Source organism: Streptomyces sp. NBC_01176 (assembly GCF_045039825.1).
Lineage (GTDB): Bacteria > Actinomycetota > Actinomycetes > Streptomycetales > Streptomycetaceae > Streptomyces.
The window spans coordinates 6,607,295-6,662,833 of the sequence record NZ_CP108600.1 but is presented as its reverse complement, the minus strand read 5'-3'; the positions used below and the strand labels follow the sequence as shown (position 1 = coordinate 6,662,833).

Annotated in this window: 52 protein-coding genes, 1 tRNA gene and 4 pseudogenes (2 of these 57 only partly in view); 32 read left to right on the top strand and 25 right to left on the bottom strand. The window is 70.6% G+C overall.

All coding sequences use genetic code 11. The features are described 5' to 3' along the window. Positions 1–317 carry the beginning of a bifunctional glycosyltransferase 87/phosphatase PAP2 family protein gene (locus tag OG199_RS28780; protein WP_405831921.1) on the bottom strand. 1,858 nt of this gene lie to the left of the window's left edge, so the window shows 317 of its 2,175 coding nt (coding positions 1–317); its start codon is at positions 315–317; its stop codon lies beyond the left edge, outside the window. Positions 318–784: 467 nt separating this feature from the next. On the opposite strand from OG199_RS28780, the gene proP reads away from it, so the two are divergent. Continuing rightward, entirely contained in the window at positions 785–2,182 is a 1,398-nt protein-coding gene (proP, locus tag OG199_RS28775) for a glycine betaine/L-proline transporter ProP (protein ID WP_405831919.1), read from the top strand. 141 nt (positions 2,183–2,323) lie between these two features. Continuing rightward, positions 2,324–2,995: an O-methyltransferase gene (locus OG199_RS28770; protein ID WP_356802576.1), complete on the top strand. Its 672-nt coding sequence runs from the start codon at positions 2,324–2,326 to the stop codon at positions 2,993–2,995. Positions 2,996–3,068: 73 nt separating this feature from the next. On the opposite strand, the gene OG199_RS28765 is transcribed toward OG199_RS28770, so the two are convergent. Beyond that, the gene (locus tag OG199_RS28765; protein WP_356802574.1) at positions 3,069–3,464 is read right to left on the bottom strand and encodes a hypothetical protein; all 396 of its coding nucleotides are present in this window, start codon (positions 3,462–3,464) and stop codon (positions 3,069–3,071) included. 132 nt (positions 3,465–3,596) lie between these two features. Between OG199_RS28765 and OG199_RS28760 the strand changes: the two genes are divergently transcribed. Continuing rightward, positions 3,597–4,001 carry a DUF1992 domain-containing protein gene (locus OG199_RS28760; protein WP_153290847.1) on the top strand — a complete coding sequence of 135 codons (405 nt, stop codon included), beginning with the start codon at positions 3,597–3,599 and terminating at the stop codon, positions 3,999–4,001. A 73-nt stretch (positions 4,002–4,074) separates the two neighbouring features. On the opposite strand, the gene OG199_RS28755 is transcribed toward OG199_RS28760, so the two are convergent. The 5 genes and pseudogenes from OG199_RS28755 to OG199_RS28735 form a co-directional block, all read right to left on the bottom strand. Then, a complete protein-coding gene (locus tag OG199_RS28755) occupies positions 4,075–4,926 on the bottom strand; it encodes a hypothetical protein (protein ID WP_405831917.1) in 852 nt (283 codons plus the stop codon). A 14-nt stretch (positions 4,927–4,940) separates the two neighbouring features. Beyond that, complete coding sequence (locus OG199_RS28750; RefSeq protein ID WP_356802572.1) at positions 4,941–5,585, bottom strand: hypothetical protein; 645 nt, start codon at positions 5,583–5,585, stop codon at positions 4,941–4,943. 67 nt (positions 5,586–5,652) lie between these two features. After that, a pseudogene (locus OG199_RS28745) lies at positions 5,653–5,934 on the bottom strand (hypothetical protein); the annotation flags it as partial. Between the two features lie 244 nt (positions 5,935–6,178). Further along, positions 6,179–8,188, bottom strand: a complete 2,010-nt coding sequence (locus OG199_RS28740) for a SpoIIE family protein phosphatase (RefSeq protein WP_401798962.1) — start codon at positions 8,186–8,188, stop codon at positions 6,179–6,181. A gap of 24 nt (positions 8,189–8,212) precedes the next feature. After that, the gene (locus tag OG199_RS28735) at positions 8,213–10,168 is read right to left on the bottom strand and encodes a DHA2 family efflux MFS transporter permease subunit (RefSeq protein WP_405834700.1); all 1,956 of its coding nucleotides are present in this window, start codon (positions 10,166–10,168) and stop codon (positions 8,213–8,215) included. A 384-nt stretch (positions 10,169–10,552) separates the two neighbouring features. On the opposite strand from OG199_RS28735, the gene OG199_RS28730 reads away from it, so the two are divergent. Together OG199_RS28730 and OG199_RS28725 are read left to right on the top strand one after the other, a co-directional pair. Then, on the top strand, positions 10,553–11,587 hold the full coding sequence (locus tag OG199_RS28730; protein ID WP_405831914.1) for a peptidoglycan-binding protein: 1,035 nt from the start codon (positions 10,553–10,555) through the stop codon (positions 11,585–11,587). Positions 11,588–11,947: 360 nt separating this feature from the next. Beyond that, positions 11,948–12,643 (top strand): maleylpyruvate isomerase N-terminal domain-containing protein, encoded by a 696-nt coding sequence (locus tag OG199_RS28725; RefSeq protein ID WP_405831912.1) that lies wholly within the window; start codon positions 11,948–11,950, stop codon positions 12,641–12,643. A gap of 22 nt (positions 12,644–12,665) precedes the next feature. On the opposite strand, the gene OG199_RS28720 is transcribed toward OG199_RS28725, so the two are convergent. Together OG199_RS28720 and OG199_RS28715 are read right to left on the bottom strand one after the other, a co-directional pair. Further along, entirely contained in the window at positions 12,666–13,325 is a 660-nt protein-coding gene (locus OG199_RS28720; protein ID WP_356802561.1) for an HAD family hydrolase, read from the bottom strand. A 213-nt stretch (positions 13,326–13,538) separates the two neighbouring features. Next, positions 13,539–14,120 carry a TMEM165/GDT1 family protein gene (locus OG199_RS28715; RefSeq protein WP_356802559.1) on the bottom strand — a complete coding sequence of 194 codons (582 nt, stop codon included), beginning with the start codon at positions 14,118–14,120 and terminating at the stop codon, positions 13,539–13,541. A gap of 448 nt (positions 14,121–14,568) precedes the next feature. Between OG199_RS28715 and OG199_RS28710 the strand changes: the two genes are divergently transcribed. From OG199_RS28710 to OG199_RS28695, 4 genes are all read left to right on the top strand, one after another. Next, a complete protein-coding gene (locus OG199_RS28710) occupies positions 14,569–15,213 on the top strand; it encodes an HNH endonuclease family protein (protein ID WP_405831910.1) in 645 nt (214 codons plus the stop codon). Between the two features lie 104 nt (positions 15,214–15,317). Continuing rightward, positions 15,318–16,970: an alkaline phosphatase D family protein gene (locus OG199_RS28705; protein ID WP_401798968.1), complete on the top strand. Its 1,653-nt coding sequence runs from the start codon at positions 15,318–15,320 to the stop codon at positions 16,968–16,970. Between the two features lie 348 nt (positions 16,971–17,318). Then, positions 17,319–19,250, top strand: a complete 1,932-nt coding sequence (locus OG199_RS28700; RefSeq protein ID WP_405831908.1) for an FAD/NAD(P)-binding protein — start codon at positions 17,319–17,321, stop codon at positions 19,248–19,250. A gap of 181 nt (positions 19,251–19,431) precedes the next feature. Further along, complete coding sequence (locus OG199_RS28695) at positions 19,432–20,064, top strand: VTT domain-containing protein (RefSeq protein WP_356802553.1); 633 nt, start codon at positions 19,432–19,434, stop codon at positions 20,062–20,064. 54 nt (positions 20,065–20,118) lie between these two features. On the opposite strand, the gene OG199_RS28690 is transcribed toward OG199_RS28695, so the two are convergent. After that, positions 20,119–20,346, bottom strand: a complete 228-nt coding sequence (locus tag OG199_RS28690; protein WP_405831906.1) for a DUF2277 domain-containing protein — start codon at positions 20,344–20,346, stop codon at positions 20,119–20,121. A 163-nt stretch (positions 20,347–20,509) separates the two neighbouring features. Between OG199_RS28690 and OG199_RS28685 the strand changes: the two genes are divergently transcribed. Next, on the top strand, positions 20,510–21,283 hold the full coding sequence (locus OG199_RS28685) for an MBL fold metallo-hydrolase (protein ID WP_405831905.1): 774 nt from the start codon (positions 20,510–20,512) through the stop codon (positions 21,281–21,283). A gap of 80 nt (positions 21,284–21,363) precedes the next feature. After that, on the top strand, positions 21,364–22,281 hold the full coding sequence (locus OG199_RS28680) for a ketopantoate reductase family protein (protein ID WP_405831904.1): 918 nt from the start codon (positions 21,364–21,366) through the stop codon (positions 22,279–22,281). A gap of 13 nt (positions 22,282–22,294) precedes the next feature. Here the strand turns inward: OG199_RS28680 and OG199_RS28675 are convergent, their stop codons facing one another. The 3 genes from OG199_RS28675 to OG199_RS28665 all read right to left on the bottom strand — a co-directional run bounded on the left by OG199_RS28675 (position 22,295) and on the right by OG199_RS28665 (position 24,768). Beyond that, positions 22,295–22,882, bottom strand: coding sequence for a hydrolase (locus OG199_RS28675; protein ID WP_356806867.1), 588 nt, complete (start codon positions 22,880–22,882; stop codon positions 22,295–22,297). A 307-nt stretch (positions 22,883–23,189) separates the two neighbouring features. Continuing rightward, complete coding sequence (locus OG199_RS28670; protein ID WP_356806847.1) at positions 23,190–23,639, bottom strand: MarR family transcriptional regulator; 450 nt, start codon at positions 23,637–23,639, stop codon at positions 23,190–23,192. 211 nt (positions 23,640–23,850) lie between these two features. After that, complete coding sequence (locus OG199_RS28665; RefSeq protein ID WP_405831903.1) at positions 23,851–24,768, bottom strand: aminoglycoside phosphotransferase family protein; 918 nt, start codon at positions 24,766–24,768, stop codon at positions 23,851–23,853. Between the two features lie 188 nt (positions 24,769–24,956). Between OG199_RS28665 and OG199_RS28660 the strand changes: the two genes are divergently transcribed. The 3 genes from OG199_RS28660 to OG199_RS28650 all read left to right on the top strand — a co-directional run bounded on the left by OG199_RS28660 (position 24,957) and on the right by OG199_RS28650 (position 26,200). Further along, on the top strand, positions 24,957–25,301 hold the full coding sequence (locus OG199_RS28660; protein ID WP_266698920.1) for a hypothetical protein: 345 nt from the start codon (positions 24,957–24,959) through the stop codon (positions 25,299–25,301). A gap of 14 nt (positions 25,302–25,315) precedes the next feature. Then, a complete protein-coding gene (locus OG199_RS28655; protein WP_356806850.1) occupies positions 25,316–25,438 on the top strand; it encodes a hypothetical protein in 123 nt (40 codons plus the stop codon). A gap of 150 nt (positions 25,439–25,588) precedes the next feature. Further along, positions 25,589–26,200 carry a hypothetical protein gene (locus tag OG199_RS28650; RefSeq protein WP_405831901.1) on the top strand — a complete coding sequence of 204 codons (612 nt, stop codon included), beginning with the start codon at positions 25,589–25,591 and terminating at the stop codon, positions 26,198–26,200. A gap of 123 nt (positions 26,201–26,323) precedes the next feature. On the opposite strand, the gene OG199_RS28645 is transcribed toward OG199_RS28650, so the two are convergent. Then, a complete protein-coding gene (locus tag OG199_RS28645) occupies positions 26,324–26,767 on the bottom strand; it encodes a hypothetical protein (protein ID WP_401798979.1) in 444 nt (147 codons plus the stop codon). A 994-nt stretch (positions 26,768–27,761) separates the two neighbouring features. Further along, positions 27,762–28,115 carry a hypothetical protein gene (locus tag OG199_RS28640; RefSeq protein ID WP_356806856.1) on the bottom strand — a complete coding sequence of 118 codons (354 nt, stop codon included), beginning with the start codon at positions 28,113–28,115 and terminating at the stop codon, positions 27,762–27,764. Positions 28,116–28,425: 310 nt separating this feature from the next. Between OG199_RS28640 and OG199_RS28635 the strand changes: the two genes are divergently transcribed. From OG199_RS28635 to OG199_RS28605, 7 genes and pseudogenes are all read left to right on the top strand, one after another. Next, a complete protein-coding gene (locus OG199_RS28635) occupies positions 28,426–28,635 on the top strand; it encodes a hypothetical protein (RefSeq protein WP_405831899.1) in 210 nt (69 codons plus the stop codon). Positions 28,636–28,902: 267 nt separating this feature from the next. Then, positions 28,903–29,130, top strand: a complete 228-nt coding sequence (locus tag OG199_RS28630; RefSeq protein WP_168527920.1) for a ferredoxin — start codon at positions 28,903–28,905, stop codon at positions 29,128–29,130. After that, positions 29,120–30,514, top strand: coding sequence for an NAD(P)/FAD-dependent oxidoreductase (locus OG199_RS28625; RefSeq protein WP_405831898.1), 1,395 nt, complete (start codon positions 29,120–29,122; stop codon positions 30,512–30,514). Before OG199_RS28630 ends, OG199_RS28625 begins: the two co-directional genes overlap by 11 nt. A 39-nt stretch (positions 30,515–30,553) precedes the next feature. Then, positions 30,554–31,759 (top strand): cytochrome P450, encoded by a 1,206-nt coding sequence (locus OG199_RS28620; RefSeq protein WP_401798985.1) that lies wholly within the window; start codon positions 30,554–30,556, stop codon positions 31,757–31,759. Positions 31,760–32,095: 336 nt separating this feature from the next. Continuing rightward, the gene (locus OG199_RS28615; RefSeq protein WP_405831897.1) at positions 32,096–33,085 is read left to right on the top strand and encodes an alpha/beta fold hydrolase; all 990 of its coding nucleotides are present in this window, start codon (positions 32,096–32,098) and stop codon (positions 33,083–33,085) included. 354 nt (positions 33,086–33,439) lie between these two features. After that, positions 33,440–34,582: a hypothetical protein gene (locus tag OG199_RS28610; protein WP_405831895.1), complete on the top strand. Its 1,143-nt coding sequence runs from the start codon at positions 33,440–33,442 to the stop codon at positions 34,580–34,582. 91 nt (positions 34,583–34,673) lie between these two features. Beyond that, positions 34,674–34,874 (top strand): annotated as a pseudogene (locus OG199_RS28605) (NUDIX domain-containing protein); the annotation flags it as partial. Positions 34,875–35,483: 609 nt separating this feature from the next. Here OG199_RS28605 and OG199_RS28600 read toward each other — a convergent pair. Next, positions 35,484–35,801: a hypothetical protein gene (locus OG199_RS28600; RefSeq protein ID WP_405831893.1), complete on the bottom strand. Its 318-nt coding sequence runs from the start codon at positions 35,799–35,801 to the stop codon at positions 35,484–35,486. 1,200 nt (positions 35,802–37,001) lie between these two features. On the opposite strand from OG199_RS28600, the gene OG199_RS28595 reads away from it, so the two are divergent. Further along, positions 37,002–37,367 (top strand): hypothetical protein, encoded by a 366-nt coding sequence (locus OG199_RS28595; RefSeq protein WP_405831892.1) that lies wholly within the window; start codon positions 37,002–37,004, stop codon positions 37,365–37,367. 289 nt (positions 37,368–37,656) lie between these two features. Here OG199_RS28595 and OG199_RS28590 read toward each other — a convergent pair whose 3' ends face one another. After that, on the bottom strand, positions 37,657–38,790 hold the full coding sequence (locus OG199_RS28590) for a toll/interleukin-1 receptor domain-containing protein (protein WP_405831891.1): 1,134 nt from the start codon (positions 38,788–38,790) through the stop codon (positions 37,657–37,659). 449 nt (positions 38,791–39,239) lie between these two features. On the opposite strand from OG199_RS28590, the gene OG199_RS28585 reads away from it, so the two are divergent. After that, a complete protein-coding gene (locus OG199_RS28585) occupies positions 39,240–40,175 on the top strand; it encodes an HDIG domain-containing metalloprotein (protein WP_405831889.1) in 936 nt (311 codons plus the stop codon). On the opposite strand, the pseudogene OG199_RS28580 reads toward OG199_RS28585, so the two are convergent. Together OG199_RS28580 and OG199_RS28575 are read right to left on the bottom strand one after the other, a co-directional pair. Further along, positions 40,163–40,276 (bottom strand): annotated as a pseudogene (locus tag OG199_RS28580) (NUDIX hydrolase); the annotation flags it as partial. The gene OG199_RS28585 and the pseudogene OG199_RS28580 sit on opposite strands and share 13 nt — an antisense overlap. 44 nt (positions 40,277–40,320) lie before the next feature. Next, entirely contained in the window at positions 40,321–40,728 is a 408-nt protein-coding gene (locus OG199_RS28575; RefSeq protein WP_405831887.1) for an NUDIX hydrolase, read from the bottom strand. On the opposite strand from OG199_RS28575, the pseudogene OG199_RS28570 reads away from it, so the two are divergent. The 4 genes and pseudogenes from OG199_RS28570 to OG199_RS28555 all read left to right on the top strand — a co-directional run. Further along, a pseudogene (locus tag OG199_RS28570) lies at positions 40,657–41,100 on the top strand (replication initiator); the annotation flags it as partial. The gene OG199_RS28575 and the pseudogene OG199_RS28570 sit on opposite strands and share 72 nt — an antisense overlap. After that, positions 41,097–41,309, top strand: a complete 213-nt coding sequence (locus OG199_RS28565) for a helix-turn-helix domain-containing protein (protein ID WP_405831885.1) — start codon at positions 41,097–41,099, stop codon at positions 41,307–41,309. The pseudogene OG199_RS28570 and the gene OG199_RS28565, both read left to right, overlap by 4 nt. Next, on the top strand, positions 41,309–42,256 hold the full coding sequence (locus tag OG199_RS28560; RefSeq protein ID WP_405831883.1) for a tyrosine-type recombinase/integrase: 948 nt from the start codon (positions 41,309–41,311) through the stop codon (positions 42,254–42,256). The genes OG199_RS28565 and OG199_RS28560 overlap by 1 nt, the downstream gene beginning before the upstream one ends. A gap of 8 nt (positions 42,257–42,264) precedes the next feature. After that, positions 42,265–42,384, top strand: a complete 120-nt coding sequence (locus OG199_RS28555) for an integrase (RefSeq protein WP_405831881.1) — start codon at positions 42,265–42,267, stop codon at positions 42,382–42,384. A 107-nt stretch (positions 42,385–42,491) separates the two neighbouring features. Here the strand turns inward: OG199_RS28555 and OG199_RS28550 are convergent. Further along, positions 42,492–42,566 (bottom strand) — tRNA-Val (locus OG199_RS28550). Positions 42,567–42,778: 212 nt separating this feature from the next. On the opposite strand from OG199_RS28550, the gene OG199_RS28545 reads away from it, so the two are divergent. The 3 genes from OG199_RS28545 to OG199_RS28535 all read left to right on the top strand — a co-directional run bounded on the left by OG199_RS28545 (position 42,779) and on the right by OG199_RS28535 (position 46,080). Then, a complete protein-coding gene (locus tag OG199_RS28545) occupies positions 42,779–43,552 on the top strand; it encodes a DUF4097 family beta strand repeat-containing protein (protein ID WP_356809971.1) in 774 nt (257 codons plus the stop codon). 168 nt (positions 43,553–43,720) lie between these two features. Further along, positions 43,721–45,145, top strand: coding sequence for a hypothetical protein (locus tag OG199_RS28540; protein ID WP_405831879.1), 1,425 nt, complete (start codon positions 43,721–43,723; stop codon positions 45,143–45,145). A 194-nt stretch (positions 45,146–45,339) separates the two neighbouring features. Continuing rightward, positions 45,340–46,080 (top strand): DUF4383 domain-containing protein, encoded by a 741-nt coding sequence (locus OG199_RS28535; protein WP_405831877.1) that lies wholly within the window; start codon positions 45,340–45,342, stop codon positions 46,078–46,080. 49 nt (positions 46,081–46,129) lie between these two features. Here the strand turns inward: OG199_RS28535 and OG199_RS28530 are convergent, their stop codons facing one another. After that, positions 46,130–47,431 carry a hypothetical protein gene (locus OG199_RS28530; RefSeq protein WP_356800511.1) on the bottom strand — a complete coding sequence of 434 codons (1,302 nt, stop codon included), beginning with the start codon at positions 47,429–47,431 and terminating at the stop codon, positions 46,130–46,132. Between the two features lie 60 nt (positions 47,432–47,491). Continuing rightward, positions 47,492–49,846, bottom strand: a complete 2,355-nt coding sequence (locus OG199_RS28525; RefSeq protein WP_356800512.1) for a transglycosylase domain-containing protein — start codon at positions 49,844–49,846, stop codon at positions 47,492–47,494. Between the two features lie 354 nt (positions 49,847–50,200). Here OG199_RS28525 and OG199_RS28520 point away from each other — a divergent pair, with 354 nt between their 5' ends. After that, positions 50,201–50,428: a zinc ribbon domain-containing protein gene (locus tag OG199_RS28520; protein WP_356271197.1), complete on the top strand. Its 228-nt coding sequence runs from the start codon at positions 50,201–50,203 to the stop codon at positions 50,426–50,428. Between the two features lie 75 nt (positions 50,429–50,503). On the opposite strand, the gene OG199_RS28515 is transcribed toward OG199_RS28520, so the two are convergent. From OG199_RS28515 to OG199_RS28505, 3 genes are read right to left on the bottom strand one after another with little or no spacing between them, the layout of a single operon-like run. Continuing rightward, positions 50,504–51,331, bottom strand: a complete 828-nt coding sequence (locus OG199_RS28515) for an HAD family hydrolase (RefSeq protein WP_356800513.1) — start codon at positions 51,329–51,331, stop codon at positions 50,504–50,506. Next, positions 51,331–53,931: a phosphoribosyltransferase domain-containing protein gene (locus tag OG199_RS28510; protein ID WP_405831876.1), complete on the bottom strand. Its 2,601-nt coding sequence runs from the start codon at positions 53,929–53,931 to the stop codon at positions 51,331–51,333. Before OG199_RS28510 ends, OG199_RS28515 begins: the two co-directional genes overlap by 1 nt. A gap of 43 nt (positions 53,932–53,974) precedes the next feature. Then, the gene (locus OG199_RS28505) at positions 53,975–55,141 is read right to left on the bottom strand and encodes an HpcH/HpaI aldolase/citrate lyase family protein (protein WP_356800515.1); all 1,167 of its coding nucleotides are present in this window, start codon (positions 55,139–55,141) and stop codon (positions 53,975–53,977) included. Positions 55,142–55,330: 189 nt separating this feature from the next. On the opposite strand from OG199_RS28505, the gene OG199_RS28500 reads away from it, so the two are divergent. Next, positions 55,331–55,539 carry the 5' portion of a TerD family protein gene (locus tag OG199_RS28500; protein ID WP_356800516.1) on the top strand. Its footprint extends 655 nt past the window's final position, so 209 of the gene's 864 nt are visible here — the first part of the coding sequence; it begins with the start codon at positions 55,331–55,333; its stop codon lies beyond the right edge, outside the window.

Genomic DNA, 55,539 nt, shown 5'->3' with positions numbered 1-55,539 from the left:
CCCCAGCCGAGCCCCTGTTCGGCGGCGCGGGTGAGGGGCTTGAGGACGAGTCCGCCGAAAGGGGTTCCGGTGAACTGCGTCGAGTCGTACAGAGACCCCTTCACATGAAGGACGCCCTCGGGCCCGACCCAGGTCTCCAGGTCGGTCAGCCGGTCCCCTTTGGGGGTGCTCAGGACGACGGCGACCTGTCGTACCGCGAGGACCGCGGCGATCAGCCACAGCCCTATCCGGATCGTGCGTAGCCGTGCCTTCGCCGATTCCGCCGCCCCCGCCCCGAAGGCACCACCCGCTCGCCCACCGTGCTCCACATTCGCCACGCCCCGTCGGCCCTCCCGCCCCGTTCGTCCCGCGTATCCCGTGCGCCGGTGTCTGTCCGGACCCTAAGAGGCTCGCACTGCCCCCGTGGAAGGACGCAGGCAACCCCCTCTTCACCTGACGTCCCCCCGCCTTTTGTCCGGATGACGATAGTGCGGGATCGGTTCGGTTCCCCCCTCGGTCTGCGACATGGATCACATTCACCCGCGACAAAGGTCACAGACCGGCCACTCGAAGCCGGCGCCCGGCGGGCCCGTCGCTCCTGCGCACACGGTGTTTGCGCACGTTGCGCGCAGGGTCGCCCACGGCACGTGACGCACGAGAGCGACCCTATGGTCGCTTTTTGGTCTGTCCCGGGTCATCCCCTGGGGCGGACCACGTCCTTGTCCCCGTCGAAAGGCAGGCGAGCGGAATCTTGCCCTCCGTCACTCCCGTCGCTCCCGTCCCTCCCGTCAGGCTCCGGCCCCCCGTGCCGACGGAGGTCACCGTCACCGACCCCGCCCTGGTGAAGCGCGCCGTGAAGGCCGCCGCCCTCGGCAACGCGATGGAGTGGTTCGACTTCGGTGTCTACAGCTACATCGCGGTGACGCTGGGCAAGGTCTTCTTCCCGTCCGGCAACCCCACCGCGCAGCTGCTGTCCACCTTCGGCGCGTTCGCGGCGGCCTTCCTGGTCCGGCCGCTGGGCGGCATGGTCTTCGGACCGCTGGGCGACCGCATCGGCCGCCAGAAGGTCCTGGCGCTCACCATGATCATGATGGCGGCGGGCACCTTCGCGATCGGTCTGATCCCGTCGTACGCGACGATCGGCGTCGGCGCTCCCCTGCTGCTGCTCGCGGCCCGGCTGGTGCAGGGCTTCTCCACCGGCGGCGAGTACGCGGGCGCCTCCACCTTCATCGCCGAGTACGCGCCCGACAAGAAGCGCGGCTTCTTCGGGAGCTGGCTGGAGTTCGGCACGCTCGCCGGATACATCGGCGGCGCGGGCCTGGTCACCCTCATGACCGCCTTCCTGTCCACCGAGGACCTGCTGGCCTGGGGCTGGCGCGTGCCGTTCCTGATCGCGGGACCGATGGGCGTCATCGGGCTGTATCTGCGGATGCGCCTGGAGGAGACCCCGGCGTTCGCGGCGGAGCTGGAGAAGGCCTTGAAGAAGGAGAAGGACCGCCCCAAGGTGCCGCTGCGCGTGATGCTCGCCGGGCAGTGGCGCGCGCTGCTGCTCTGCGTCGGCCTGGTGCTGGTCTTCAACGTCACCGACTACATGCTGCTGTCGTACATGCCGAGCTATCTGACGAGCGAGCTGAAGTACGACGAGACGCACGGCCTGCTGGTCGTCCTCGGTGTGATGGCGCTGATGATGATCGTGCAGCCCTTCGCGGGCGCGCTGACCGACCGGATCGGCCGCCGCCCGGTGATCGCCGCCGGATGCGCCGGATTCCTCGCGCTGTCCGTCCCGGCCATCCTGCTCATCCGCCAGGGCAGTCTGCTCGCGGTCGCGCTCGGCATGGGCGCGCTGGGTCTGCTGCTGGTGTGCTTCACCTCCGCGATGCCGGCCGCGCTGCCCGCGCTCTTCCCGACGAAGGTCCGCTACGGCTCGCTCTCCATCGGCTTCAACGTCTCCGTCTCGCTCTTCGGCGGCACGACTCCGCTGGTGGTCACGGCGCTCATCGGGGCGACCGGGAACATGATGATGCCCGCGTACTACATGATGGCCGCGGCCGTGATCGGCGGCGTGGCGGTGTGGTTCATGTCCGAGTCGGCCGGCCGGCCGCTGCCGGGCTCCGCGCCGGCCGTCGAACCCGGCACCCGGCCCGACGACGCCGCGCCCGGCGCCGGCCCCGGCACCCCGCGCGCCGCCGGGGCGGACGCCTGACCCCTCCCCGCCGGTCGGCCGGTGTCACCCCCGCGCACGGAGGATCACTCCGTCATGCGGCTGACAAGCGCGGGCTGCGCGACTAGATTCGTCCACGAAACTAGTTAGCGCTTCTAACTAGGCATACGAAAGGCATGGTGCATGAGCGAGTCGCAGTTGTGGAACGACGTCGACGACTACTTCACCGCCCTCCTCGCCCCCGCCGACGAGACCCTGACCGCCGCACTGCGCGACAGTGACGCCGCCGGGCTTCCGAAGATCAACGTCGCGCCGAACCAGGGCAAGCTGCTCCAGCTCCTCGCCCGGATCCAGGGCGCGCGCCGCATCCTGGAGATCGGCACCCTCGGCGGCTACAGCACGATCTGGCTGGGCCGCGCACTGCCCGCCGACGGCCGGCTGGTGACCTTCGAGTACGACGCCACCCACGCCGAGGTCGCCCGCCGCAACCTCGCCCGCGCCGGCCTCGACCGGATCGCGGAGGTGCGGGTGGGACCCGCGCTGGAGTCGCTGCCGAAGCTGGCCGACGAGAACCCGGAGCCGTTCGACTTCGTCTTCATCGACGCGGACAAGGTGAACAACCCGTCCTACGTGGAGTGGGCCCTCAAGCTCACCCGTCCCGGCAGCCTGATCGTCGTCGACAACGTCGTGCGCGACGGTCACGTGGCCGACGCCGGCAGCACCGACCCGAGCGTGCGGGGCACCCGGGCCGCACTGGAACTGATCGCCGCCCACCCCCGGTTGAGCGGTACGGCGATCCAGACGGTGGGCAGCAAGGGGTACGACGGGTTCGCGCTGGCCCGGGTCCTCGACTAGGGCGTGCCAGGCGTCGCGAGGCAGGCGGGACTTTCGCCACACGCCCTGGGGCACCGGTCCCGCTCCTCGGGTTCTAGCGCTCGTGGTAGAAGCCCACGTTCACGCTCTGCGGGCCGGTGCGGTCGAAGATGACGATCTCTCCGGAGCTGCCCGCGGGGAGCTGCGCCGTCCCGCCGTACGCGACGGGCTGGGTGGGCATCCCGGCGACGGTCAGCCGGACCTCGGAGGAGGGGTCCGGCCGGGAACCGTGCAGCCAGGTGACCTGCCAGGAGCCCTCCGGACCGCACAGGAACTCCAGATGGACGCGGGAGACGAACAGCCAGTCGTCGGGGGTGGCGAGCCGGCACACGGTCCGGTCCCGGCCCACCCGCAGCACGGCGCCGGGGTCGCTCGGTGCGTCGGCCATCAGCATTCCGGCCGTCGCACCCGCGTCCGCCCCGGTGACCGAGGCCATGGTGAGTTCGAGCACGTGCGCTCCTTCGCGTACCGGTGATTCGTCCCACCGGTTCAATCGTCCTGGTACCGGGCGTGGTTGACGCGCCGCCGCCGCATGATAATTCGCCCGATCGTCCGCTCGGGCGTCCTCCGGCACAATGGACGTATGACCGAGCGCAAGCCACCCGGCGTCAGCTTCGAGTCCTGGGTCGACCGGCAGATCCGCGAGGCGGAGGCACGCGGTGAGTTCACGGACCTCCCCGGCGCGGGAAAGCCGCTGCCCGAGGTGACCGACACGTCGTACGACGAACTGTGGTGGATCAAGCGGAAGATGGCCCGCGAGGGCCTGTCGGTGCTGCCCCCGACACTGGCCCTGCGCAAGGAGGCCGAGGACGCGCTCGCGGCGGCGTCGGCGGCGCCCTCGGAGCGGGCCGTGCGCCGGATCGTCGAGGACATCAACGCCAAGATCCGCGAGGTCATGTTCAAGCCGCCGCCGGGGCCTCCCCTCGGCCTCAAGCCCTATGACGTGGACGAGATCGTCCGGGACTGGCGCGAGCGCCGGGCCGGGTGACCCCGTCGACGCGTGAGGCCGCGCCCCGGAACATGGTCCGGGGCGCGGCCTCACGATCGCCGTTCGGTGCCGCTCAGAGGTGCAGCAGGCGGTCCGTGACCTCACGGTAGTCCCGCAGGGCCAGGCGCAGCTGCTCGGTGTCGGACGCCTCGTCCGCACCGGCCTTCTCCCAGGACGTGCGCAGCGTGCGCCGGCGCCGGGCCATCGCGTCCGTGAACTGTGCCGTGAGCTCCTCGAGGACATGGTCGGCCTCCTCGACGGACGCCCGCGGCCCGTCGACGAACCCGCCGACCGCGTGCCGCATCCGCAGCGCGAACTTGTCGCACGCGTCGTGCGACAGCAGCGTGGTGTCGTCCGCTCCGGAGACGCCGTTCTCACGCGCCGTGCCCGGGGCGTGCGCGCCGGTGCGGGCGGGCTCGCCGGAGCTGTCTCCGGCGCGCCCGGCGGCCGGGGTCGCGGTCCCGGTCCCGCGGGAACCCTTGGCCTCACGAGAGGTGGTCGCCTCCGTCGAGGTGGTCGCCTCTCGGGAGCCCAGGGGGACCAGTGTGCGCGGCGTCACGGCGTGCTCGCCGGTGGTGGATGCGGCCCGGTCCGGTGTCTCACGGTGATCGTCCGCGGTCGCGCCGGACGGGGCCGCAGTCTGACGGGAGGGCGTGGGGAAGGGGGTGCGCGCGGCCGTGTCGCGCTCACCCGGACCGGCTGCCCGGTCCGGGGTGTCGCGGTGGGTGTCCGCGGCCTCGCGGCCACGACCGCGCTCGTCCCCTCGTACCGCCGTGCCCTCGGTCCTCTCGGCCTCGGTCTTCTCTGTCGTCTCGTGCTGCGGCGTCGTCCCGTCCTTCGGGGTCCGTGCGGCGGGTGTCGCCTCCGCGTCACCCTTCAGTACCTCGCGGCGGGTCGCCATGTCCTTGGCTTCGTCCGGTGTCATGTCATTCACCTTCCTCAACTCCCCTTCACCTGGCGCCTGGTGAGCGCCCACGGCGTCCGGGATCGGTTGTCGGGAGCCGGGTCCGGCCGGCCGGCGGCGGTGTCCTGGCGCTTCGTGGACACCAGTTCCTCGAAGAGGGCGCGGGCCTCGATCATGGCCTCGCGGAGTTCCTCCGTGCCGGCGCGGTCGTCCTGGGTGGGGCTGTGCGTGGCCTCGTGAACCCGCCGGTAGCCGTGGACACGGTGTCCGTGGTGGACCGAGAGTGCCTCCAGCCGCTCCTCGTAGCGCTCGCCGTCGGGGAAGCCGCGCTCACCGGCCACCTCGCCGAGCAGCCGGTCCGCCTCGGCCACCGCGTCCTGCGGCGAGTCGACGAAGCGTTCCTGGGCGGCCGTCCAGCGGGCCGTGTACTGCTCGCGGGCCGCCGCCTCCAACGGCCGCTGCCGCAGCGTGCCGTGGCGCTTGACGCGCTCGGCGAGGTCACGCTCGGCGGCCCTGGCGTCGCCGTCGTGCCGGGCGACGGCCCGGTCGTACTCGGGCCCGAAGCGCCGCCGCAACGTGCGTCCGCCCTGCGGCCTGCGGGCGAGGAGGGTCAGGGCGGCTGCGACAACGGCAACGGCCGCCACGATCACGATCAGAGCGATGATGACGCCTGTGGACATGGATGCCTTCCGGGGTTTCTCGACCCAACGGGCCGGTTCGCGGATCGGGTTGCCCGGAAGTACGCCTTCAAACGGGGCCGGCCGCGCCCGGTCCCGCGCGGCTGTCCCGCCGCAGGGCTCCTCGCGTCCTCTCGAAGTACGCCCGCGCGTCCGGACGTCCGCACATCTGCCCGGACGGTGACGCGTGGGGGCCGCCAGACGGCCCGGCCCGGTGCGGGCCGTCTCGCAGCCGAACGGGCGCCGACGCGTGGGAACTGATCACACCGCCGTCGCTGAGCACGATGTACACGCCGTTGGCGTCGAGCCCGGCGTCGTACCCCCTCGTCTCCAGCGTGGCCAGGGACGAGTGGTCCTTCCGAAGCCCCCATGGGAGGTCGGATGCGGCACCCGCGCCTGCTCCCGCGGGACGACCGGCCGGACCCGCTGTTCGCTGCGCCCCGTGAGACGGCGCCCGGGCAGGAGGTGTTCATCGGGTTCCCGTCCGCACTTGGCAGCAGGGCGATCGGCGCGCCACGGGAGTCCTCAAGTCCCCGCGGCGCGCGCCTGCTTGAGGTGGGACCAGCGCGGTGACCCGGGTTGCCGGTGGCCCGGTGTCAGGTGCGTCGCACGACGAGCACGGCCACGTCGTCGAGGTGGTCCACCGCAACCGCGGCGTCGAGGATGCGGTCGGCGGTCTCCTCGGCGTTCAGTCCGTCCCGGAGTGCTTGGGCGGCCAGTGTTCCGGCTCGGTCCAGGCCGGCCTCCAACGTGAGGCCCGGGCCCTCGACCAGGCCGTCGGTGACCATGACCAGCGCGCTGTCCTCCTCCAGGGTGAAAGTCCCCTCGCTGTACTCGATGTCGGACATGACTCCGAGGACCGGCCCCCCGGGCAACTCGCGGACGCTGTGGCTGCCGTCCTCGCGCGCGCTCAGCACCGGCACATGGCCGGCACTGGCGCCGGTGACCCGTCCGTCGCCCGGGTCGATGTGCAACATGGTGCAGCTGGCGAAGCGTGCCGCGTCCATCGTGACGAGCAGTTCGTTGGTGCGCGTCAGCACCGTCGCGGGATCCGGTTCGCGGGCGGCGATCGCCCGCATGGAGGCGCGCACCTGTCCCATGGCCGCGGCGGCGTCCACGTCGTGCCCCTGGGCGTCGCCGATCTCCAGGGCGACCGCGCCGTCGGGCAGGACGAAGGCGTCGTACCAGTCTCCGCCGATGTCCAGTCCGTGCCGGCTCGGCCGGTAGCGGGCGGCGACCTCCAGGGCCGGGAGGTGCTCGGGCAGCGTGGGGAGCATGGTCTTCTGCAGCGCGGTGGCCAGCTCGACTCGTGCCTCTTGCGACCTGATGCGCCTCAGTGCCTGGCCCGCGAGGTCGGCCAGGGTGCCCATGAGGGTTATTTCGTCCACGGACGGCCGGTGTCCGCTGCTGTGGGTCACCAGCCACGCCCCGAGCGGCTGATCGCCCGACTCGCTGAGGGGGGTGATGGAGACCGCGTAGTCGGATCCCAGCCGGGCGAGCTGAGGGAATTCGGTCCCGTGCGGCCAGCGGTGGACGTAGTCCCGCCGGCTGGGGATGAACTGTGGTCGGCCGGTGCGGATCGCTTCGGGAACCGGGCTCGGATGGTCCAGCGGCAGGCCGTGCATCGCCTCGACCTCCCACAGTGCTATCCCGCCGTCGGTGGAGACGCGCAGGCGGCCTTCTTCGACGAGTGCGAGCAGGGCGCCGGTGGCGCCGAAGGTCGCGGCGAGCCGGGTCAGGGCGATCTGCTTCAGCTCCTGCCCGGTGGCCGCGGTGATCAAGGCCGCGGAGAAGTCGGCGACGTCCTTGGCACGCTGTCGCTCGGCGGTCAGTGCGGCCTGCGCCTTCTTCTTGCGCTTCACCTGCTTGGTGTCGTCGCGGACCACCCCGAAGATCCGTTCGGGACCTCCGTACCCCAACTGGATCCGACGCGCCTGAGCGGCCAGCTGGTGCCAGCCGTCGTGCTGGGTGAGGTACCGCACCCCCACCCAGGGGGACTGAGGGGAGGTCGAGCGCAGGAGCTGCCGCAACGCCTGCCTGTCGGCGGAGTGCACCGCCGAGATCACTGCGGAAAGGGACGCGGTGGGATCCGGGAAGAGCGCGGCCACGGCGGGTGCGCCACCGAGCCACTCCAGACAGCGGTCCCCGGCCGAATACATCCACAGGCCCAGGTCGGCTGCCTTGGTGGCCATCCGGAACGGGATCAGCAGGCTCGCAAGGTCGTTCCGCGCATCCAGGGCGTGCACCCAGACCAGCTGCTCGTCACTGGTGGGGTCCTTCACCGGTCGCGCCTCGACCAGGGAGGCGACGGGTGCTGCTCCGTCCTGCGCGGGGAAGTCCAGCACCTGCATGGCGACCGTGTTCGTCCTGGCGGCGTGGAGCACGAGACTCTGGGCCGACATCCGCTGGTTGGCGGGCCACAGATCACCGAAGTCACGTCCCCGGCACTGTTCCCCCCACAGGTCGGCCAGGTCACGCCCATGGCAGTGCTCCGCCGGCCTGCCGAGCGCCGCGGCCATCGCGGCGTTGAGGCCGCGGACGGCACCGTCCATCGTCACCAGAGCCGCCGGGTCGGTGCTTCCGAGGAGTTCGTCCAAGGCGTTCATCTGTGACTCCCACAGGAGGGACGGTCAGGTCATCGGCTCCTGCGGTCGCGGCACCGAGCCGTCGTGCGGGCGCTCCGCGTCCGAGCCCGACATCTCCGCGTTCAGCTCCTCGACCAGCCTGACCAGGTCCGTCGGGCGGTCCGGACCCCACCAGTCACCCAGCAGCTCGGCGAGGGACTCCTCACGGGCCTTCGCCAGACTCCCGGCGGCCTCACGGCCCTCGTCGGTGAGCACGAGGTCGAGACCCTCCCGGTCGACGAGGCGGCGCACCTCCAGCTGACGGGCCGCGGCGAGCACCACGGGCAGCGGTACGGTGCTGCCCTCGGCCAGCTGCGCCGGCTCGGCCCAGCCGTACTTCCTGATCCGCAGCAGCAGCCAGCTCGCGGCGGGCAGCAGGTCGTATCCGGCCCGCGCGGTGATCTTCTCGTAGACCGCGCGCCGTCCCTCCCGGGTGCCCAGCACCGACAGCGCGCGGCACACCTCGTCGTACGACGACCGCTCCACCGGATTGGTGGCGAGCGTCTCGGTGAGGTCCGGCGCCGTGACCGATCCCCGCAGCGGGTCCTCGCGCAGGAACCAGGCCAGGACGAAACCGAGCAGGGCGACCGGGGCCGCGTACAGGAAGACGTCGGTGATCGACGAGGCGAACGCGTGCAGGATGGGCTGGCGCAGCGTGGGCGGCAGGCCCGAGATGCCCTTCGGATCGGCCTTGAGGCTGTCCGGAGAGATGCCGGGCGGCAGTTGCCGTCCGCTCAGCGCGGCCGTGAGTTTGTCGCCGAGGCGGCTCGCGAAGACCGTGCCGAAGATCGCCACGCCGAACGAGGCGCCGATGGAGCGGAAGAAGGTCGCGCCGGAGGTGGCGACGCCCAGGTCCTCGTACGAGACCGCGTTCTGCACGATCAGGACCAGAACCTGCATCACCAGGCCGAGCCCCAGGCCGAAGACGAAGAAGTACGCGCTCATGCGGCCGGTGCTGCTGTGCTCGTCGAGCTGGTGCAGCAGGAGCAGACCGATGGTGGTGATGCCGGTGCCGGCGACGGGGAACACCTTCCAGCGGCCGGTGCGGCTGACGATCTGGCCGGAGACCGTGGACGAGAGCAGCAGACCGAACACCATGGGCAGCATGTGCACGCCGGACAGGGTGGGCGACACGCGCTGGACGACCTGGAGGAACGTCGGCAGGTAGGTCATCGCCCCGAACATCGCGAAGCCGACGATGAAACTGATCACCGCGGAGAGGGTGAAGGTCCGGATACGGAAGAGTTTCAGGGGCAGGACGGGTTCGGCCGCGCGCCGCTCCACGCCCACGAAGACCACGGCGAGGGCCACGCCGAGCGCGGCGAGGCCGATGACCTGCGGCGAGCCCCAGCTCCAGGTGGTGCCGCCGAGTGAGGCGACCAGGACCAGACAGGTGGCGACCGCGGCGATGAGAAAGGTGCCGAGGTAGTCGATGACGTGCTTGGCGGCCTTGGCGGGGATGTGCAGGACGGCCGCGATCACGACCAGCGCGACGACGCCGACGGGGAGGTTGATGTAGAAGACCCAGCGCCAGCTGAGCTGCTCGGTGAAGAGTCCGCCGAGCAGCGGGCCGAGCACGCTCGTCGCGCCGAACACGGCGCCGAACAGGCCCTGGTACTTGCCCCGTTCGCGGGGCGAGACGATGTCGCCGACGATCGCCATGGACAGCACCATGAGGCCGCCGCCGCCCAGGCCCTGCAGGGCCCGGAAGCCGATCAGCTCGCCCATGTTCTGTGCCATGCCGCACAGCGCGGAGCCGATCAGGAAGATCACGATCGCGGTCTGGAAGAGTTTCTTGCGGCCGTACTGGTCGCCGAGCTTGCCCCACAGCGGGGTCGCCGCGGTCGAGGCCAGCAGATAGGCGGTGACCACCCAGGACAGGTGCTCCAGGCCGCCGAGGTCGCTGACGATGGTGGGCAGCGCGGTCGACACGATCGTCTGGTCCAGGGCGGCCAGCAACATACCGAGCAGCAGTGCGCCGATCGAGACGACCACGCCGGCGTGGACCGTCTCCTGGGCGTCGGTGGCGGCCGCGGAGCGCCTTCGTTCGGCGGACTCGTTCACGGCGTACGGGGGTGTGTCGGGGTGCACGCCGTGCGGGTCGCCGTACGGGGCTCGCTGCGTGTCTCCCCGCTTGTCGCCCTGTACGTCGCCGGGTATCTCGCCCGTCATTCGCACCTCCCATGGCCCCCGAGGGTCTCGGTCACCCTCCATGTTGGTCGTTATGTCCGTTTGCGGCCTGTCGAGCCGGAGGGAGGTGTTCCGGGGGCTCCCGGAAGAAGGCGGTGGACGTCTGGATAGCCTCGGGAGCTGAGCGGGGGATCTTCAGGGGAGGGGACCCAAGGCGTGACTGATCCGAACGGGCATGTCTGCCCGGAGTGTGCCGTGCCCCGGGCGGGGGACGGGACGCCGTCCTGCGGCTGCACGCTACGCGCGTCCGACGCCCTGCGGGACGCCCGTACGGCGGAGGCTGCCGCGGCGGAGGACTTCGATCCGCTGCGGATACGTCCGTATGTGGAGCTGGGCGTGAGCGGTGCGGGGGGTGAGCCCTCCGACGCCGGGGGCGCGGGCCGGGGCGGGGACGAGGACGCTTCGGCTCGGACGATGCGGTTGGGGAGGGTGCCGGCCGACGACACGGTGGCGCTCTTCCGGGTCGGGCACGGGATGCCGGGTGGGGGTGCGGGTTCCGGCGTCGGTGCCGGTGCTGGTGCCGGTCCTGGCGGTGGCGAGGTGGACGCGGATCGTGTCGCCGCGCCGGACGGGTCGGGGCGGCGTCGGCGGCGGGCCGCGCTGCTGGCCGCCGCCGGTGTGGTCGTGGCTGTCACGGCGGCGGGGTTGGTGAGCGGGCTCTTCTCGTACGACGCTCCGGCGCGGGACGGGGCGCTGCCGGACGAGGTGAGGGCGAGCGTGCCGGATCCGTCGCCGACGTCCGCCTCGGCGTCGGCGTCCGCGGCGCGGTCGTCGCGATCGGCAGTGGCGGTGGCGCCGTCCAGCACCAGCCCGTCGCCCTCCGCGTCGGCCTCGACCGCCTCGGCATCGGCGTCCTCATCGGCTTCGCCGTCCCGGCCTTCCGGGCCGTCGCAGCCCGCCGAGAGCCCGGCGGCGACCGGCTCGGCGGTGCCCGGACAGGAGAACTCGCCCTCGAACGGGCAGCTGTCGGCGACCCTGCGGCGCGGCGACCAGGGTCCGGAGGTCACCGAACTCCAGCTGCGCCTGCGCCAGCTCTTCCTCTTCAACGGCGAGGCCGACGGCAGCTACTCCCGTCAGGTGGAGGACGCCGTACGCCGTTACCAGTGGGCCCGCGGCATCAGGAGCGACGAACGGGGCGTGTACGGCAGGGCTACCCGGGCGAGCCTCGAAGCGGAGACGCGGGAGCCGTAGCAGCCGGGTGGTGGGGCGGGGCCGGGGCGGTACGTCGAGGGTGTCGCCGCCGGATCAGACGTGGGCCGGGCAAGCGACCCGCGGCTCGATCCGAACGTAAGCGACACCCTTACGACGCACCGCCCCGGCCCCTCCCGCGGGCAGGACGACTGCGGGAGCGGACATGCGAATGGCCCCACCCGACCCGGCAGCGGTAGCGGTCGCGGTCGCGGGGGGCTGGTGCCCCCGGTGGCGGCTGGGGCGGGGGTACGAGGTAACCAGCGGGTTCGAGGGTTCCGAGGGGCGTTCCGGGGAGAACCTGTCGGGACGGTGGATGTTCTTGGCGAACCTGGATGCGGGTTCCGGGCGGGGTGGCTTCTCATGGGCCGCACCGCTCAGTTGCCCGGCCCGGTGCCGGATTCGGTCGATCATGGGGGTCCGATGAGTCTCACAGGCGCGTATCTGGATACCGCGGCTCAGGCGGTGACGTTGCTGGCTGCGCCGGAAGTCGCCGCTTCCTGGGAGAGGCCCAGCGCGTTGACGGACATGACCGTCGGCGGCCTGGCCGGTCACCTCGCGTACCAGATCTTCAGCGTTGCTCCAGCCGTGCGGGAACCCGCGTCGCGGGAGGTGCCGATCCCGCTTCTCGAGCACTACGCCCGCGCCGCGTGGATCGACGCCCCACTCGACGGTGAGGCGAACGCGGGCATTCGGGCGAACGGCGAGGACATCGCCTCCGAGGGCGCCCGGGTGCTGCTGGAGCGCGCCCGCGCGGCACTCGCCGAACAGCGGACGGCCCTTCCGGTGGTCCGGGTGGGCCGGGTCGTGTTCATGCCCCAGACGGGGTGGGCTCTGAGCCTGGACGACTTCCTTTTGACGCGCATGATGGAGCTCGCCGTTCACCTGGACGACCTGGCCGTCAGCGTGGGAATCGCCGCGCCGGAACTCTCGGCCACCGTATTTGATCCCGTGCTGACGTTGCTGGCCAGACTCGCGGCCCGTCGGCACGGCCAGGCGGCGTTGCTGCGCGCTCTGGCTCGAGCGGAGCGCGCGCCGTCGGCGATCAACGCGATCTGAGCCGAGCCCCTCAGGGTCCGGGTCAGCCGATGTGCAGGCGCAGGGAACCGTCGCTCACGCGTTCCACCCGTATCTGCGTCAGGTCGCGGACGAGGACGTCGGGGCGGTGGAAGCCGGCCCGCGGCCCGACCCCGACCACCCGCATCCCGGCCGCCCGCCCGGCCGATATCCCCGCACCGGAGTCCTCGAAGACGACACAGTCCTCGGGCGCGACGCCCAGCTCGGCGGCGCCCTTCAGGAACCCCTCGGGGTCCGGCTTGCTCGCCCCGACGGACTCGGCGGTCACCCGCACGTCGGGCAGCCCGAGCCCGGCGGCAGCCATCCGCGCGCTGGACAGTCCCACGTCCGCCGAGGTGACGAGCGCGTGCGGCAGCCCGGCGAGGGAGGCCAGGAACTCCTCGGCACCGGGGACGGCGACCACGCCGTCCATGTCGGCGGTCTCCTCGGCGAGCATCCGCGCGTTGTCGGCGTGGTTCTGCTCCATGGGCCGGTTCGGCAGCAGGACCGCCATCGAGGCGTACCCCTGCCGCCCGTGGACGACCTTCATGACCTCGTCCCCGTCCAGCCCGTGCCGGTCGGCCCAGCGGCGCCAGCAGCGCTCGACGACGACGTCCGAGTTGACGAGGGTGCCGTCCATGTCGAGCAGGAGGGCGCGGGCGGTCAGAACGGTGGTGGCCGTCATCGGCAGGCTCCAGAACGCGGGGGGAGAGAGAACGCGGGGGAAGGGAAAGGACCGGGGACTCCCGGTCCGAGGCTCGGCGCGGGTCCCCCGGGGGACAAGGCGGCCCCGCCCGCCGGTCAGGGAGTGCGGGCGGGAGCCACTTTGTTTCTCTACGATACAAAATGGACGGCTCCGGCGCCACCGCTTCCGCCGGGACCCTCCGCTTCGGGCGGCTCAGCCCGCGACCGCCTCGTACAGGCTCCACGCCCCGAGCCCCAGCATCAGCACCGCGGCGACCTTGGTGACGAGCTCCAGCGGCACCCGCTTCATCAGCGCCTTCCCGCCGACGATGCCGAGCGCGCCCACCGCCCACAGCGCGAGCACGGCGCCGAGACCGACGGAGAGCGGGTCGTCGTAGCGGGCCGCGAGGTTCGCCGTCATGATCTGCGTGAGGTCACCGAACTCGGCGATCAGGATGAGCATGAAGCCCGCCCCCGAGACCTTCCAGAAGGTCTGGTTCTCGGGCTTGCGGATCTCCTCGTCGTCCTCGCCCTTCTTCAGGAGCAGTACGGCGGCACCGGCGAGGAAGAGCACACCCGTGAGCGCGTGCACGATCTGCTGCGGCAGCAGGGTCAGCACGCTGCCCGCCGCGACGGCGAGCGCGACATGCACGGCGAAGGCGGCGGCGACGCCCGCGAAGACGTAGGAGGCGCGGTAGCGGGTGCCCAGGACGAGCCCGGCGAGCGCGGTCTTGTCCGGCAGTTCGGCCAGGAAGACGACACCGAAGACGAGCGCCATCACGGTGATGCTGATCAAAATTCCTCAATCGGTCGGGGCCGCCCCACCGAGAGTGCTGTGACTGCTGTGCGACACCTCGGCACGGCAGCACACATCGGCGCCCCCGCGTACGAGGACGCGCGGACGGTGCACTGCATGGCCGAAGGTCTCGCTGGCCTGCCCCCGCGGACCCGTGGGTCGCGGTCGGGACCTGCCTCCGGGCGCCGGCTCAGACGAGCTGAGCAGTATGTCGACGGTCCGGCGAAGAGCTACTCCCCTTCTGCGCCGACCACTGTACGGGACGCCGGAAAGGGCGGGTAAGGGCCGAAGGTCCCACGGCCGGGAAGGCCGCGATCCGCGATGTCACAGGTCTTGGCATGTCATGCGCACGTCACTAGCTTCTAACCTGATGCACCCCTCCCGGAAACGAGCCGGCGCAAGCATGAGCCCGCTCGCTCCAACGTCCCCCCACCTCAAGGGAGTTCGCATGCCGAAGGTCTACGCGCGTCGACGGCTGAGCATACTCGCAGCCTTCGCCGGCCTGATAGCCATGGCCGGGATATTCACCGGCCCCACCGCCTCCGCCGCCCTGCCCACCCCGGTCAGCGCCGCCACCGCCCGCACCTACCTCGCCTCCCTCTCGGTGAAGACGGAGAACCGGACCGGCTACAACCGCGACCTGTTCCCCACCTGGATCACCATCAGCGGCGCCTGCAACACCCGTGAGTACGTCATCAAGCGCGACGGTTCGAACGTCGTCACCAACTCCGCCTGCACGGCCACCAGCGGCAGTTGGTACTCCGTCTACGACGGCGCCACCTGGACCGCCGCCTCCGACCTGGACATCGACCACCTCGTGCCGCTGGCCGAGGCCTGGGACTCCGGCGCCAGCGCCTGGACCACCGCCCAGCGCCAGGCCTTCGCCAACGACGTGACCCGCCCGCAGCTCATCGCCGTCACGGACAACGTCAACCAGCAGAAGAGCGACCAGGACCCGGCCGAGTGGATGCCTCCGCTCAGCTCCTACGCCTGCACCTACGTCCGCGCCTGGGTCCAGGTGAAGTACTACTACAACCTCGCCGTCGACTCCGCCGAGAAGGCCAAGCTGAGCTCCGTACTCAGCGGCTGCTGATCCCGCGCCGTCCCCCCACCACCGAAAGCGGCGCGCTTCCCGGAACCTCCCCGCTCCCCTCCGTCGTTCCGTACCGTACGGGGCGACGGAGGAGGGTGATCACCATGGCGGAGCTGCTCCTGGGGCCGCTGTTGAGGTACATCGACGGGTCGTCCGCGACCTTCTGGGTCGAGGCGAACCGTCCGTGCACCGCCGAGGTGCGCTGCGCGGGCGGCGCCCGCGGCGAGGCGCGCACGTTCCAAGTCGCCGGGCACCACTACGCGTTGGTGCCGGTGGACGGACTGACACCGGGCACGGTGTCCGCGTACGAGGTGCTGCTGGACGACGTCCGCGTCTGGCCGCTGCCCGACTCGGCCTTCCCGCCCTCGGTCGTCCGCACCCCGGACGGGCAGGACGCGGTCCGGGTCACCTTCGGCTCCTGCCGCTGGGCGGCTCCCCCCGCCGACGAGAAGGACCCGGTGGGTCCTGACGCCCTCGACACCCTCGCGCGACGTGTCGCCGCCGCACCGGACGGCGAACGCCCCGACGTCCTGCTGCTGTTGGGCGACCAGGTGTACGCGGACGAGGTGTCGGACGCGACCCGCGCCTGGCTCACCGCCCGCCGCAACCTCGCGGACCCCCCGGGCAGCCAGGTCGCGGACTACGAGGAGTACACCCGCCTCTACTACGAGTCCTGGCTCGACCCCGAGGTCCGCTGGCTGCTGTCGACCGTGCCCAGCTGCATGATCTTCGACGACCACGACGTCATCGACGACTGGAACACCAGCGCCGCGTGGGTCGCCGACATCCGGGCCACGGGGTGGTGGCGCGAGCGGCTGCTGAGCGGCCTGATGTCGTACTGGGTCCACCAGCACCTCGGCAACCTCTCGCCGCGCGAACTGGCCGAGGACCCCCTCTACGCCGCCGTCCGCGAGACCCCCGACGGCACGGACGTGCTGCGCGGCTTCGCCGCCCAGTCCGACGCCGACCCCGCCTCCGTGCGCTGGAGCTACCGCCGCGACTTCGGCCGCGTCCGGGTGCTGATGGTGGACAGCCGGGCGGGCCGGGTGCTGGCCGAGGACGAGCGGGCGATGCTGGATCCGGGCGAGGCCGGGTGGCTGCGCGAGCAGGCACTGGACGCCCCGGGCACGTACGACCACCTCCTGATCGGGACCTCGCTGCCCTGGCTCCTCCCCCACCTGGTGCACGAGGCCGAGGCGTGGGACGCCGCGCTGTGCCGGGGCGAGCGGGGCGCGCGCTGGGCCGGGTTCGGGGAGAAGCTGCGCCGCGGGGCGGACCTGGAGCACTGGGCGGCCTTCCCGGCGTCCTTCGACGCGCTGGCCGCGCTGGTCGCCGAGGCCGGTTCCGGTCCGGACGCGCCGGCCACCGTGTGCGTGCTGTCGGGAGACGTCCACCACGCCTACGTCGCCGAACCCGCGTGGCCCGAGGGCACGTCCGGTCCCGACGCCCGCGTGCTGCAACTGACCTGCTCCCCCGTCCACAACTCCATACCGCCGTACATGCGGCTCGGGTTCCGTTTCGGGTGGAGCGCGCTGGGCCGGGCGATAGGCCGTCTTCTGGCCCGGCACGGCAACTGCGCGCGCCCCGCCGTCAGCTGGCGCAGGACGGGCGGCCCCTGGTTCGGCAACCAGCTCATGACCCTGACCCTGCACGGGCGTTCCTCCCGGCTGCGACTGGAGCACGCGCGGGCCGGGCGGAGGGGCGGGCGCGAGGGCGCCCGGCTGCGGACGGTCATGGACTCCGAACTGAGTCCGTGAGGTCGGGGGCCCGCGGTTTCAGGGGCCCGCGGGTTCGGGAGACCGCGGGTTCGGGAGACGTCGAGTCACGGAGGTCGAGGGTTCCGGAGGCCGTGTGTTCGCGGCTTACGGAAGAATTCACCTCGGCCGTCCCGGACGTCCGCAGTCGTCCGCAACCGCCCTTTGTGGGCGGTGTATACGGTTGTCGCGCGCGTCGCCCGTGATGCTCGTGACGCATCACACAGCAGGCGGCCGTCCCACCGCCCGGGGCTCGGCTCCCGTGCCCCACGACGGCATGATGAGGCGGACCGTCCGCTTCCAGCGGGCAGTTCGCCGCCATGCGCCCCACCATGTCCGGGAGTCACACTCTTGTCTGCACCGACCGCGGAATCCGCAGGGCCCGCCGAGCCGACCGAGGTCTCCGTCGCCGTGGTGGGCGCCGGACCGCGGGGTACGAGCGTCCTCGAACGCCTCTGCGCCTCCGCGCCGGAACTGCTCCCGCCGGACACCAGACTGACCGTCCACGTCGTCGACCCGGCGCCGCCCGGGCCCGGCCGCGTCTGGCGCACCGCGCAGTCCCCGCACCTGCTGATGAACACCGTGGCCTCGCAGGTGACCCTCTTCACCGACGACAGCGTGGCCTGCTCGGGCCCGATCCGTACCGGGCCGAGCCTGCACACCTGGGCGGGCGGCGACCTCGGCCCGGACGAGTACCCGACCCGCGCCCACTACGGCCGCTATCTGGAGTGGGTGTTCGCCGAGGTGGTGCGAAAGGCTCCGGACACCGTCCGCGTCCGGACGCACCGGGCACGCGCGATACGGCTCGACGACGGCCCCGGCGGCCTCCAGACCCTCACCCTCGACGACGGGCGCGACCTGCCCGAACTGTCCGCGGTCGTGCTCGCGCAGGGCCATCTGCCGGTGTCCGCGGACCGCGGCCTGCGCGACCTCGCCGCGTACGCACAACGGCACGGCCTGCGACACGTCCCGCCCGCCAATCCGGCCGACGTCGACCTCTCCGCCCTCGCCCCCGGCGAGCCCGTCCTGCTGCGCGGGCTCGGCCTCAACTTCTTCGACCACATGGCCCTGCTGACGGCGGGCCGCGGCGGCCGCTTCACCCGGACCCGCCGGGGCCTGCGGTACCACCCCTCGGGCCGGGAGCCCCGTCTGTACGCGGGCTCCCGCCGCGGTGTCCCCTACCAGGCCCGCGGCGACAACGCGAAGGGGCCGTACGGCCGTCACATCCCGCTCGTGCTCACCCCCGAGACCGTCGCCCGCTTCCGCGGACGCGCCGACTCGGGCGAGGCACCGGACTTCCTGGGCGAGATATGGCCGCTGGTCGCGAAGGAGGTCGAAACCGTCTACTACGAGGGGCTGTTGAGAGGGCGCCCGTGGCTTCACGGCGGCCCGCGGGAGTTCACGGAACGCTTCCTCGCGGTACCTCACGGCGATCCTGAAGAGGCGTCCCTGCTCGACGAGTTCGGTGTGGCGGAGGCCGACCGCTGGTCCTGGGACCGTATGTCGCGTCCGTACAGCGGGCATGCGTTCGCCGACGCCGGCGCGTGGCGCGGCTGGCTGCTCGCCCATCTGCGCAAGGACGCCGCGCAGGCCGCGCTCGGGAATGTCGAGGGCCCCCTAAAGGCCGCCCTGGACGTGCTGCGGGACCTGCGCAACGAGGTGCGGCTGATCGTCGACCACGGCGGTCTGCGGGGCGGGTCGCGCCGGGAGCACCTGGACCGCTGGTACACACCGCTGAACGCCTTCCTGTCCATCGGGCCGCCCCGCAGACGCGTCGAGGAGATGACCGCGCTGATCGAGGCGGGCGTCCTGGACGTCCTCGGCCCACGGTTCGACGTGCGGGCCGAGGACGGGGCCTGGATCGCGCACTCCCCGGACGTACCGGGCTCGGCCGTACGCGCGACCACGCTCATAGAGGCACGGCTTCCGGAACCGGACCTCAGGCGGACGGCCGACGAACTGCTCGCCCGGCTGCTGAAGACGGGTCAGTGCCGCCCGCACACGAGTGACGGCCACGAGACCGGGGGGCTGGACGTGACACGGCGCCCGTACCGCCTGAGGGACCGTCAAGGTCTCGCGCACGCACGACGGTTCGCCTTCGGGGTGCCCACGGAGGGCGTGCACTGGGTGACCGCGGCCGGCGCCAGACCAGGGGTGGACTCGGTCACGCTGTCGGACGCCGACGCGGTGGCGCGGGCGGCGCTGCGTGCCGCGACGGCCGAGAAAGAGGCGGGCGCCGCCCTCGCGGCCCCCCGGATGCTCGTCCCGGCGCCACCCCGATAGTCCACCCTCCGCGCTCCCCCATTCCCCTCGGCGTCAACGCACCGTGAACAACACATGAGCCCCCCGTGACCCCGCCGTCACACCCGCCGCGTACGCTGTATGGCTGTCACAGGCCGCCCTGCCGCTCCCCCGCGACGTAGCGGCGAGGTCGTGCCCTCGGGGGAGTACAGGGGAGTTTTCGGTGCTGGAGAGTGTGGGGTCGCTGACGGGCAGCCCATGGATCTACGCGGCGGTGGCCGTCTCGGTCCTGCTGGACGTCTTCCTGCCGGTGCTGCCCAGCGGCGTCCTGGTCATCACGGCGGCCACCGCCGCGGCCGCGGGTTCCACCGGGGCCGTTCCGCACGCGGTGCCCGACATCCTGGCGCTCACCCTCTCCGCGGCCACCGCCTCGGTCCTCGGCGACCTGGTGGCGTACCGGCTGGCCTGGCGCGGCGGCGAGCGCCTGGCCCGTGCCATCGCCCGCTCCCGCCGGCTCTCCAGCGCGCAGGAACGTCTCGGCGCGGTGCTCGCGCGCGGCGGCGGCGCGGGCGGCGCGCTGGTCGTCCTCGCCCGTTTCGCGCCCGCCGGCCGCTCGGTCGTCTCGCTCGGCGCCGGTGCCGCCCACCGCCGTGTCCGCGAGTTCCTGCCCTGGTCCATACTCGCCGGCCTGGCCTGGGCCGTGTACAGCGTGGCCCTCGGCTACTTCGGCGGGCAGTGGCTGGGCGCGACCTGGCTGGCCACGGGGGTCTCGTTCGCGGCGCTGTTCGGCGCCGGCGCGGGCGCCGCGTACCTGATGCGCCGGCCCATACCCCAGGAGTCGGGCACCGGCGCCTGACGCATGCCGTGCTTCACGGAGCGCCCCGCGGGGCCGTTCCGCCGCCGGGTCGGATCATCCTGCGCGCCGGCTGACCCCGCGTACCTCCAGGCCCTCCAGCAGCTCGGCCGTGGCGGCCGCGACCGCCTCCACCGCCTGCTCGAAGACCTCGCGGTTGTGGGCGGCCGGGGCACGGAAGCCGGAGACCTTGCGGACGTACTGGAGGGCGGCGGCGCGCATGTCCTCCTCGGTGGCCTCTTCGGGGAGTACGGGCGGGCGGAGAGTCTTGATGCTGCGGCACATACGCCCATTCTCGCGCGGACGACGCCACCATGGGCCCCGGTCGTCGCATGCGGTGCGGGGACGGGGAGCGGGTACACGTACTCGCGCGGGTGCGCGTGCTGGCACGGGTACGTGCTGGCACGGGCACGGGAATACGGTCTCGCTCCGGCCCCTTGTGCAGAACATGACCCCTGTGCAGATCACCTACGTCGGCGGGCCCACGGCCGTCGTCGAGCTCGGTGGCCTCCGGCTGCTCACCGACCCGACCTTCGACGCCCCCGGCGAGTACCCCATCGGCGCGCGCAAGCTGGTGAAGACGGCGGGACCCGCGGTGGCGGCCGCGGAGATCGGCGCCGTCGACGCCGTACTGCTCTCGCACGACCAGCACCCGGACAACCTCGACGCCGCCGGGCGGACGTACGTCTCCGGCGCGCCCCTCACCCTGTCCACGGCATCGGCGTACGACCGCATCGGCGCTCCCGTGCGGGCCCTGCCCGCCTGGGAGCACGTCGAGCTGCCGCGCCCCGACGGCGCCGGCGCCCTCCGGGTGACCGCCGTACCCGCGCTGCACGGCCCCGAGGGCTCGGAGCCGGTCGTGGGCGAGGTGACCGGGTTCGTGCTGTCCGGCGAGGGGCTGCCCAAGGTGTACGTCAGCGGTGACAACGCGTCGCTGGACGTGGTCCGCGAGATCGCCCGGCGGGAGGGCCCGTTCGACGTGGCCGTCCTCTTCGCGGGTGCGGCGCGCACCCCGCTCGTACCGGACGCCCCGCTGACCCTGACCAGCGAGGAGGCCGCGCGGGCCGCCGTGATCCTGGACGCCCGGCACGTCGTCCCCCTGCACTTCGAGCACTGGGGCCACTTCACCGAGGACGGCGCCACGCTGACGAAGGCCTTCGCGGAGGCCGGACTCGGCGACCGGCTGCACCTGTTGGAGCCGGGCGCGTCGGTGCGGCTGTAGCGCCGGAGGGCGCGGCTGGCATGATCCACGTCCAGGCGGCCACCGTTTCCGGGGCCGACCGACGAGAGGATCGAACGGACATGACGAGGAACGTACGCGACGAGCGGTTCACGGTGGCGGTACTGGGCCCCGGCGGCGTCGGCGGGCTGCTCGCCGCGCTGGTCGCGCGGGCCGGGCACCGGGTGATCTGCCTGGCCGGGGACGACACCGCGCGGGTGCTGCGCGCGGACGGCATCCGCGTCCGCAGCGGACGGTTCGGGGAGTTCACGGCCCGTGTCGAGGCGGACACCGAGCTGCGCGAACCGGTCGACGCCTGTCTGATCGCGGTCAAGCACACGGCGCTCGACGCGGCACTCGACCGGGTACCTGCGCGGGCGCTCGGCGACGGTCTGCTCGTCCCCTTCCTGAACGGCGTCGAACACCCCGCGGCCCTGCGCGCCCGCTACGGGCCGGACCGCGTCGCCCCCGCCGTCATCCGTGTCGAGTCGACCCGGACCGCCCCCGGGGTGATCGAGCACGGCAGCCCCTTCGCGGAGATCGACCTGACCGGTGACACGGTGGCGCGCGAGCGGCTCGACGCGCTCGCCGGGGTCCTCACGGCGGCCGGACCGGCCGTCGGCGTCCAGGCCGACGAGGCGGCGGTGCTGTGGGCGAAGATGTCGTTCCTCGCCCCGTTCGCGCTGCTGACGACACGTTACGGAGTGCCACTGGGCGATGTCCGTACGCTGCACCGAACGGAGTTGACGGCTCTGGTGGCGGAGACCGCCGCCGTGAGCCGGGCGAGCGGGGCCCCGGCCGACCCGGCCACGGCCCTCGCTCGCTACGACGCCTTCCCGCCGGGTGCGAAGTCCTCCATGCAGCGTGACGCCGAGGCGGGCCGCCCGCTCGAACTGGACGCGATCGGCGGCGCGTTGCTGCGGGCCGCGGCCCGGCACGGGGTGCCCGTGCCGGTCGCGGAGCGGCTCGTGCGGGAGCTGGAGGACGCGCGTCCCCGCTGACGCGGGGCGCGGGTCACGCGTGGGTCTTGGCCAACAACTCCACGATCTCGGCGGTGGTGCCGGTCTCGCCGAGGCGGGGGAAGATCCGCTCGACGCTGTTGCGGTGGGTCTCGCCGTCCAGGTCGGTCATGGCGTCGGTGGCCAGGGTCACGTGGTAGCCGTGCTCGTGGGCGGCGCGGGCGCTGGACTCGACGCCGATGCTGGTGGCGATGCCGGTCAGCACGATCTGGGTGATCCCGCGGCGGCGCAGCTGCAGGTCGAGGTCGGTGCCGTAGAAGGCGCCCCAGTTCCGCTTGGTGACGGTGATGTCCTCGGGGTGTCCGGCCAGTTCGTCGACGATGACGTCCCAGCCCTCCGGGAAGCTGCGGGCGCGGTTCGGCGCTTCGTTGCGGCCGGGTACGGCGTCCGCTCCGTCGGCGGCGGCGGTGACCCGTACGAGGACGACCGGAAGACCCTGCGCGCGGAAGGCGTCGGCGAGCAGCACCGACCGCTCCACGACCTCGGCGGCGGTGTGGGGGGCGAGGCCCGGGTTCCCGACGATGCCGTTCTGCAGGTCGATGACGACGAGGGCGGTGTGCGGGTCGAGCGTGGTGACTGCCATGGTCAGGCCTTTCGGAGGGGTGTGCCGGTGCGTGTGCGGAGGGATCGGTACGGGAGGGTCGCCGCCGGGAGCGGTACGGCTCCGGCGGGCAGGAAGAAGGGGAGCCGGCCGGTGCGGACCGCCGGTGTCGGCGGCGTCCGTGAGGAAGGCGGCGTCGTCCGCGGAGGCGGTGTCGGCGAGGAAGGCGGCGTCGTCCGCGGAGGCGGTGTCGGCGAGGAAGGCGGCGTCGGCGGCGGGGGCGCCCATGACGCCGTGCGGTGGCGCTGGAGGCCGGGAATCCGTCGGAACCGTGTGCGGAGGGCGGGTATCACGGGCGGGTGAGCCGGTCCAGTACGGCCATGGTCTCGATGACGCTCTGCCGCTCGGCCTCCGTGCAGCGCTCCTGGAGTGCCTTGGCCAGCCATTCTCCGCGGGCCTGCCGAGTGCCCTCGACGCGTTCGCGGCCGGCGTCGGTCAGCGTGACGAGCTGTCGGCGGCCGTCCCCCGGGTCCGGGTTGCGGGCGATCAGGCCCTGCTGGTCGAGCACGGCGAGGGTGGCGGCCATGGACTGCGGCCGGACGCCCTCGGTGGCGGCCAGCGCGCTCGCCGTGGCGGCTCCGCTCTTGCTCACCAGGGTGAGTGCGGAGACCTGGGACGGGGTGAGGTCCTGCCGCTCGGAGACCTCCCGGATCCTCCGCCGCAGCCGGTTGAACGCCACCCGCAGATCCTGCGCCGCGCGGGCGGCGGACTCGGAGATGCCCTCGGCGCTGTCGTCCATGCCGCCACACTAAATCCATCAGTCAAGGCTGTCCAGTTTGAACTGGTCAGTTCAGGCTGAGCAGTCTTGGCTGGCCAACTGTGCCGAGCGCATCCGCGCGCCGGCAAGGGCACGAGGGCTTGGGGGCGTGAGGACGCGCGGGCGTGAGGGCTCGCGGGCGTGAGGGCTCGCGGGCGTGAGGGCTCGCGGGCGTGAGGGCTCGCGGGCGCGTTCAGTTGCCGGCCGTTGCCACGAGGCGCCGCATCGCGGCGTGGGCGGGTGGGCCCCAGCTGGGCTTGCCACCGGGGCGGCCGTGGACGCCGGCGTCCGCGATGAGGATGCAGGCGAGGGCGCGCAGCACCGCCCAGCCGCGGGCGCGACGCAAGGTCGCGGCGTCCGGGGACGGCTGGTAGGCCCCGTGGAAACGGTCGGCGGCACCGTCCGGCAGCAGGATCCAGGCGGCGGCGAGATCGAAGGCCGGGTCGCCCGCGAAGAGGTCGCCGAAGTCGATCACGCCGCAGATGGCGCCGTCCTCGGTGAGCACGTTGGCCGGGTGCAGGTCGCCATGGAGCCACAGGGCCGGACCCGCCCAGTCGGGCGCGGTGGCGGCGTCCTCCCAGACCGCGCGGACGGCGTCCGGGTCGGGGATCAGCCCCAGCCCGGTGGCCGCGGCGAGCTGCCGCGCGAACCCCTCGGCGCGTTCGGCCAGCGGCCCCCCGCGGTCACGGCCGGCGGGCGCCCCGGCGGGAGCGGGGCGGTGAAGAGCCGTCAGGAAGGCCGCCAGGGTGTCGGCCGCCTCCGCGGCGCGGGTGGCGGGAGCGCGGTCGGCCGGATCGCCCGGCACCCAGGTGGTGACGATCCAGGGCCGCGGGAACCGCTCGGACGGCTCACCGAGGCGCTGCGGCACGGGGACCGGCAGGGGAAGTCGCGGGGCGAGATCAGGCAGCCAGGCGTGCTCCTTGCGCAGCAGGGCATCCGCGGACAGCGTCGCCCAGGGCATCCGGACGGCGAGGTCGTCGCCGAGCCGCCACAGCTGGTTGTCCCAGCCGCGCGCGCCGAGCCTCACCGGGCGATCGGCCAGATCGGGGTGCTGGTCGCGCAGGAGCTCCCGGACCAGTTCTGCGGTGATCTCGATCTCGGTGCGGGTCATGCGGAGCCACGGTAGTCGGGCGTCCACCCGCCCTTGGCGACGCCCGGCGCCCCGTGCCGCTCACCGGCAGCCGAGCACGGGCCGGGCCCGGCCGAGCGCCAGGCCGCGCGAAGGCCGTGTCCCAACCGTTCGTGTGAACTCCCGGAAGGAACTCGCACCACAAAATCGAACAGGCGTACCATTGCCGCGTGGCTGCGACCTATGACTTCCCGAGTGACCTCCTGGCCGGCCAGGAGGAGTTGCACCAGGTCCGGGCGGAGCTCCTGGCCCTGCTCAAGCGGCTCCCCTGGTCGGTGGAACCCCTGGACGGCTTCAGCGACGACAGGGGCTGGCGCCAGGTGGAGCGCCCCGCGTCCCCCGGCTGGACCGAGGACGAACAGGCCGAGGTGGAGAAGCTCAGGCAGCGTGAGCGCGAGCTCGCCGTGTTCGTGACCTGCCACCGCTTCTGGTCGGAGGTCGCACCCCCGGAGACGGTCGACGCCCGCGCGAGGCTGAAGCACGCCCACGGGGCACCGGCGGCGAACCCGTCGTAGCCACCGTGACCGCCATGGCCGCCGTGACCGCCGTGACCGCCGCAGCCATCGTGACCGTCGTGCGGCGCGGCATGCGTCGTACGGGGTGCCGGCCGCCGCCGTGCCCGCCGCAGCTCTTCCCGTGCGCCGACACGTGACCGCCCGCCCGGGGATGAAGCGACGACCTCCCCAGCCCAGGGCACAGCACAGCCCTCCCCCCGTCGGGTGAAACCCGGCGCCAGGGACAACCTCAACCCTCCCCCTCCCCGTCGTAGAGCAAAACGACACAAATCACCCCAGGGGAGACCATGAGTGACCACCAGCACCCAGGGCAGCAGCAGCCCGGACGGGACGGACCGCCACAGGTACGGGACCACGGCGCGCCCGCGCCGGAGCCGCCCGGGAAGCGCGGCGTCGGCAGAGCCGTGGCGTTCGGCTGTCTCGGCGTCCTCGGCCTCGCCGTCATCGTCGGGATCGCCGGCGCGGCCGGAGGTGGCGGCCCGGACGGGGACGGCGACGGCGACGGGGACAGCGGCGGGAACAGCGGCGCCTCGAACTCCTCCTCCATCCACAGCGAGGTGAAGGACGAGGCGCACAACGACTCACGCGACGGCTCCGGGGCCGGGGACACCGGACCCGGCTCGCAGGCGGCCGATTTCAAGTCCTGTGTGGACAAGAACGGCACCGCCGCCGAGAAGGCCGCCGTCCGGCACATCGTGAAGGTGACCGGGGCCGACAAGCGGCACAACATCCTGGACGCCCCTGGGGTGTTCACCGACTTCGGTGGCGGCGCCACCGGCCCGCACCAGGGCGAGGGCAAGCTCATCGCCGCCGCGTTCAGCTCCTGCTACGAGTCGGACAACGGGCTCGTCACCGTCTACGACAAGGCGGGCGAGATCCTGGCCAACGGCAACTTCTAGCCGCCCCGCACGGACGCGAGTCGGGACCTGCCTGTGGTCATCCTGCCCGCACTGGGCGCGAAGAGCGGCAGGATCCGTAGGACGAGGGTGTGGATGTCGGCCGGCCGTTCGCGGGCCGGTGATTCAATCGCCCGAGTGGCCCCAGAAGTGGATCTCCTGGGGGTTGCCCCCGGCGTCGTGCAGCACCGCGCATCGTCCGATCCATCGAGACCGGGGAAACACGTCGAAGTCCTTGACGTGCGCCCGGGTCAGCATGTCCGTCCCCAGCAACTCGCGCGCTTCCTCGGCCGTCACGGGTTCCACGGTGTTGTAGTCCGGGGTGTCGTCGGGCCCCACGACGCGAAAGATGTCCAGGATCGAGTGCGTGCCCGCCTCCCGCACCAACTCGTCCTCCCACAGCTCCTCCAGGGATCGCGGGCGAGGCTCTCGCTCCTCCTCCGGCCGCCAGTCGCCCCCGTTGACCCAGTAATAGTCCCCCGCCTCGAACACCTCACGCCGCAGCTGCTGCAACGCGGCGTTCAGGTCTTCCTGGTACGGCACGTAGTAGTCCCACCCCGAAGCCCCCACCAGCCCTCCTCCCCTTCCGGATTCCCTTGGAGGGCGGAAGCTAGCACCCGGCGCCGACATTCGGACTCGCGGCTCGGGAAGCTGCGGTCAGCCGCGATCTCCTCGGCGGCGTCAGGGCCACCGGAAGGCGCCACCGGGCGAGTTCGGTCGCCGCCCCGTCCCGGAAGCGCAAATGACGATCGGCCTCAGGGACTCGCTCCCGGTACCGAGCACCCGACGGGTCACCGGTCCGGCGAGCACGCGCGGCGGCGCCGCGGTTCGCCGGCTCTCGGGATCTCGCCGTCCGCAACCGCGGGGCCCCGGGCAGGTCAGGCAATGACCGCATATTCATTGGTCGGTCTCATCCCGCCAAGACCCCCCGATGACTTGCCCTCTCCTGCCATCCTTGCCCCTCCTCCCGATATGGCCCCACCTGCCACGATCACCGTCCTCCCCGTTCCGCCCCGGTCTGCCCGTCGGGCCGGTGGGGCCGGCCGGCCCCGAGGGACCCGACGGGCCGGGCGATCCCGAGGGGCCGCGCAGGGTGCCGTTCCCCTGGAGGTCGATGCGCCGTCCTCGGAGTTCGTCGATCTGCTGCTGGTGGACGACGAGCACAGCCGTCTGCGCGACGACCGCGACGGTCAGCACCGCGCTCAGCACAAGGCGGCGCCGCGGGCCGCGCCACGCCTCGTTTACGCTTCTCACGTTATCCCTCACGCTGTGTGACGACGAAAGTGTAAAGAACGAGGCCTCGGGGAGACCGCGTCGAGTGTCCGGCCCCGGGCGGCCTCGAACGCCCCGAGTCCGCCGGTCACTTGCACAGAGGCACTGGCGGACGGCACCGGCGAGGCCCGGCGGGCACGGGGAACCACATTCACCTGCTCAGGGCGCCACGTCGACGCGCCGGAGCTCAAGGCCGGCCGCCACCTCCGGCCGACAGCTCGCGCCGGTGCGGTTCGTCGGAGGGCTGTCCGCACTGCGATCGAGCCCGTCCCGCCCGAAGGAACGAACAACTTCAAGAGCTCGGCGAAGGCTCGCTCGGCTCCGCCGGGGCGACAGCGTCCTGGCCGTCCTTGCCGTCATGCCCGTCCCGCCCGTCCCGCCCGTCCTGCCCGTCCTGCCCGTCCGTCCCGTCCTTGCCCGGCGGGCCGATGGCGCCGTCCGCACCGGGAGGTCCGGACGGGCCGGAGGGCCCGGGGGGGCCGGGCTCGAGGTGCTCCTGGAGGTCGATGGGCTGTGTCTGCAGACTGTCGAGCTGCATCTGCTGGGCGACGAGTGCAGCCGACTGCGCCACCAGCGCGACCGTCAGCACCGCGCCGAGCACAAAAGGGCGCCGCGGGGTACGCAGCGCTTCGATCACGCTTCTCACATCGTTCCTCACGTTGTGTGACGGCGAAAGTGTAAGGGACGAGGCCGCGGAGGAAGGCGGAGCGCGTCGAGTGTCTACCCCACGGGCGTCCGTTTGGCGCTGGCCGACGGGGTCGCTCCACATCGCTGCCGCACTTTTTCCCGCGGAGGCGTACGACCCACACCGCCGACCCGCACGCGGCACCTCCCCCTACCGTCCCCAGGCTTCCCTCCCGTCCTCCCGCCCGGTCGTTCCGACCTGGTGGTGGCACGCAAGCTCAGGGCTGAAACTCCGTTGCGAATGGGGGTGCGGGTCGGCTTCGATCGCGGTCATGACCGACGGTGCCGCAATCGACGTTGCCGACGACCAGATCCTCGCCAAGCACATCGTCCGCGGACTCATGGTGATCCGAGAGCACCTCGGCTGTTCGGTCCACGAGGCGCTGGACGTCTTTGCCGCCCGGTACGAGGTGCTGCGCGTCGAGCGTCCTGATGACTTCGCTTGCGGGCGTGACGAGTACGGGATCGGTTTCTACTCGTAAGACTGCGTCGGCCACCGACGAGGCGGCGCCGCAGGCCCCTCGATGCGAACCACGGGCACGGTGGCCGCTGACCTCGTGGGCTGGTGCGGCGCCCCGAGGAGCTGCCCTCCCCCTCGCACGAGGCCTGGTCTCCCGGCGCCGCCCTCGCCTTGCGAGACCTGGGCGCAGGACTGAAGCTGAACGTGAGGCATGCCTGCCGATCAAACGGACCGAACGCAGACGGCTGCGGGGCTCGGCCACCGCTGCCCATGCAGGGAGCGGATTCCCATGAGGCTTGTCGTCGATCTCAACCGGTGCCAGGGGTTCGCCCAGTGCGTCTTCCTCGCCCCGGACGTCTTCGCCCTGCACGGCGAAGAGGCGCTGCTGTTCTCCCCTCGCTTCGACGAGGCACAGCGTGACCGGGTGGAGAAGGCCGCTGCCGCCTGCCCGGTCCAGGCCATCCTCGTCGACTACTCCGATGAGCCGACGAAGCGGGTGGAGCCCCATGTCGGCTGACACGGACGTCGAGGTCCTGCGGCGTCAGGGCCGCATCGTCGTCGTCGGTGCCTCGCTGGCCGGTCTGCGCGCGGCGGAGACCTTGCGCGAGAAGGGCTTCACCGGATCACTGACCATGATCGGCGACGAGCCGTACGAGCCCTACGACCGGCCACCGCTGTCCAAGCAGGCGCTGCTCGGACGGGCACGCCCCGAGGACACCGCGCTCCCGCGGCGGCGGGACATCGACGCCGAGTGGCGTCTTGGCGTCGCCGCCGAGAGCCTGGACCGGGACGCCAAGCAAGTACGCCTGGCGAACGGCGACACCGTCCCCTACGACCGCCTGCTGATCACCACCGGGACCAGAGCGCGGCCTTGGATCCACCCGGAAGAGGCCGCCCTGGACGGGGTGTTCGTGCTGCGTACCCGCGACGACTCCGCCCGCCTCTACCGGAAGCTGACCGGGGGCACGCCCCGGGTGTTGGTGATCGGCGCCGGTTTCACGGGCTCCGAGGTCGCCTCCGCCTGCCGTGAGCAGGGCCTCGAGGTCACAGTCGCCGAACGCGGCCCAGCACCGCTGGTGGGTGCGCTCGGCGGGGTGATCGGCGCGGCCGCGGAACGGCTGCAGCGCAAGCACGGGGTCGACCTGCGGTGCGGCGTCAGCGTCACCGCACTCGAGGGCGGCGACGTGGGACGGCTCAGGCGCGCCCATCTGTCCGACGGTTCGGTGATCGACGTGGACGTTGCGGTCGTCTCGCTGGGTGCCCTGCGGAACACGGAATGGCTCACCGGTTCGGGAGTGGCCGCGGGTGCGCGGGGGATCGCGTGCGACGCCGGATGCCGGGTGTTCGACGTCAACGGCATCGTCACCGACGACATCTACGCCGCCGGTGACGTCGCCCGCAGCCCCCACCCGCTGTTCGACTACCAGTTCCTGGCGCTGGAGCACTGGGGCAACGCGGTCGAACAGGCCGAGATCGCCGCCCACAACATGATCTGTGCCGGGCCTGAGCGCCGCCCGCATCTGTGGTTGCCGATGTTCTGGTCCTCCCAGTTCGGCGTCAACATCAAGTCGGTGGGCGTGCCCCCGCTGGGCGACCAGCTGGTCATCGCCCAGGGGGCACTCGCCGAGGAACGGTTCGTCGCGGTGTACGGCTACCGCGGCCGCGTCATCGCCGCAGCGTCCTTCGACGGAGCCAAGTGGCTGGGGTTCTACGAGCAGCAGATCGCGTCCGGCGCGCCCTTCCCGCCGGAGTACCGCTCGGTCGACCGCCGGAGCGAGACGTTGCAGCCGATCGACCCGGCCTTCCCCGACCCCCATCTGCCCACCCATGGGCCCACCGTCACGCTGACGGGCCACTCACCGAACGAGCGGCGTGTCACGTTCGTTCCGTCGCATGCCTGATCACCGGCCCTGCACCGCCCGGAGCCCTTAGGAGTCACCATGACGTCCGGCACCCTCTCCGCGCAGATCACCGACTACGCCAATCGGGCCGACCCCTATCCGCTCTACGCGGAACTGCGCGAGCAACCGGTCAGGCGGGAGGACGACGGCACCTACCTGGTCAGCACCTATTACGAGGTGCGGAGCCTGGCCAACGACCCGCGGCTGAGCAACGACACGAACAACCGTCTACCCGGCTACGCCCGCGTCGGGCAACCGGTGGAGTCCGGCCTGCCGCCCAGCTTCATCTTCACCGACCCGCCCGTGCACGACCGGCTGCGCGGCACCATCAACCGGCCGTTCGGACCGCCGCACAGCCCCAGGTTCCTCGACGGCCTGCGCGAGGAACTGGCCGCGGTCGTCACCGAGTTGCTCGACGCCTTCGAGGGCAAGGACCAGGTCGACATCGTGGAGGACTTCGCCTACCCCCTCCCCGTCACCGCGATCTGCAAGGTCCTCGGCGTGCCGCGCGAGGACGAGCCGCGCTTCCACGTCTGGGCCGATGCCCTGGCGTCGTCACTCGACCCTCGCTCCGACGACGACGGCGGCCCGGAAAAAGCACAGTTGGCACGTCAGGAACTGGGCGCCTACCTGTCCGATCTGATCGAGACCAAACGCCGCCACCCCGGGCCCGGGATGCTCAGCGCGCTCGCTCCCGAGATGACACCGGCGGACCTGGAGGCCACCGCGGTACTGCTCCTGGTCGCCGGCCACGAGACCACCGTCAACGCGATCACCAACACGACGCTCACCCTGCTGCGCCATCCCGACCTCCTCGAACGGTTCCAGAAGGACCCGGACCTGGCCGTCCCGATCATCGAGGAAGTGCTGCGGTACGAGCCTCCGGTCCAGTTCGTCCCGTGGACCACCGCCCTGGCCGACATCGAGGTCGCCGGCACCACGATCCCCAAGGGCTCGCCGGTCTGGCTCATGCTGGCCGCGGCCAACCGCGATCCCCGGCGCTTCGAGGACCCCGACCGGTTCGATCCCGACCGGAAGGACAACGAGCACCTGGGCTTCTACACCGGCATCCACTACTGCTTCGGCGCACCTCTCGCCCGCATAGAACTCCATCTGGCCGTGCCCGAACTCTTCCGCCGGGTCAAGTTCTCCCGGCTGCTCGAGGACCCGCCGCCGTACCGCGCCAACGCGGTGCTGCGCGGCCCGCGCCATCTTCCCGTGGCCATCGAGGGCTTGACGACCTGAGCACCACCGACGCGGGGACGCAGGGACGGCCGGACGGAATGCCAGTGGCGGCATCAGTGCCCTGCACGGCCTCTGACCTTCGCTTCCACGTCCACGTCCACGTCGCCGACCCGACCCTCCCCGAGCGCGGTCGGGGCGAAGGAGCCGGCCTGTGCGGTGTCCCGCATCCGAGCGCCGCGAGGGGTCTTCACCCGGCGGTGGGGCGGCCCGACGACCGCGACGACACTGCGCGGGACGCCTGGTGCCTGGCGCTTGGTGTCTGGTGTCTGGTGTCTGGTGTCTGGTGTCTGGTGTCTGGTGTCTGGTGGGGGATGAAAACTCTGCTCGGAGGTGGCAATGTCGGGCACGATCCAGCACACGTTCGTCACGGCCAACGGCGTCAACCTGCATCTCGCCGAACAGGGCGAGGGCCCGCTGGTCGTACTGCTCCACGGATTCCCGGAGAGCTGGTACTCGTGGCGGCACCAGATCGGCCCGCTGGCCGCGGCGGGGTACCGGGTCGTCGCCCCCGACCAGCGTGGCTACGCCCGCAGTGAGCAGCCTGAAGCCATCGAGGCGTACAGCCTGCTCCATCTCACCGGAGACGTCATCGGGCTGATCGACGCGCTGGGCGAGGAGAGCGCCGTCCTCGTCGGCCACGACTGGGGCGCCCCTGTCGCCTGGGTGACGGCCATGATGCGCCCGGACGTCGTGCGCGCCGTGGCGGGCCTGAGCGTCCCGCCGCTACTGCCGGGAGGGATGGCTCCGCCGTCGATCACCCGGAAGAAGTTCGGCGAAGGCTACTACCAGATCAGCTTCCAGGAACCCGGGCCCGCCGACGCGGCGCTGGCCAGGGATCCCGCGGTCACCTTCCGCCGGATCCTCTCCGGCGCTTCGGGGGACAACCCGGCCAACGATCCGCCCGGCCCGTGGATCGTCCCCGACGGTGGCACGCTGCTGGATGCGATGCCGGAGCCGCAGCAACTGCCGGACTGGCTCACCCAGGCAGACATCGACGTCTTCGCCGGCGACTACGGCCGCCACGGCGACCGGGCCTTCACCGGCGGCCTGAACTGGTACCGGAACATCGAGCGCAACTGGGAGCTGCTCGCGGCCTTCCGCGGCCGCCTGATCGAGGTGCCGGCGCTGTACATCGGCGGAGACCGCGACATGGTCATCGGCCTGCGCGGCCTGGACGCGACGCTGCGTACCGTCGAGCAGGCGGCACCGCGGCTGTGGCGCGGTCTGATCCTGCCCGGCTGCGGCCACTGGACCCAGCAGGAACGCCCCGACGAGGTCAACCGGCAAATCCTGGGCTTCCTGGCGCAGTTGCCCGAACCACGGTGATCGACAGGCCCGGCCCAGGGCGCCTTCACTGTGTGTCCCGGTCACCGGCCCTCGACGAGGCTCTTCTGGCGCAGATCCGTCCGGCGGGTCTCGAATTCGAAGCCGTCTTGTACGCCGACCCTGAGAGCCTGGCCCGCCAGCTGCATCGTTGACGGCCTGATCAACCTCGCCTTCGACGAGCAGGGCCGCCCTATCCGCATCGAGCTCACTTGGCCGTATTTGCTGCTGTGCCTGGGTGAAGAGGAGTTGCGGCTCACTGGGAGAGGCGGGGGAGGCGGCTTTGCTCCCCAGTATCCGGGACATGGACGAGGGATTCGTCTGTGTTCCGGCGGTCCCTGCACTTCAAGGAGAGCCATGCGATACAGCACACTGTCCGGCATCGCGGTCCTGGCCACGATCGTGGTCAACGGCGTGATCGCGGTACCGGCCGTCGCCGGAAACGGAAACGGGATTTCGGTGCCGTGTGGCACCACGGCCCTGATCAACGCGATCGCCACGGCGCCGGCGGGATCCACGCTCGTCCTCGCCCGCCACTGCACCTACCACCTGACCACCGCGTACGCCGGCGACGACGGACTGCCCCCCATCGACAGGCAACTCACCATCGAAGGTCGGGGCTCCACCATCGTCCGTGACGGGCTGACGGCCGGCGCCTTCCGCATCTTCCACGTCACCTCCACCGGTGACCTCCGGCTCGACGACATCACGATCCGCGGCGGCAACGTACCCACGGCCGGGGGAGGCATCCTCGTGGACAGCTCCGGCACGCTGAAGCTCAACAAGGCCACCCTCGACAACAACACCGCCGGCATCGAGGGAGGCGGCGTCGATGTCGAGGCCGGAGCAACGGCGTACATCAGCCGCGGCGAGTTCACCTTCAACAACGCGGGCGGCGGCGATGGCGGAGGCCTGGAGTCGGACGGCACCGTCACCACCGACGGGGTCGTGTTCTCCAACAACTTCGCCAACGCCGGCGGGGCCATCGGCCACGAATCCGGTGACGCCGTCTTCCGCAACACCACTCTGAAGAACAACACCTCAGGCCTTGACGGTGGTGGCATCGACTCCGTTCGCGACACCGTGCAGTTCATCAACAGCAAGATCATCAACAACACCACATCGGGTACGCAGGGCGGCGGGATCTGGAATGCAGGCTCGCTGAAGCTCATCAAGACCGAAGTCGCCGGCAACGTCGTTGGAGGCTCCGGCGGGGAGGGCGGTGGCATTTACGAAGACGCCGGCACCCTGGTGCTGCAGGACAGCCAGGTCGACCGCAACAGCGCGAACGGCGCCGGCAATTCACGGGCCGGCGGCATCTACAACACGGGCGGTACGGTGACGCTCGACCACAGCAAGGTGAACAACAACGCCTCCACCACAGCACCGGGCGGCGTGTGGACCGACACCCAGTTCACCGTGAACCGATCCGAGATCCGGCACAACATCCCCACCAACTGCACCGGCGGCCCCGTCATCGTCACAGGCTGCGTCGGCTGACCCGTCAGGTACCCAACCACGCCCAGCCCACCGTGACGAAGGTGATCGCTGGACCTCACTACCCCCTCCACCCACCGCTTTCCCCAGCTCCCTTCCCGGCGGCGTACTCGTACTCAACGAGACCCCCGAGGCCGGCGTCGCCCGCGAGGTCCTGGAGGAGACCGGCATTCACGTCGAGGTGGACCAGCTCACCGGGGTCTACAAGAACACGACCAGAGGCGTCGTTGCCTTGACCTTCCGGTGCAAGCCCTCCGGGGGCGTCGAGCGCATGTCCAGTGAATCGACCGCGGTCGGGCCGGGCTGATCCATCAGCACCTCGTCAACGGCCGCGACCACCAGATCGCCGACTACGTGGACGGTCAGATCAAGAAGGTGAAACGGCCCCCGCACGGACCCCCTGGCACGTGAGTGCACGGCGGCGCGAAAAGTCGCCGAGAAAGATCAAGGCCCAGGTCTCCGGCTTCGCACCGGTTGACCTGGGCCTCAGTCGTGTCCTGAGACTGGTGGGCGCGGACGGTTTCGAACCGCCGACATCCGCCTTGTAAGTTCGGTCTAACTGGACCCTGGCCGGGCCTAGCTGCGCAGAGAGATGCCGTCTACAGCCGCTCGATGCCGCTGCTGTCCGTGGTCGTTGATGTCAGCGTTGGATGTCACCGGAACAACTGCGGCACGGGGCAGATCTCCAAGGTGTCGCCCGGCCGATCCGCCCAGTTCCACCAGACGTGCCGGCTGGCACACCCCCACAGCGATCGGCAGGTCCGCCGACCGTCATCCTGTCGCTTGCAGAGCACGAGGCCGCCGGACTTCATCGGCTGGCTGCACTCGGGACAGGCCGGGGTGTCACTGGTCACGCATCGCACACTAACCCGAGCCACCCACTCAAGGGCCATCACAAACGAGATCACCCAAGCGCTGTCCCCGCCTCGTGTAGCCGAACTCTCACCTGGCGGTTGCGTCCAACGTGGTCGAGCACCTCACCGCGGATGCGTGCCCCCAGAACGGGCAATCCCGTCCCTTCGGGCATGGCAATAATCTCCGCCAGCCCCATGGCTCCTGGAAGCCCGTCGATCCGGATGAACACGCCGAAGGGCTGGCGCCCAATCACCTCTCCTGCGACGGAGGCCCCAACGGGAAGTGCTGCAATCGTCGCCGCCCAGACTTCATCCGGTGACAGCCCCGGCACGTCGGGGCGACGCGCTGGCCACGTGTACTCCTCCATGGACTGATCATGGCCTGTTGAGAAGCTCGCGACTACTGCGTTGTAAGGGCGGACGTGGTCGTCGGCATGTCCGCCCAGGTCACTACGGCTGTAGCAGCAGCCCGGATAATCGGTGCTTCTCGACTGCTACGAGCCGTCGTTGACCGTGGCTGACCGCACGATGTGGCACGCCTGTGGCACGAGGACCGCTTCGTCCCGAAGCAACTCGGGGTGCCCGATGTCCTAGGGCTGCTGCGCCTGTCACCTGCGCTGATGGTCTGGCGTCCGCAGTTGTTCGCGGCTGTGCGTCGCGGTTGTCACGCAGTTAGACACTCGGTGCCCACCAGCCGTCCAACCTCATTGTGTGATGTAGAGGGCATCAACTGCCCCTGTTAGGTAGAGTTTTGTCGACCTTTCACGGACGCTCAGGGGGACTCCATGGTCGAGATCGTTGTCGCATTAATCGGTGGGCTGGCCCTCATCGGCGGTGCGGTGGTCACCGCTCGATGGACACGCTCCCGCCCGACGGACAACCGAGCGACGGCCCCCTTGCCTCCCGGTAGCAACACGCGGCCAGAGGGAGGGACTACCAACACCCCCCGTCCCCCTCAGCCGAGCGGTGGCGCCGCTGACGCGCCGGGGTCTCCTGGTGGCGCACGTTCTGGCGGCGTTACCGTCAACGGCCAATTCATTGAAACGAACAATGGAACCGTGTCGCAGAACAATTACCGCAACGGCGAGAAGTGAGATTCCTCTCTGGCGGCAGTACAGGTTGGCTTGGAATCGTCCACTACGTACTCGGCGCCATACTCGCCTTCTTCTTGATACTGGTGGGCATTGACTTAGTCAATGACTACTTCCCTTACGCGCTACCCAGCCTGGAATTACTCATTGAGCGAGTGGCGCAGCTATCCACCGACGATCATGTCGGATCTTTCGTGCGAGATCGTCTTCTCGTATTCGCCCTAATCGGGGTCGCCTTCGTTCTGTGGGTCACACACAAATGGCCCACCTTGGTGAAGACGATCGGTCAAGCTCTTAATCCGTTTGCCCGGATCGGCGTGGCCACCGTCTCTGCGGTCGCCGCTGTCTTGATTGCCCTCATTCTGGCTGGTCCGCTTGGACAGTCCAAAAGTGATGGTGAGTGCACTTCATCCTTCCACCTGAGCTTGGGCCATGAGCCCACGCTGGCGAGTAACACAGAGTGCGACGGAGGGGACCATGGCCGAGACGGCGATTGATCAGTACATTCATCACAACAACGGCAACGTGTTTCAGACGCTCATCAAAAATGAAGCGATCGATGACGAAACGAAGCGGAACGTTAGGAAGTTAGCGGTCTCATCGCCGCAGATGCTGGCCAAAGTCGATGAGATGCTCAAGGAATCAGGCGACGTTAAAGCGGCTGCGGCATTGATTCGGGATGCGGGAGGAATTCTATCCAGCGAGGCTAATGCGTCGCGCCCATTCACTGACGAGGGTGACGACCCCATGTTCTCGGGGAAAGGTGAACGGGAATTGCGTAAGGCAGTGGCTAGCCCCTTCCTGCTGCTGATTGTGATTGTCGCCCTTATTCTCCTTCTGTAATTGGGCGCTCGGAAGCCTCAATCAGCATTTTCTGGTGAGACCAACCCTGCCTTAACCCACCACTCACCCCGCTCCCATCCCCCGCCGTCTATCCACACGCCGTGGAGTGGGCGTGGTTCGTGGCGTCCAGGTGGGATCGTTCAGCCAGCCTGCCCAATTCCACCAGACATGCCGTCGGAAAAATTTCCCCATAGCCGACAGGTACGCCGGCCGTCGTCATCGCGCGCGGAAAGCTCAAGGTCGCAGGGCTCCATAGGTTGGCTGCAATCGGGGATCTTGTGCCAATCGGCTAGGGCTGGTCACCTCCCAGATCTGTTTCGTCAATCATGCGATTCCACTCGTCGAGTACCGTCTGACTATCGATGACTTTTTGCACCGCCGCTTGGATTGTCCTGAACTGCGGCCTCAGTCGACTACTGCTCCGGGCGGCCCCGCCGATGTTGTCGGAGAATTCTTGAAGCTGGGCGGTAGTCTCTTTGGTGACAGTGGCCAGTTGAACGATTTCCTTGAAGAAATCACGAGCGACCTGCCGGTCTTCTGGCGTTAGGTCACTTTCCCCCACATGTCGAATGAATCCAATAATGCCGGGGTCGATTGAGGACAATGTGGACCAATATTCGGATCCCAGGGCATCGACGTTCTCTACGGGCTCAGAAAGTCGCACAGATAGCTGCTCTGCTACGCGCATCCGTCCAGCAAATCCGCCTCCTCGGGCATCCGAGTTATTCATCTCCTCTGTTGCCCAAGAAGACTCCGCGCCGATCTCTGCAATTACTAGCCCGAATTTTTCGACGATTTGCAACCAGGTAGGTAGGGCAGCCTCGGCCTGTGCCATCACCTCGATGAATCCAGGAGGCTCCTCGGTTGCTTCATCCTGCTGCGTCACCTCTACAGGCCTGGCTGGAGGTGCCGTTTCCAGCACGTCGGCGATCTTCAGCGCCAATTTATGGACTGCTTGACGGTATACAGGTGAGTCTTCGTCTTCGAGGCGCAAATCCCGCCAGTCCACCCATTGCCTTCTTGAGATTAGCTCGACAATTTCATCGGTGGGTTCGCCGTCAACCCCTTGAGTTAGCTGAGGGACATTTACGTAGTGAATTGGAAGTAGAAGTTCGTCCAGTCCGAGGCTCGCCGCGTGTCCGGCGAATTTGATTACCTCACGCCTGCACTCCTGACTTTTCAAGAATTTTGGTGTGACGACTGGAATCAGAAACGTCGTTCCAGTGAGCGCCGAGTCGAGTCGCGCCCTCCATGCGTCGCCCCACTCGATAGATCTTTTGTCGAGGAAAATTTCGAGTGGCTCACCAGTGATCATCTCGAATGCGCTCGCGATACGCTCAGACAGACGCACGATCCGTCCACCATCTAGGTGATCATCGCGATGCGTATAGCTCCAGAACCCGGCGGGCTGTTCGGCGGTCATGGTTTGGGAGGGTAGCCAATCGAGAAGCTACGTACCCCAGATTTCCGAGACTGAGGTCGGCGGAGCGGCTTTGGGCTGGAGCTGCTTTGGGGCGAGTGATCATGGCCCCGTAAGCTCATCGCGAGTCGGGCAGTCTGTGGACCTGCCCGTTAAAGCACGACGTTGGGGCCATGATCTTCGAGGCTCGCCCCAAAGTGGCTGCCTAAAGCCGTGGAGCCGACCGCCCCAGCCATAGAGGGTGTCTCCCAGTTCATGCCCGCAGCTCGCTAGCGCGCCGCCGGGCGCGGCCAGCCGGGGCGCAGACAGGAGGCAGGCCGCGCCGCAAAGGCGGCGCGCGCCCGCGCAGCGCGCGGGCCTTGATGAAGTAGGGAAAGTCTTACTGCGCTCTGATCGGCACCCCCGGTCATGGTCTGCCGGCTCTCTGCCCTGCTCGGGCTACCGTTCCATCCATGCCTTCTGCACTGGACACGCCACAAGGAGCGGCCGAACTGGCCGAGTCCCTGCTCCCTCCGCTCGGGAACCACTGGCTGCACACCCAGGCTGTGGCAGCTCGGGCGCGCGAGGTGTCCACGGCTGTGTCCAAGGCAGATCGGGACCTTCTCGTCGCTGCCGCATGGCTGCACGACATTGGTTACGCACCCCAGCTGCGTGACACCGGATTCCACCCCCTCGACGGTGCTCGGCACCTCGAATCGCTGGGCGCTCCGGCTCGCCTGGTACGACTGGTCGCTCATCACTCCGGAGCTGTGTACGAGGCGGAGCACCGCGGCCTTTCGGCAGAGCTGGCCGTCTATGACCGGGAAGACTCCGCAGTCCTGGACGCCTTGATCTTCGCTGACATGACGACCGGCCCAGCTGGCCAATCCTTCGACTTCGACGCCCGGATCGACGAAATCCTGGTCCGCTACGAACCGGAGTCCGAGGTTCACAGCGCGATCAGTAGGGCGCGGCCGTACCTGGGTGCTGCCGTCGAGCGCACCTGGAGGCGCTTTGCGGTCTTCATCTCACTGCGTCCAAGCCAGCAGAAGGCTATCGACGGGAGTAACTGGTGGCCGCCGGCCCTCTTCGCCGTGGAGCACCAGGACGCGGAGCTGCTGGCTCGACTGCTCGACTCCGGCGCAGACCCCGATGAAGGCAATGACGCAACGCCGCTGACGCACGCGATCGAGACGGAAGGCGACGTGGCGCTGCAGAGCGGTGAACCGCTTACCGTGGCGACCACCGCGGTGCTCCTCGCCTACGGTGCGGATCCGGCCCTGCGGGATCCCTCCGGCGAGACACCGCTGGAGGTGGCCCAGCGATATGACCATGTCCTCGCCATGCGACTGCTGCGCCGACATCTGTCAGGCGATGAACTCCAGGGCCCAGGTCCTCAGCCGATATAGGGCTCCGCGCGGTCGGTCAGGCCGTGCTCGATCCGCATGCGCATCGACGGGTGGATGTTCAGCTCGTCCAGTTTGCGCGGGTCGACGAAGGCCACTTCCTTCTAGGCTTCCGCCGCGCCCTGTCTGACGCCGGCATCAGCGCGCCCTAACCACGAAGCAGCTGCCTGCCGTCGTGACTCCGCACGTGAGGCCCGTTGCCGTCCAAGGCGTCCAGGAGTCGGATTGCGAAGACCTCGGCCATGCGCTCGCTGACCTCTTCCGGCGTGAGCCAGTCGACCGCAGTTGATTCGCTGGACGTGCGCTCGATGCCGCCGGAGGGCTTGCAGCGGAAGACCAGGGCGACGATGCCCCGGGTGGTGTTCTTGTAGACCCCGGTGAGCTGGTCCACCTCAACGTGGATGCCGGTCTCCTCGAGGACCTCGCGGGCGACGCCGGCTTCGGGGGTCTCGTCGAGTTCGAGTACGCCGCCGGGAAGTTCCCAAGTGCCGCGGAGAACACCGGCACTCTCGACCGCCGCATCGGCGAACTCGACCGCCACCAGATCCCCGACCATACCCGCCGCCTCATCGAAGCCTGCAAGCAACTCGACCCGCTCTACCCCGAACGGCGCCTGTGGGCCTGGGCTCACATGCTCGGCTTCCGCGGCCACTTCTCCTCCAAGTCCCGCCGCTACTCCACCACCCTCCGCGAACTCCGCCAAGCCCGCGCCGACTTCCGCGCCGCACAGGAACGCGAAGCCCTCGGCTTCGAGGACCGCGAGCCGGACACCGTCCTCGACCTCGCCGACTGGCAGTACGCCGGCCACGGCCACACCCCCGGCGAATCCGCCCTCGCCGCCACCATCGCCCGCGACCTCCAACACAACCGCGAAACAGCCCGCGAAGCCCTACGCGACCAACTCGCCCTGGAAGGAGCCGCAGCATGAAGGACCGATACCTCAGCGTCGACCAGGTGGCCGAACTGCTCGGCACCTCGGCGCGCTTCCCCCGCCGGCTGATAGCCGAGCGGCGCATCACCTTCGTGAAGGTCGGCCGTCATGTCCGAGTCCCGGAGAGTGCCGTGGACGCCTACATCACGCAGCACACCGTGGAGCCGATCACGGTCCGTGCTTCGCGCCTGAAGGCGGTGGCGTGATGGCGAACTCCAAGGGGCGCCGTCGTCGCTTCGGGTCCGTGCGCAAGCTGCCCTCTGGCCGCTTTCAGGCCCGCTACCGGGGTCCGGACGGTCTGATGCGGACGGCTGACACGACGTTCGCGACGCAGACAGATGCGGACCGCTGGCTCGTCAAGCAAGAGGCCAAGATCCTCGACGGTGACTGGACGAACCCGGACGTGAAGATTGCGTTCGGTGACTTCGCGCAGTCGTGGTTCAAGGATCGTGACTACGCGGCCACCACGCGGGAGCGCAACGCCGGCGTGCTCAACCGGCACATCCTGCCGACGTTCCGCACGGTCCCCCTGCGGGAGATCACCACTCCGCAGGTACGGCGCTGGCGTAGCGACCTCCTCGACGCCGGAGTCGGGCCGGCCACCGTCTCCAAGGCGTACCAAGTCCTCCGGGCCATCATGAACACGGCCGTGGATGACGGGCTGATCGAGCGCAACCCGTGCCGGGTCAAGGGCGCGGGAACGGTCACCCACACCGAGCGGCCGTTCCTCTCTGTACCCGAGGTGTACCGGCTCGCCGACGCGGTCCCGCCGCACTGCCGCGCCTTGGTGCTCCTTGCCGCGTTCGCCGCGCTCCGCTTCGGTGAGCTGGCCGCGCTCCAGCGCCGGGACATCGACTTGGAGGCCCGTACCGTGTCCGTCCGCCGTTCGTACTCCGAGACCCGGACCGATGGGCTCACGGTCAAAGCGCCCAAGAGCGCGGCGGGTGTGCGCACCGTGGCGTTCCCGGCCTCGCTCGTGCCCGAGTTGGCGCACCACCTGGCGGAGCATGCGGAGGCCGGCCGCACGGGGCTCGTCTTCGTCGGGGCCCGCGGCGGTGTCCTCCGGCGGAACAACTTCCGGCGTATCTGGCTCCGCGCTCTCACCGCGACTGCACGCTCGCCGCGACCGGCGGCGCCACCACCCGCGAGTTGATGCAACGGATGGGCCACTCTTCGGTGCGGGCCGCGCTGGTCTATCAGCACCTCGTCAACGGGCGCGATCACGAGATCGCCGACTACGTGGACGGTCAGATCCGGAAGGTGAAGCGGCCTCCGCGCTGACCATCTGGCACGTGAGTGGCACGGCGGCGAAAAGTCGCCGAGAAAGATCAAGGCCCAGGTCTCCGGCTTCGCACCGGTCGACCTGGGCCTCAGTCGTGTCCTGAGACTGGTGGGCGCGGACGGTTTCGAACCGCCGACATCCGCCTTGTAAGGGCGGCGCTCTACCGCTGAGCTACGCGCCCAGGACGAGTCGACAGCCTACATTGCCCGGGGGCCTGCCCCGCAAACCCGTATCCGCCCGGGAAGGGCCGCTGAGCGGGGGTTAACCCCACCCCCGATCCGCCAGCCGCCCGGATCCCCCGCCGGGGCCCGGATCCGTACGGTCGAAGTGCGTCGGAGGAACGTGCCCGAGGGGCCCGGCGCACTCGCGTTCTTCTCAGGGGGATGGATCTTCATGGCACGTACAGCGCGCACTCGGACGGTGGCCGCGACCGGCGCCGTCGTGGCCCTCGTCGCGACGCTCGCGGCATGCGGCGCGGGCGCCGGGGACGACCGGCATCCGGAGCACCGGTCCTTCGCCCTGCACGGGCGCACACTCACCGTGGACTCGGACGACTCCGCGCTCGAACTCGTGGTCGCCGGCTCCGCGCGTACGGACACGGTCGACGTCACCCGGTGGTTCCAGGGGCACGTCGTCGTCGGAGGCGACCCCCGGGTGACCTGGGCGATGAAGGGCGACCGGCTCACCCTGCGGATGAAGTGCTCGGGCGTGATCGCCGACTGCAGCGCCAAGCACCGGATCGTGGTGCCGTCCGGCGTCGCCGTGAACGTCGTCGACGGGGACGGCAGCGTACGGGCGAACGGATTCACGGCGGCGCTGCACATCCGCACGTCGGACGGCAGTGTCCGTGTGACGGACTCCTCCGGCCCCCTGGACCTGCGCAGCGGCGACGGCTCGATCAGCGCGCTCGACGTGGACTCGCGCCAGGTGCGCGCCCGCACCGAGGACGGCTCCGTACGGCTCGGGCTCGGCGTCGTACCGGACCTGGTGGAGTCCCGCAGCGGCGACGGTTCGCTCACCATCGAGCTGCCCCGGCACGCCTACCGGGTGAGCACCGGGAGCGACGACGGCTCGGTGCATGTGTCCGTGCCCCGGGACCCGGCCGGCTCCCACCGGATCTCCGCCCACACCGGCGACGGGAGCATCACGGTGCGGACCGCGAAGTAGCCCGCGGTCGACCGGACGCTGCGAGCCGACGGGCGAGAGGACGGGACGAGCCGGCGGAGCGAGCCGGCGGAGCGAGCCGGCGATTCAAGCTCGCGGTGCGAACTTGCGAACCTTTCGGCCCGTGTGTTCGTCCTCTACCGGTGGGAGAATGACACCGGTACAGGGTGGATGACAGCACGGGAGAGGGATGTGACGGCGACGACATCTTCAGAGCCGCACACACCGTCGTCGTCGGGCGCGCCCTCGCCGTGTCCTCGTCGCGCCCGTCGCCCCCGTGGGCACGGTGACGCGCTGGCTCTCCTGACACTCCCCCTGCTCGCCGCGCTCGTCCTGCCCGCCGCGTTCGCCGGCGGCGGCACCCGCCGGTGGTTCGGCGGGCGTTCCGAGAGTCAGCGGGCCGAGGCGCAGGCCGCGAAGGACGCCGCCGCGGCCGCCTTCTACGAACTGGACACCGCCCAGCGGGATCTGCGGATCTCGATCGAGACGATCACCGCTGTCGACGACTCCCCCGCCGCCCGCCGCGCCGTCTCCGACTTCGAGGCGCTGGGGCAGCGCATCGACGAGGCGAGTCGGAAGTACATCGAGGCCGTCGACGCCCACGATCTCGACCGGGACGAGCTGGAGGCCTCGGTCGCCGCGCGGGCCCGTGCCGAGCTGACCGCCGCCAAGGACGAGCTGAACCGGGTGAAGGGCGAGCTGGACCGGTATGCGCAGGGGCTCGGTCCGCTGCTCGGCAAGGCCGAGACCCAGCTGGCCCGCCTCGCGCCGGCCGTCGAACGGGCCCGTCAGGCGCTGCTCGCCGCCTCGAACGCGCTCGACGACGTACGTGGCTCCGGGCTCACGGCCGACGATCTCGCCGCCCGGCTGGCCGCCCTCGGCCCCGAACTGACCAGGCTCAACCAGGGAGCCGGGCAGCACGGCGTGCCCGAGACGCTGGAACGGGCCGAGCGGGTGTCGCGGGAGGCCGCGGCGGTGCGCGCGGAGGCCGAGCGGCTGCCGGAGCGGGCCGCCGAGATCGACCACCGGCTGGTGTCGCTGCGCACCCGTGCCGAGGCGCTGACCACCCGTGCCGGGCAGGTGGAGCCGGTACTGAGCGAGCTGCGGCGCCGGTTCACGGCCGCGTGCTGGCAGGACCTGCAGCACGTACCGGACCACGCCGCGGAGAACGTACGTCAGGCCGAGCTCAAGCTGAAGGAGGCGCAGGCCGCGCGGGACGCCCAGCGCTGGCCGGACGCGACCTCGCTGCTGTCCACCGTGCGGGCACTGCTGAACGGTACCGACGAGGCCGTGTCGGCGGCCGGCGACCGGCTGCGGCGGCTGAACGCCGTCGCCAAGGACCCGCAGCAGGAGATCGACCGTACCCGGTTCGCCCTGCGTGACGCCCAGCGGCTGGCCATGGCGGGCCGCAACACACCGGACCCGCGGCACGCCCGTCCCCTCGACGAGGCCGTGGCCCGCCTGGACCGCGCCGTCTCCACGCTGGAGGGCCGCCATCCCGACTTCTGGCATTTCCTGACCGAGACGGAGGCGGTACGGGGGGCGGCGGCGCGGGTCGTCTCGCAGATCCGCGGGGAGCGGGGAACCGGGGCCTGACCGCTCCGGGCCCGCCTGACCGCTCCGGGCCCGCCTCACCGCGCGGGGCCTGCCGCACCGCTCCGGGCCGGTCCGTCCGACACGGAGGTGCGCGCGGAGGTCCGACGCGGGCGGTCCTGTGGTGGCGGTCCGGGCCTCGCGGGCGGATGCTGGTGGATACGTACGGCCTCCGCTAGCTGCAGAGGGAGGCGGATATGGCCACGCACGTACTTCGTCCCGGAACCGGAAAGCGCTTCGTCCTCGACGAGCACCTGCCCGTCGATCACCGGCTGAGCACGTTCTACCGGATCGGCGCGGGCCTCATGGGCCTGTTCCTGCTCGCCTTCGGCATCCTGGGCCTGACCGACAACATCGGCTTCTTCACCACCCACGGGGACACGGTCGTGGGGCTGAACACCAACGGCACGCTCAGTGTGCTGTCGATCTGCGTCGGGCTCATCCTGTTCGCGGGCATGGTGATCGGCGGGAACGTCGCCTCGACCGTCAACATGATCCTCGGTGTGCTGTTCATCCTCAGCGGCTTCCTGAACCTGGCGCTGCTGGACACCACCTTCAACTTTCTCGCCTTCCACATCCAGAACGTGCTGTTCAGCTTCGTGGTGGGCGTCCTGCTGATGTTCTTCGGGATGTACGGAAGGGTCGGCTCGGCCCTGCCGCACGACAACCCGTACTGGAAGGCCCGCCACCCCGAAGCGGTGGAACGGGACGAGCGGACGCGGACGCTTCAGGAGTCGGCCACGGCGACGGCTCTGCAACGCGGCCGCAGCACCCCGGCGGCCCCGGCGGCCCCAGGTGCGACGAACTCCGGTGACAAGGACCCCGGCATCACGGGCCCCGGCACCACGGGTCCCGGCATCACAGGTCCCGGCACCAAGGGCCCCGGCATCACGGGCCCCGGAGGCAAGGATCCCGGGGAAACCGGGGGGATTTCATGAAGGAAAGGTCAACTTCCTTAACAGACAGGTAAGTTGACCGGACCGACAGTTACTTCACCACCGTCGACCAGTCCGGCGACTGCGCGGGGTCCAGGCTGCGCAACCGCTCCAGCGTCGCCGGCTTCTGTACGTCGAGCCAGTCGGCCAGTTCCCGGAAGGACACACAGCGAACGCCCTTCTTGGTGCAGACGTTCTTGACGACCTGGTCGATGGACTTCATGTAGATGCCACCGTTCCAGTCCTCGAAGTGGTTGCCGATGAAGAGCGGCGCACGGCTGCCGTAGTACACGCGGTCGAAGCCCGCCATGTACGACTTCACGGTCTCCTGTTCCCACTCCGGGTACTTCGCCGGGTCGCCGGTGGTCTCGCCCTCGGACTGGTTGTAGAGGAAGTTGAAGTCCATGGACAGGCCCTGGTACTTGCCGCCCTCGTAGGGAAGCATCTGGAGCGGGAAGTCCCAGACGCCCTCCTTCTTGGCGGGCCATATCTGGAAGTCGCCGGCCGAGCTGGCGTCGTAGCGCCACTTGTACTTCTTGGCGGTGGCCTTCATGGCCTTGAGCAGGTTCTGCTGTCCCTCCAGGCACGGCGCGCGGCCGCCGTTGACCTCGCGCGTGGGGTCGAAGGGCAGGGCCGGCAGGTCGTCGTAGCCGGTGTTGGTCTTCCACTTCTCCACGAAGGAGAAGAACTGGTCGATCTCGCTCTCCCACTCCTCCACGCTCCAGTCCCCGCCGCCCTTGTCGCCGCAGAAGTGACCGTTGAAGTGGGTGCCGATCTCGTTGCCCTCCTTCCACGCCTCACCGAGCTGCGCCAGCGTGGTACGGATGTGCTCGTCGGTGGGATAGCTGATCGCGGCGGAGCCCGGCGAGTGCATCGGCGGCTCGTAGAGCGTCTTCTTGGCCTTGGGCAGCAGATAGATGCCGGTCAGGAAGAACGTCATGTGGGCGTTGTATTCCTTGGCCATCTCCGTGTAGTGCGAGAAGAGCTTGTCGTCCCCCTGCAGGGCGCCGTCCCAGGAGAAGACCACGAACTGGGGCGGCTTCTCACCCGGCTTGAGCGGTACGGGCTTCAACTCGCCCTTCTGCGGGCCGCTGTAGGACGTGGAGCCGTCCCCGAGCACCTTGGTCTTCCCGTCCCACACGGGCTCCTTGGGCGCCTTCGGGGCGGCGCTGGAGCCGCGTCCGGCGGACGCGGTCGGAGCGGTGCTGTCGGAGCCCCGCAGGGCCAGGAAGGTGGCCGTCGAGGTGGCCACGACGAGGAAGGCCGTCATCGCCACGAAACTCTGGCGGGCGGACGTGGCAGCGGAACCGGGAGCGGGCTCGCGGCGGCGGCGCCTGCTGTGCTTCGAGTTCATACGGGGCACATTCTGGGAAGGGGGCGGACGGAGCGAGGGACGGCTTCTCGGCCGTCGTGGTCAGCCGAGCGGGCTCATGGCGCCGGCCCAGATGCCGTACGGGACATCGTCGTCGGGGGTGCCTGCGATCCCCTTGAGCGGCAGCGGTTCGAGGCTCTTGGTCAGGTCCAGGCGGTAGAGGACGATCGCCGTCGACACGGAGCGGTTCGTGCCCACGTACCAGGCGGCCTTGTCGTCCTGTGTGGTGCCGGCCTTGCCGGCCGCCTGCGGCGCGGACTGGGCCGCGGTGGGGTGCGCGCCGCGGAAGGCGTCCGTGAGCGCCTCGGTGACCTGGCTGGCCACCTCGGGGCGCACCGCGCGGCGGGGCCGGGGCATCTTCAGGGCGACCGAGGAGCCGTTGCGGGTGATGCGGCGCACGGAGTACGGCTCGGTGTGCGACCCGCCCGCGGCGAAGGTGGCGTAGGAGTTCGCCATCCGGATCGCGCTCGGTGTGGAGCTGCCCAGCGACAGCGCGGGCACCTGCGGTCCCAGGCTGGAGGAGAGCAGTCCGCTCGCCTCGGCGGTCTGCCGCACCTTGTCCAGTCCGGTGTCCATGCCGAGTTGCATGAACGGCACGTTCACGGACTCGGCCAGCGCCTTGCGCAGGCTGATCCGCCCCCAGGACTTGTTGCCGTCGTTGTGGGCGGCGACCTTCTTGCCGCTGCGGTCCCAGTAGGGGCCCTCGGGTGTGGAGACGGGGACGCCGTCGTCGGCGTCGTAGAGGGACTCGGGCGAGACCGGTGTCGCCGCGCTGTCACGGGTCTTGTGCACACCGTGCTGGAGCCCGGCGGCGTAGACGAACGGCAGGAAGGCCGAACCGGCCGGGACGGTCGTCGCGTTGGACTCGTTGTAGCCCTGCGTCCGGTGGTCCGGGCCGCCGTAGACGGCGAGTATCCGGCCGTCGGCGGCCACCGAGGCGGCCCCGTAGTGCGCGGTCTTCGCCGTGCCGGCGTCGTCCTTCCGCGCCTTGTCGCGGGCCTTGGTGACGGCGTCGGTGAGCGCGGTCTCCCGCTTGCGGTCGAAGGTCGTGTAGATCTGGTAGCCGCCCAGGTCGAACTCCTTGTCGGAGATGTGGCCGGCCTTCTTGGCGTACTGGGTGGCCAGCTCCACCAGGTAGTCGCTCTGCTTGCCGGTGTCGTAGACCCGGCCCTGCTTGAGCGGCTCGGGGAACTTCGTGTACTTGGCGCGCTCGGCGGGCGACAGCTTGCCGATCTTGACCATGCGGTCGAGGATCCAGGACCAGCGTTCCACGGCCCGGTCGTGGTTCTTCTGGCTCAGCGTGGGGTCGTAGAGGCCCGCGCCCTTGAGGAGCGAGGCGAGGAAGGCTCCCTCGCTCGCGTTGAGCCGGCTCACGTCCTTGCCGTAGTAGGCCTGGGAGGCGCGCTGGAGGCCGTAGGTGCCGCGGCCGAACCAGCTGGTGTTGAGGTAGCCCTCCAGGATCTTGTCCTTGCTCATCCTGTTGTCGAGCTTCAGGGAGATCATGGCCTCGGTGAACTTGCGGGTCACCGTCTGGTTCTGGGTCAGATAGACGTTCTTGACGTACTGCTGGGTGATCGTCGAGCCGCCCTGGGTGTCCCCCTGGCCCACCGTGCGCACCAGGGCGCGGCTGATGCCCTTGAGAGAGATGCCCGGGTCGGAGTAGAAGCTCTCGTTCTCCGCGGCCAGCACCGCCCAGCGCACCTGCTCGGGGATGTCCTTCAGCGGCATCGCCTGCCGCTGCACCCACCCGGTGCGGGCCATGGGCGTTCCGTCCGACCAGAAGTAGACGTTGTCCTGCTGGGTGGCATAGGTGTTCAGGTTCTTGGGGATGTCCGTGGCGGCATACGCGATGGCCAGCAGGGAGGTGCTCAGGCCGATGGCCAGGCCCCACGCCGCCAGCCACTGCCGCCACGAGGGCATCCAGCGCCGCCAGCCGGTACGGCCCGGCCGGGGGTACTGCGGTTTCAGACGGCGGGCGAGAGGCGCGAGCCGGCCGGCGAGGGCGGAGGACTGCACGGGCCGGCGACGGGAGCCACGATGGCGTGAATTAGCCCCTCTGTCGGCTTGTTCTGTGCCTTCCTCCGCGGCCGGGGGCTCCTCGTCGGAAGTGCCGTCGGGAACGTCCGCGCGCGGCGGTATACGAAGCTGGGTGGTCTCCTCCGCGGGACCGTCCGTGCGGGGTGGTACCCGAAGCTGGGTGGTCTCCTCCGCGGGACCGTCCGTGCGCGGCGGTATACGCAGCTGGGTCGTCTCCTCCGCGGGGAGGCCGGTGCGCGGCGGTATACGCAGCTGGGTGGTCTCCTCGGCAGGGGTCTCGTTCCCCGTACGCCGGCCCGCGGCATCCTTCGGCGCGGCCTCGCGGCGGCCCGTGCGGCCGTCGTCCTCCGGTTCAGCCATGGCGGGCTCCGGCGCGTGGACGGCCCAGAGGATGCGGGACATCCATGCGATGCCATGCCTCGGTCACGACTGCGTCTCCCTCCGCACTTCGGAATTGCGCGCGCGGGCAGATGCAGCGGCCGCACATGCGGCTGCGAGCCCCCCTCCCCGACCTTGCGGCTCGTCGCGGCCCTCTTAAATTATCAGCGACTAATACGATCTCTTCGCTCAGGAACGAGACAGAAATGTTCCGGAGCTCAAGTCGGCCTGCCTCGGGCGAACGTGAACTGTCTGTTTCCGGTCCCCGCCGGCCCCGCCCGAAAGCCGGGTCACGGAACACTGCGTTCGCCGCCACCGGCCCGCTAACCTGGGCACATGCCTCGCTACGAGTACCGCTGCCGGACCTGCGGCGACACCTTCGAACTGAGCCGGCCCATGGCGGATTCCGCGGCCCCCGCGGCCTGCCCCGCCGGGCACGACGACACAGTGAAACTTCTCTCCACCGTCGCGGTCGCGACGGGCGGCGCGGCGCCGGCGCCGCGCGCCAGCGGTGGTGGAGGCGGGGGCGGCGGCGGTTGCTGCGGCGGCGGCTGCTGCGGCTGAGCCGCCCTTTCTCAGGAACTCTTCACGTTCGTCCGGCGGATCCCGAAAGCGCCCCCGGGATCCGCCGACGCGTCCTCAGACCGGGCCCGGTCGCCCGCAGGCGGCCATGAACTCCCGCAGGATCCGTTCGCCCGCCGCGACGCCCCGCTCCGGGAGCGCCGTGACCGCGGGCCCGGTCCAGTCGGCCTCGGCCAGCTCGCCGTGGCCCGGACGCCAGCCCCGGTCGGCGGCCAGCAGCAGGTCGGCGTCGAGGAGGGAGTCACCGGCGGCGAGGGTCAGGGTCGTGCCGGTGCGCCGGGCGATCTCACGCATCGCCGCGCTCTTGGTGAGCGGCTTCGGAACGGCGTAGACCTTGCGGCCCTGGAGCGAGACCGTCCAGCCGCGGTTCTCGGCCCAGACGGCGAGATCCTTCACCCACTCCTCGGGCAGCGACTCGCGCTCGACGACGAGATAGACGAACAGGTCCTCGGCGACCCGGTGCTTGCGGACCCAGGCCGGGTCGGCGGTGGCCTCCAGGTGCGCGCGCACCTCGGCCAGCGGAGCGCACTCGGCGGCGAGCCGCGCGGTCACCCGCGCGTGCCACTGCGGATCGGACACGCCGTCGACGAGCAGGTGCCCGCCGTTGGCGCAGATCGCGTACTTCGGGGCGGGGCCCGGCAGGTTGATGCGCTGGTACTGCTTGCGGGTGCGGGTCGTGGTGGGCACGAAGTCCGCCGTGTCGCCGAGTTCCGAGAGCAGCGCGGCGGCCGTCTCGGTCATGTACGACAGCGGCCTGCTCTCGTGCACCTCGACGCAGAGCAGCCGGGGCGCCCGTGCGTCCGGCATGGTCAGCCCGAGGGCGGCGGCGGAGTAGATGAGCGTACGGTCCAGGTCGCTGGCGACGAGTGTGTTGGCCGCGGACATCAGAGCGCCACCGCCCGGCCGTCGGCACCGGTCGCGCCGCGCGTGTACTTCGGGTGGATCAATCCCACGCAGGTGTAGGGGAGTTCGGCGACCTCCTCGACGGGCACCCCGCGCTGCTCGGCGAGCAGCCGTACATGGTCGAGGTCGGCGCCGGCTCCCGCGCGGGCCAGGATCTTCCATGGGACCCGGCGCAGCAGCACCCGGGTGGTCTCGCCGACGCCCGGCTTGACGAGGTTCACGTCGTGGATCTCGTACTCCTCGCTGATCCGCTCGACGGCCGCCCAGCCCTCCCAGGTGGGGGTGCGGTCGGCGGTCAGGAGTTCCTTCCCCTGGGTACAGGCCGCCTCGGCGACGTCGGGGAAGTGGGCCGCGACGGCGTCCAGGAATTCGACGGAGACGTCGGAGCCGGCCAGTTCGCGGTAGAACTTCGCGCCGTGGAAGTCGTGTTCGCCGACCAGGTCGGAGCGCAGGACGGTCCGCGATATCAGCCCGGACACCGTCGAGTTGAGGCAGGCGGACGGGATGAGGAAGTCCTCGCGGGTGCCGTACGTCCGTACGCAGGAGCCCGGGTCGGCGAGGACGGCGATCTCCGGGTCGAAGCCGGTGATGCCCTCGGCCGCCTCGAACTCCTCGATGGCCTGGGCGAGTTCGCGGGTGATCGCGCCCTTGCCCGTCCACCCGTCGACGAACACGACGTCGGCGGGGTCGTGGTGGGCGGCGAGCCAGCGCAGCGCGTTGGGGTCGATGCCACGGCCGCGGACGATGGAGACGGCGTAGTGCGGCAGGTCGATGCCGTGGCGGTACTGGGCCCAGCGGCGCATGAGGACGCCGACGGGGGTTCCCGCGCGGGCCAGCGACACCAGCACCGGCCGCGGGGTGGAGGTGTCCGGGCCCAGCGGGGAGCGGGAGCGCTCGGCGAGCACCAGTTCGGTGACGGCACCGACGGCCTGGGCGATGCGGGCGGCCGAGGTGTCGAGGGCCGCGCGGAACAGCTCCTGGTACTGGTCGCTCGGCTGGTACTCGACCGGCAGCGACTCCGCGTAGTGGGCGCCGCCGCTCTGGATCGCCTCCTCGCGCTCCTCCGTCGGTGCCTCCAGCGTCACGTCCGAGAGATCCCGCAGCAGCCAGCCGACCTCGTCCGGGGCGTACGAGGAGAAGGCGGGGCCGCGGAGGGGCTCGGGCAGCATGGAGGGCCTTTCGGTGGACGGCCGTGCGGGAACGTACGAGGGGACCACGGCGAGCAGGACGCTCGGGGTGTGGTCCGCGAGCCGGGCCAGCAGTCCGCCGGGGGCGTGCAGCTCGGGGGTGTCGGCGGCGGAGTCCACGACGGCCACGACGGCGTCGAAGTCGGCGCCCGCGACGTTGTAGGCGTAGCGCTCCCCGGGGCCGTCGTCCGGGTGGTCGTGGGCCGGGAAGACGAGCCGGGTGCGGATCGCGTAGCCGGGGTCGTCGAGGGCGAGGACCGGGGACCTGGTGGTCGTGGAGTAGCGCACCTCGGCGGCCACGACCTGCTCGAGTTCCCTGGCCAGTCGCAGCGGCGCGTACATCAGCTCCTCGAAGCCGAGCACCAGCACGCGGCGGGCGCCGGCCGGCAGCGCCTCGGCGATCCGGGCGGCCATGGCGGGCAGGGCGCCGTCCAGCCGGACGCGGTGTCCGGGCGTGAAGCCGTGCCGGCCGCCGTCGGGGACGCCGCGCGGCCAGCCGAGCTCGACCCGGGTGGCGGCCGGGTGCGTGCGGTGGCGCGGGGCGCGCCCGGGGGCGGACACGTCGGCTGAGGCCGGTACGGATCCAGGTCCGGGCACCTGCCCCGGAGTGGGCGCGCGCCCCGGCGGGGACGCCTCGCCCGGAGCCGGTGCGCGTCCCGGCGCGGGTCCGGCCGTGTCCCGGTCGGCGGACTCGTACTCCGCCACCAGGGCCTGGCCCTTCTCCAGTACGCCCTCCGGAAGCTTCACCGTGCCGCTCGCGGCGACGACCAGGTCCACTCGCGCGCCGATCTCCCGGGCGAAGTCCTCCAGCCGCCCCAGGTCGGCGGCCGACCGCATGTCGACCAGCGCGACTATCACGTACCGCTCGCGCGGATGGCGGGCGTGCAGGTCACGGATGGTGTTGAGGACGGTGTTGCCGGTCGAGAACTCGTCGTCGACCAGGACCAGCGGGCCGTCCCCAGCCAGCAGACGGGGGTCCTGCGGCAGCAGCAGATGGGACGTGGCGTGCGAGTGCGACTCCTCGAAACCGCCCGCCGGGGTGATACCCGGGACGGGGCGGCGGGTCGAGTGGAGGTAGGGCGCGAGGCCCACCCCGTCGGCGACGCAGTGGCCGAGGCCGGTGGCCGTCTCCGCGTACCCGAGGACGACGGCCGCCCGGGCGTCCTCGGTGCCGAGCAGCTCCCGCACGCGGCGGCCGAGCGCGAACCCGTACCCGTACACCACGGACGGCGACTGCGGGACATGCTTGCCCAGCACGTTCGAGACCAGCAGATGCGCCCGCCGGGGGTTGCGCCGCAGCGCGAGTCCCAGCAGGTCGCCCAGCTTCTCGTCACCGACGAGTTCGACGCCGAGCCGCTTCGCGACCCAGGTCCCCGTCCACACCACGTTGTCCATCAATTCCTTAGTCTGCGAGGTCGTACGTCTCGGCGCGGCCCGGTCAGGCCGGGAGCCCGGCGGCGAGCAGCTCCACGAAGCCGATGTCCTCGTTCGCGACGCCGAACACCTCGGCGCGCTCCAGAGTGCGCTCGGCCCAGGCGCGGTGCGGCTTCACCTCGTTCATCTTGTTCGTGTACGCCGACCGCAGCACGCCCCCGCCGCCGCGCTCGGGCCGCAGGATGTCCTGCGCGTCGCTCCACTCCTCGTGGCTGACGACGGACAGGGCGTGCACGGCCGGGACGTGCGAGGGGTGGATGCAGGTCTTGCCGAGCAGTCCGTTGGCACGGTCGAGGGCGATCTCGCGCAGCAGTCCGTCCATGTCGTGCTCGATCAGGGCCTCGCGCAGCTCCTCGACCTCGCCCTCCAGGAAGGGGCTGCGGCGCAGCTGCGGCTTGAACATGCGTTCCTGGACCCGGAAGTACTCCCAGACCGGTCCGGTCACCGTGAAGCCGGTGCCGTCCGCGCGGCCCAGCGTGTTCACCACGTCGGCGATCACGGAGGCGACGATCTGGACGTCGTAGGCGGTCATGTCGGGCGCTCTGCGCAGGCCGTACGCCGAGCAGAAGTCGGTGACGCCCAGGCGCAGCGCGAGGACGCGCTCGCGGTACTTGTCGACGACCCGGGAGATGCCCGCCAGGGTCTCCCGGCGGCTCTCCAGGTACAGCAGGCAGGGCGATTCGAGGACCGGCATGGCGAACAGCCGGCGCCCGCTCGCGGCCTCGGCCGCGGTGAGGGCCTCCAGGAACGGGACACCCCGCTCCTCGGTGAACTTCGGCAGTACGAATCCGGACAGCAGCCGCACGGACGCGCCGAGCCGCTGCACGAGGTCCGGGATCTGCTCCGGCTCGCGCACCCGCACGAAGAGCAGCGGGAGCTCGGCCGTGGGCCGTGCGGCGAGGTCGGCGAACTGCCCGACCAGGTTCTGCTCCGCCCCCACGACCTCGGAGTCGTCGATCGAGTCCTCCAGGCACAGCACCATGGAGACCACGCCGCGGGCGGCCTGCTTGAGGATGTCGTCGGCGAGGTGGGGCCGGGTCGCGGGGCTGTAGAGGGTGGCTCCCAGGGCCGCCGCCAGCAGGCGGGGCGAGGAGTCGGCGGTGAAGACGCAGGGCTCGCGGTAGAAGAGGCGCTGCCGCTCTTCAGGGGCGATATGCCCGAAATGACGCATGAGACTCCCCTATGGCGGCTAGTCGGATCTACGTGATGTGGCCGGTAATAGTACGTACAAATGCATGTCAGGGGTTCCCACCGGGCGTGAAGTTCAGGTAACTCGGCCATGTCGGTTGTCCTCACGCTCCGACGGGGAATCCTCACCCCCGCGTTGTCGTGACCAGGACCGAGAGGGCAGGATGACCGCATGACGCACGCGATGTTGAAGGGGTCGAACATCCCGCTGGACGCCACAGCGGTTCGTGCCGTGCTGCGCTGGACGCCCGGGCAGGGTGTCCCGGACGTCGACGCCTCGGCGCTGCTCCTCGGTCCCGACGGTCGTGTGCGATCCGACGAGGACTTCGTCTTCTACAACCAGCCACGTCATCCTTCGGGCAAGGTCTGGCGGCTCGGCAA

Excerpts from the sequence above, each read along its gene's own strand:
- OG199_RS28565 (WP_405831885.1), top strand. The coding sequence starts at position 41,097 with ATGAAGGACCGATACCTCAGCGTCGACCAGGTGGCCGAACTGCTCGGC.
- OG199_RS28710 (WP_405831910.1), top strand. The coding sequence starts at position 14,569 with ATGCCGAAGGTCTACGCGCGTCGACGGCTGAGCATACTCGCAGCCTTC.
- OG199_RS28520 (WP_356271197.1), top strand. The coding sequence starts at position 50,201 with ATGCCTCGCTACGAGTACCGCTGCCGGACCTGCGGCGACACCTTCGAA.
- OG199_RS28760 (WP_153290847.1), top strand. The coding sequence starts at position 3,597 with ATGACCGAGCGCAAGCCACCCGGCGTCAGCTTCGAGTCCTGGGTCGAC.
- OG199_RS28615 (WP_405831897.1), top strand. The coding sequence starts at position 32,096 with ATGTCGGGCACGATCCAGCACACGTTCGTCACGGCCAACGGCGTCAAC.
- OG199_RS28675 (WP_356806867.1), bottom strand. The coding sequence starts at position 22,882 with ATGGCAGTCACCACGCTCGACCCGCACACCGCCCTCGTCGTCATCGAC.
- OG199_RS28600 (WP_405831893.1), bottom strand. The coding sequence starts at position 35,801 with ATGGAGGAGTACACGTGGCCAGCGCGTCGCCCCGACGTGCCGGGGCTG.
- OG199_RS28590 (WP_405831891.1), bottom strand. The coding sequence starts at position 38,790 with ATGACCGCCGAACAGCCCGCCGGGTTCTGGAGCTATACGCATCGCGAT.
- OG199_RS28610 (WP_405831895.1), top strand. The coding sequence starts at position 33,440 with ATGCGATACAGCACACTGTCCGGCATCGCGGTCCTGGCCACGATCGTG.
- OG199_RS28535 (WP_405831877.1), top strand. The coding sequence starts at position 45,340 with ATGGCCACGCACGTACTTCGTCCCGGAACCGGAAAGCGCTTCGTCCTC.
- OG199_RS28505 (WP_356800515.1), bottom strand. The coding sequence starts at position 55,141 with ATGCGTCATTTCGGGCATATCGCCCCTGAAGAGCGGCAGCGCCTCTTC.
- OG199_RS28670 (WP_356806847.1), bottom strand. The coding sequence starts at position 23,639 with ATGGACGACAGCGCCGAGGGCATCTCCGAGTCCGCCGCCCGCGCGGCG.
- OG199_RS28630 (WP_168527920.1), top strand. The coding sequence starts at position 28,903 with ATGAGGCTTGTCGTCGATCTCAACCGGTGCCAGGGGTTCGCCCAGTGC.
- OG199_RS28545 (WP_356809971.1), top strand. The coding sequence starts at position 42,779 with ATGGCACGTACAGCGCGCACTCGGACGGTGGCCGCGACCGGCGCCGTC.
- OG199_RS28585 (WP_405831889.1), top strand. The coding sequence starts at position 39,240 with ATGCCTTCTGCACTGGACACGCCACAAGGAGCGGCCGAACTGGCCGAG.
- OG199_RS28735 (WP_405834700.1), bottom strand. The coding sequence starts at position 10,168 with ATGTTGCTGGCCGCCCTGGACCAGACGATCGTGTCGACCGCGCTGCCC.
- OG199_RS28625 (WP_405831898.1), top strand. The coding sequence starts at position 29,120 with ATGTCGGCTGACACGGACGTCGAGGTCCTGCGGCGTCAGGGCCGCATC.
- OG199_RS28750 (WP_356802572.1), bottom strand. The coding sequence starts at position 5,585 with ATGTCCACAGGCGTCATCATCGCTCTGATCGTGATCGTGGCGGCCGTT.
- OG199_RS28620 (WP_401798985.1), top strand. The coding sequence starts at position 30,554 with ATGACGTCCGGCACCCTCTCCGCGCAGATCACCGACTACGCCAATCGG.
- OG199_RS28515 (WP_356800513.1), bottom strand. The coding sequence starts at position 51,331 with ATGTCCGCGGCCAACACACTCGTCGCCAGCGACCTGGACCGTACGCTC.
- OG199_RS28555 (WP_405831881.1), top strand. The coding sequence starts at position 42,265 with ATGGGCCACTCTTCGGTGCGGGCCGCGCTGGTCTATCAGCACCTCGTC.
- OG199_RS28510 (WP_405831876.1), bottom strand. The coding sequence starts at position 53,931 with ATGGACAACGTGGTGTGGACGGGGACCTGGGTCGCGAAGCGGCTCGGC.
- OG199_RS28690 (WP_405831906.1), bottom strand. The coding sequence starts at position 20,346 with ATGTGCCGCAGCATCAAGACTCTCCGCCCGCCCGTACTCCCCGAAGAG.
- OG199_RS28525 (WP_356800512.1), bottom strand. The coding sequence starts at position 49,846 with ATGGCTGAACCGGAGGACGACGGCCGCACGGGCCGCCGCGAGGCCGCG.
- OG199_RS28685 (WP_405831905.1), top strand. The coding sequence starts at position 20,510 with ATGACCCCTGTGCAGATCACCTACGTCGGCGGGCCCACGGCCGTCGTC.
- OG199_RS28720 (WP_356802561.1), bottom strand. The coding sequence starts at position 13,325 with ATGACGGCCACCACCGTTCTGACCGCCCGCGCCCTCCTGCTCGACATG.
- OG199_RS28740 (WP_401798962.1), bottom strand. The coding sequence starts at position 8,188 with ATGAACGCCTTGGACGAACTCCTCGGAAGCACCGACCCGGCGGCTCTG.
- OG199_RS28650 (WP_405831901.1), top strand. The coding sequence starts at position 25,589 with ATGAGTGACCACCAGCACCCAGGGCAGCAGCAGCCCGGACGGGACGGA.
- OG199_RS28705 (WP_401798968.1), top strand. The coding sequence starts at position 15,318 with ATGGCGGAGCTGCTCCTGGGGCCGCTGTTGAGGTACATCGACGGGTCG.
- OG199_RS28680 (WP_405831904.1), top strand. The coding sequence starts at position 21,364 with ATGACGAGGAACGTACGCGACGAGCGGTTCACGGTGGCGGTACTGGGC.
- OG199_RS28725 (WP_405831912.1), top strand. The coding sequence starts at position 11,948 with ATGGGCCGCACCGCTCAGTTGCCCGGCCCGGTGCCGGATTCGGTCGAT.
- OG199_RS28560 (WP_405831883.1), top strand. The coding sequence starts at position 41,309 with ATGGCGAACTCCAAGGGGCGCCGTCGTCGCTTCGGGTCCGTGCGCAAG.
- OG199_RS28635 (WP_405831899.1), top strand. The coding sequence starts at position 28,426 with ATGACCGACGGTGCCGCAATCGACGTTGCCGACGACCAGATCCTCGCC.
- OG199_RS28665 (WP_405831903.1), bottom strand. The coding sequence starts at position 24,768 with ATGACCCGCACCGAGATCGAGATCACCGCAGAACTGGTCCGGGAGCTC.
- OG199_RS28530 (WP_356800511.1), bottom strand. The coding sequence starts at position 47,431 with ATGAACTCGAAGCACAGCAGGCGCCGCCGCCGCGAGCCCGCTCCCGGT.
- OG199_RS28540 (WP_405831879.1), top strand. The coding sequence starts at position 43,721 with ATGACAGCACGGGAGAGGGATGTGACGGCGACGACATCTTCAGAGCCG.
- OG199_RS28575 (WP_405831887.1), bottom strand. The coding sequence starts at position 40,728 with ATGGTCGGGGATCTGGTGGCGGTCGAGTTCGCCGATGCGGCGGTCGAG.
- OG199_RS28595 (WP_405831892.1), top strand. The coding sequence starts at position 37,002 with ATGGCCGAGACGGCGATTGATCAGTACATTCATCACAACAACGGCAAC.
- OG199_RS28770 (WP_356802576.1), top strand. The coding sequence starts at position 2,324 with ATGAGCGAGTCGCAGTTGTGGAACGACGTCGACGACTACTTCACCGCC.
- OG199_RS28755 (WP_405831917.1), bottom strand. The coding sequence starts at position 4,926 with ATGACACCGGACGAAGCCAAGGACATGGCGACCCGCCGCGAGGTACTG.
- OG199_RS28655 (WP_356806850.1), top strand. The coding sequence starts at position 25,316 with ATGGCCGCCGTGACCGCCGTGACCGCCGCAGCCATCGTGACCGTCGTG.